This window comes from Paucibacter hankyongi (genome assembly GCF_037482915.1).
GTDB lineage: Bacteria > Pseudomonadota > Gammaproteobacteria > Burkholderiales > Burkholderiaceae_C > Paucibacter_A > Paucibacter_A hankyongi.
Genome location: NZ_JBBHJX010000004.1, coordinates 115,344 through 173,014 on the forward strand (window position 1 = coordinate 115,344; position 57,671 = coordinate 173,014).

Annotated in this window: 49 protein-coding genes (2 of these 49 cut by a window edge); 16 read left to right on the plus strand and 33 right to left on the minus strand. The window is 63.5% G+C overall.

Annotated features, from left to right (window positions below; translation table 11 throughout):
- The 10 genes from WG899_RS08770 to phaC form a co-directional block, all read right to left on the minus strand.
- Positions 1-362, minus strand: the 5' end (the start) of a protein-coding gene (locus tag WG899_RS08770; RefSeq protein WP_339595252.1) for a competence/damage-inducible protein A. The gene continues 433 nt to the left of window position 1, outside the view; the window shows 362 of its 795 coding nt (coding positions 1-362); the start codon lies at positions 360-362; its stop codon lies beyond the left edge, outside the window.
- 64 nt (positions 363-426) lie between these two features.
- A complete protein-coding gene (locus tag WG899_RS08775) occupies positions 427-1,311 on the minus strand; it encodes an EI24 domain-containing protein (protein WP_339595253.1) in 885 nt (294 codons plus the stop codon).
- A 126-nt stretch (positions 1,312-1,437) separates the two neighbouring features.
- On the minus strand, positions 1,438-2,400 hold the full coding sequence (locus tag WG899_RS08780) for a sterol desaturase family protein (RefSeq protein ID WP_339595419.1): 963 nt from the start codon (positions 2,398-2,400) through the stop codon (positions 1,438-1,440).
- Positions 2,400-3,236: a polysaccharide deacetylase family protein gene (locus WG899_RS08785; protein ID WP_339595254.1), complete on the minus strand. Its 837-nt coding sequence runs from the start codon at positions 3,234-3,236 to the stop codon at positions 2,400-2,402. Before WG899_RS08785 ends, WG899_RS08780 begins: the two co-directional genes overlap by 1 nt.
- Positions 3,236-4,270 (minus strand): YncE family protein, encoded by a 1,035-nt coding sequence (locus tag WG899_RS08790; RefSeq protein WP_339595255.1) that lies wholly within the window; start codon positions 4,268-4,270, stop codon positions 3,236-3,238. Before WG899_RS08790 ends, WG899_RS08785 begins: the two co-directional genes overlap by 1 nt.
- Positions 4,271-4,465: 195 nt before the next feature.
- The gene (locus WG899_RS08795; RefSeq protein WP_339595256.1) at positions 4,466-5,281 is read right to left on the minus strand and encodes a TIGR00266 family protein; all 816 of its coding nucleotides are present in this window, start codon (positions 5,279-5,281) and stop codon (positions 4,466-4,468) included.
- 119 nt (positions 5,282-5,400) lie between these two features.
- Positions 5,401-6,126, minus strand: a complete 726-nt coding sequence (locus WG899_RS08800; protein ID WP_339595257.1) for a tetratricopeptide repeat protein — start codon at positions 6,124-6,126, stop codon at positions 5,401-5,403.
- Positions 6,127-6,258: 132 nt separating this feature from the next.
- The gene (gene phbB, locus WG899_RS08805) at positions 6,259-6,996 is read right to left on the minus strand and encodes an acetoacetyl-CoA reductase (RefSeq protein ID WP_339595258.1); all 738 of its coding nucleotides are present in this window, start codon (positions 6,994-6,996) and stop codon (positions 6,259-6,261) included.
- A gap of 111 nt (positions 6,997-7,107) precedes the next feature.
- Positions 7,108-8,286 (minus strand): acetyl-CoA C-acetyltransferase, encoded by a 1,179-nt coding sequence (locus tag WG899_RS08810; RefSeq protein WP_339595259.1) that lies wholly within the window; start codon positions 8,284-8,286, stop codon positions 7,108-7,110.
- An 88-nt stretch (positions 8,287-8,374) separates the two neighbouring features.
- Positions 8,375-10,108 (minus strand): class I poly(R)-hydroxyalkanoic acid synthase, encoded by a 1,734-nt coding sequence (gene phaC, locus WG899_RS08815; RefSeq protein WP_444718827.1) that lies wholly within the window; start codon positions 10,106-10,108, stop codon positions 8,375-8,377.
- Between the two features lie 146 nt (positions 10,109-10,254).
- Here phaC and WG899_RS08820 point away from each other — a divergent pair, with 146 nt between their 5' ends.
- Positions 10,255-10,593 carry a hypothetical protein gene (locus WG899_RS08820; RefSeq protein ID WP_339595260.1) on the plus strand — a complete coding sequence of 113 codons (339 nt, stop codon included), beginning with the start codon at positions 10,255-10,257 and terminating at the stop codon, positions 10,591-10,593.
- On the opposite strand, the gene pgeF is transcribed toward WG899_RS08820, so the two are convergent.
- Together pgeF and maiA are read right to left on the minus strand one after the other, a co-directional pair.
- Positions 10,525-11,232, minus strand: a complete 708-nt coding sequence (gene pgeF / locus WG899_RS08825; RefSeq protein ID WP_339595261.1) for a peptidoglycan editing factor PgeF — start codon at positions 11,230-11,232, stop codon at positions 10,525-10,527. The two genes, WG899_RS08820 and pgeF, sit on opposite strands and share 69 nt — an antisense overlap.
- 82 nt (positions 11,233-11,314) lie before the next feature.
- Positions 11,315-11,947, minus strand: coding sequence for a maleylacetoacetate isomerase (gene maiA, locus WG899_RS08830; RefSeq protein WP_339595262.1), 633 nt, complete (start codon positions 11,945-11,947; stop codon positions 11,315-11,317).
- A gap of 50 nt (positions 11,948-11,997) precedes the next feature.
- Here maiA and WG899_RS08835 point away from each other — a divergent pair, with 50 nt between their 5' ends.
- Positions 11,998-12,570 carry an NUDIX hydrolase gene (locus WG899_RS08835; protein ID WP_339595263.1) on the plus strand — a complete coding sequence of 191 codons (573 nt, stop codon included), beginning with the start codon at positions 11,998-12,000 and terminating at the stop codon, positions 12,568-12,570.
- Between the two features lie 32 nt (positions 12,571-12,602).
- On the opposite strand, the gene WG899_RS08840 is transcribed toward WG899_RS08835, so the two are convergent.
- From WG899_RS08840 to WG899_RS08850, 3 genes are all read right to left on the minus strand, one after another.
- Positions 12,603-14,534, minus strand: a complete 1,932-nt coding sequence (locus WG899_RS08840) for a bifunctional diguanylate cyclase/phosphodiesterase (protein ID WP_339595264.1) — start codon at positions 14,532-14,534, stop codon at positions 12,603-12,605.
- Between the two features lie 40 nt (positions 14,535-14,574).
- Positions 14,575-15,267, minus strand: a complete 693-nt coding sequence (locus tag WG899_RS08845; RefSeq protein ID WP_339595265.1) for a transglutaminase-like cysteine peptidase — start codon at positions 15,265-15,267, stop codon at positions 14,575-14,577.
- 111 nt (positions 15,268-15,378) lie between these two features.
- Complete coding sequence (locus WG899_RS08850; protein WP_339595266.1) at positions 15,379-17,433, minus strand: S9 family peptidase; 2,055 nt, start codon at positions 17,431-17,433, stop codon at positions 15,379-15,381.
- 196 nt (positions 17,434-17,629) lie between these two features.
- Here WG899_RS08850 and WG899_RS08855 point away from each other — a divergent pair, with 196 nt between their 5' ends.
- The gene (locus tag WG899_RS08855) at positions 17,630-18,493 is read left to right on the plus strand and encodes an HDOD domain-containing protein (protein ID WP_339595267.1); all 864 of its coding nucleotides are present in this window, start codon (positions 17,630-17,632) and stop codon (positions 18,491-18,493) included.
- 28 nt (positions 18,494-18,521) lie between these two features.
- Here WG899_RS08855 and WG899_RS08860 read toward each other — a convergent pair whose 3' ends face one another.
- The 5 genes from WG899_RS08860 to WG899_RS08880 form a co-directional block, all read right to left on the minus strand.
- Positions 18,522-19,109, minus strand: a complete 588-nt coding sequence (locus WG899_RS08860) for a nitroreductase family protein (RefSeq protein ID WP_339595268.1) — start codon at positions 19,107-19,109, stop codon at positions 18,522-18,524.
- A 42-nt stretch (positions 19,110-19,151) separates the two neighbouring features.
- The gene (locus WG899_RS08865; RefSeq protein ID WP_339595269.1) at positions 19,152-19,679 is read right to left on the minus strand and encodes a GNAT family N-acetyltransferase; all 528 of its coding nucleotides are present in this window, start codon (positions 19,677-19,679) and stop codon (positions 19,152-19,154) included.
- A 446-nt stretch (positions 19,680-20,125) separates the two neighbouring features.
- Positions 20,126-21,937, minus strand: coding sequence for a TRAP transporter large permease (locus WG899_RS08870; RefSeq protein WP_339595270.1), 1,812 nt, complete (start codon positions 21,935-21,937; stop codon positions 20,126-20,128).
- A gap of 29 nt (positions 21,938-21,966) precedes the next feature.
- Entirely contained in the window at positions 21,967-22,986 is a 1,020-nt protein-coding gene (locus tag WG899_RS08875) for a TRAP transporter substrate-binding protein (protein ID WP_339595271.1), read from the minus strand.
- Positions 22,987-23,093: 107 nt separating this feature from the next.
- A complete protein-coding gene (locus WG899_RS08880; RefSeq protein WP_339595272.1) occupies positions 23,094-24,032 on the minus strand; it encodes a TRAP transporter TatT component family protein in 939 nt (312 codons plus the stop codon).
- Positions 24,033-24,183: 151 nt separating this feature from the next.
- Here WG899_RS08880 and WG899_RS08885 point away from each other — a divergent pair, with 151 nt between their 5' ends.
- From WG899_RS08885 to WG899_RS08895, 3 genes are all read left to right on the plus strand, one after another.
- Positions 24,184-24,807, plus strand: coding sequence for a hypothetical protein (locus tag WG899_RS08885; protein ID WP_339595273.1), 624 nt, complete (start codon positions 24,184-24,186; stop codon positions 24,805-24,807).
- A gap of 102 nt (positions 24,808-24,909) precedes the next feature.
- Complete coding sequence (locus WG899_RS08890) at positions 24,910-25,857, plus strand: IS481 family transposase (RefSeq protein ID WP_339595274.1); 948 nt, start codon at positions 24,910-24,912, stop codon at positions 25,855-25,857.
- Positions 25,858-26,179: 322 nt separating this feature from the next.
- Complete coding sequence (locus WG899_RS08895) at positions 26,180-27,331, plus strand: HD-GYP domain-containing protein (protein ID WP_339595275.1); 1,152 nt, start codon at positions 26,180-26,182, stop codon at positions 27,329-27,331.
- Between the two features lie 183 nt (positions 27,332-27,514).
- Here WG899_RS08895 and lpdA read toward each other — a convergent pair whose 3' ends face one another.
- The 3 genes from lpdA to aceE are packed head-to-tail and all read right to left on the minus strand — an operon-like array spanning position 27,515 to position 33,781.
- A complete protein-coding gene (gene lpdA, locus WG899_RS08900) occupies positions 27,515-29,341 on the minus strand; it encodes a dihydrolipoyl dehydrogenase (protein WP_339595276.1) in 1,827 nt (608 codons plus the stop codon).
- A 14-nt stretch (positions 29,342-29,355) separates the two neighbouring features.
- On the minus strand, positions 29,356-31,035 hold the full coding sequence (gene aceF, locus WG899_RS08905) for a dihydrolipoyllysine-residue acetyltransferase (RefSeq protein ID WP_339595277.1): 1,680 nt from the start codon (positions 31,033-31,035) through the stop codon (positions 29,356-29,358).
- A gap of 34 nt (positions 31,036-31,069) precedes the next feature.
- Positions 31,070-33,781 carry a pyruvate dehydrogenase (acetyl-transferring), homodimeric type gene (aceE, locus tag WG899_RS08910; RefSeq protein ID WP_339595278.1) on the minus strand — a complete coding sequence of 904 codons (2,712 nt, stop codon included), beginning with the start codon at positions 33,779-33,781 and terminating at the stop codon, positions 31,070-31,072.
- Positions 33,782-33,997: 216 nt separating this feature from the next.
- On the opposite strand from aceE, the gene WG899_RS08915 reads away from it, so the two are divergent.
- The 4 genes from WG899_RS08915 (at position 33,998) to WG899_RS08930 (ending at position 40,387) form a co-directional block, all read left to right on the plus strand.
- Entirely contained in the window at positions 33,998-36,577 is a 2,580-nt protein-coding gene (locus WG899_RS08915) for a PAS domain-containing sensor histidine kinase (RefSeq protein ID WP_339595279.1), read from the plus strand.
- Positions 36,574-37,203 (plus strand): response regulator transcription factor, encoded by a 630-nt coding sequence (locus WG899_RS08920; protein WP_339595280.1) that lies wholly within the window; start codon positions 36,574-36,576, stop codon positions 37,201-37,203. Before WG899_RS08915 ends, WG899_RS08920 begins: the two co-directional genes overlap by 4 nt.
- 241 nt (positions 37,204-37,444) lie before the next feature.
- A complete protein-coding gene (gene folD / locus WG899_RS08925; protein ID WP_339595281.1) occupies positions 37,445-38,302 on the plus strand; it encodes a bifunctional methylenetetrahydrofolate dehydrogenase/methenyltetrahydrofolate cyclohydrolase FolD in 858 nt (285 codons plus the stop codon).
- 63 nt (positions 38,303-38,365) lie between these two features.
- Complete coding sequence (locus tag WG899_RS08930; protein WP_339595282.1) at positions 38,366-40,387, plus strand: M3 family metallopeptidase; 2,022 nt, start codon at positions 38,366-38,368, stop codon at positions 40,385-40,387.
- A 73-nt stretch (positions 40,388-40,460) separates the two neighbouring features.
- On the opposite strand, the gene WG899_RS08935 is transcribed toward WG899_RS08930, so the two are convergent.
- Positions 40,461-43,262: a M16 family metallopeptidase gene (locus tag WG899_RS08935; RefSeq protein WP_339595283.1), complete on the minus strand. Its 2,802-nt coding sequence runs from the start codon at positions 43,260-43,262 to the stop codon at positions 40,461-40,463.
- 134 nt (positions 43,263-43,396) lie between these two features.
- Here WG899_RS08935 and WG899_RS08940 point away from each other — a divergent pair, with 134 nt between their 5' ends.
- Positions 43,397-44,245 carry a PA4780 family RIO1-like protein kinase gene (locus tag WG899_RS08940; RefSeq protein ID WP_339595284.1) on the plus strand — a complete coding sequence of 283 codons (849 nt, stop codon included), beginning with the start codon at positions 43,397-43,399 and terminating at the stop codon, positions 44,243-44,245.
- Between the two features lie 17 nt (positions 44,246-44,262).
- On the opposite strand, the gene WG899_RS08945 is transcribed toward WG899_RS08940, so the two are convergent.
- The 4 genes from WG899_RS08945 to WG899_RS08960 form a co-directional block, all read right to left on the minus strand.
- On the minus strand, positions 44,263-44,520 hold the full coding sequence (locus WG899_RS08945) for a DUF3297 family protein (protein ID WP_339595285.1): 258 nt from the start codon (positions 44,518-44,520) through the stop codon (positions 44,263-44,265).
- A 117-nt stretch (positions 44,521-44,637) separates the two neighbouring features.
- Positions 44,638-45,648 (minus strand): toll/interleukin-1 receptor domain-containing protein, encoded by a 1,011-nt coding sequence (locus WG899_RS08950; RefSeq protein ID WP_339595286.1) that lies wholly within the window; start codon positions 45,646-45,648, stop codon positions 44,638-44,640.
- A 91-nt stretch (positions 45,649-45,739) separates the two neighbouring features.
- Positions 45,740-46,978, minus strand: coding sequence for an MFS transporter (locus WG899_RS08955; protein WP_339595287.1), 1,239 nt, complete (start codon positions 46,976-46,978; stop codon positions 45,740-45,742).
- The gene (locus tag WG899_RS08960) at positions 46,975-48,333 is read right to left on the minus strand and encodes a DNA recombination protein RmuC (RefSeq protein WP_339595288.1); all 1,359 of its coding nucleotides are present in this window, start codon (positions 48,331-48,333) and stop codon (positions 46,975-46,977) included. Before WG899_RS08960 ends, WG899_RS08955 begins: the two co-directional genes overlap by 4 nt.
- A gap of 385 nt (positions 48,334-48,718) precedes the next feature.
- Between WG899_RS08960 and WG899_RS08965 the strand changes: the two genes are divergently transcribed.
- Positions 48,719-50,110: an FAD-binding oxidoreductase gene (locus WG899_RS08965; protein ID WP_339595289.1), complete on the plus strand. Its 1,392-nt coding sequence runs from the start codon at positions 48,719-48,721 to the stop codon at positions 50,108-50,110.
- Between the two features lie 53 nt (positions 50,111-50,163).
- On the opposite strand, the gene WG899_RS08970 is transcribed toward WG899_RS08965, so the two are convergent.
- The 3 genes from WG899_RS08970 to WG899_RS08980 form a co-directional block, all read right to left on the minus strand.
- On the minus strand, positions 50,164-51,135 hold the full coding sequence (locus WG899_RS08970) for a 2-hydroxyacid dehydrogenase (protein WP_339595290.1): 972 nt from the start codon (positions 51,133-51,135) through the stop codon (positions 50,164-50,166).
- Positions 51,136-51,138: 3 nt separating this feature from the next.
- Positions 51,139-51,852 (minus strand): nitroreductase, encoded by a 714-nt coding sequence (locus WG899_RS08975; RefSeq protein ID WP_339595291.1) that lies wholly within the window; start codon positions 51,850-51,852, stop codon positions 51,139-51,141.
- Between the two features lie 69 nt (positions 51,853-51,921).
- A complete protein-coding gene (locus WG899_RS08980; RefSeq protein ID WP_339595292.1) occupies positions 51,922-52,887 on the minus strand; it encodes a histone deacetylase family protein in 966 nt (321 codons plus the stop codon).
- Between the two features lie 264 nt (positions 52,888-53,151).
- Between WG899_RS08980 and WG899_RS08985 the strand changes: the two genes are divergently transcribed.
- A complete protein-coding gene (locus tag WG899_RS08985; protein ID WP_339595293.1) occupies positions 53,152-53,709 on the plus strand; it encodes a phasin family protein in 558 nt (185 codons plus the stop codon).
- A gap of 322 nt (positions 53,710-54,031) precedes the next feature.
- Complete coding sequence (locus tag WG899_RS08990; RefSeq protein WP_339595294.1) at positions 54,032-54,583, plus strand: phasin family protein; 552 nt, start codon at positions 54,032-54,034, stop codon at positions 54,581-54,583.
- 80 nt (positions 54,584-54,663) lie between these two features.
- Here WG899_RS08990 and WG899_RS08995 read toward each other — a convergent pair whose 3' ends face one another.
- Entirely contained in the window at positions 54,664-55,320 is a 657-nt protein-coding gene (locus WG899_RS08995; protein ID WP_339595295.1) for an LON peptidase substrate-binding domain-containing protein, read from the minus strand.
- 31 nt (positions 55,321-55,351) lie between these two features.
- Entirely contained in the window at positions 55,352-56,317 is a 966-nt protein-coding gene (locus WG899_RS09000; protein ID WP_339595296.1) for a patatin-like phospholipase family protein, read from the minus strand.
- Positions 56,318-56,392: 75 nt separating this feature from the next.
- Between WG899_RS09000 and WG899_RS09005 the strand changes: the two genes are divergently transcribed.
- Complete coding sequence (locus WG899_RS09005; protein WP_339595297.1) at positions 56,393-56,719, plus strand: cupin domain-containing protein; 327 nt, start codon at positions 56,393-56,395, stop codon at positions 56,717-56,719.
- Between the two features lie 57 nt (positions 56,720-56,776).
- Positions 56,777-57,671, plus strand: the start of a protein-coding gene (locus tag WG899_RS09010) for a penicillin acylase family protein (RefSeq protein ID WP_339595298.1). It continues 1,499 nt past the right edge of the window; only the first 895 of its 2,394 coding nucleotides appear in the window; it begins with the start codon at positions 56,777-56,779; its stop codon lies off the right edge, out of view.

Sequence of the window (57,671 nt, forward strand, 5' to 3'; positions counted from 1 at the left end):
GTGTCGGGGTCCTCGGCCTCGACCTGCTTGCCCTGCTCGGCCGCCATCTGCTGGATGCGTTCCCAGATCAATTCCTTGGCCTGCGGATGCAAAGCCAGCTCTCGGCCCAGCGCAGCCGCGGCGGCTTGGCGGGTATGGTCATCAGGCGTGGCGCCAATGCCACCGCAACACAGCACCAGATCACCACTGGCAAAGGCCTGACGCAGTTGCGCCGTGATGTGCGCACGGTCATCGCCCAGGTACTGCGCCCAGTCCAGGCTCATGCCGCGCGCCGTCAGCAAGTCGATGCAGGCGCTCATGTGTTTGTCCTGGCGCTTGCCGGACAGGATTTCGTCGCCAATGATGATCAGACCAATTTTCATGTCCGCGCTTTCGGGAGTAAGTGCTGGGCCTGCGCCGCAGAGTCAGAGAAAAACCAAAAAGGCATCAAGGCAGATGCAGGGTGGGCGGCGGGGCCTGCAGCAGCTCATCCACCGTCGGCATGGTTTGAGCGCCGGCCGCGGCGCGCTGCTGGCGCAGCTCTTGCAAAGCCGCCAAGCAGTAATGCGTGAACCACAGGGTGGAAAAGGCAAAGACCAGGGTGTAGAGCCAGATCGAGGCCAAGATCAGGAACGGCGCCAAGGCCACCGCCATCACGCCGAAGGCCCAGATGGCCGCGGGTGCAGCGCCAAGATAGCCGGTCACCAGCCCCAGCAGCATCAGGGGCAGGCGATGCTGGCGCATCAGCTGTCGGCGCTCTCCAACCGACGCATGTTCGGCCAAGGCATCAAAGCTGAAGACCTTGTAGCCCAACCAGCCCCAGATCAGCGGCGGCAAGATCAGCACCAATGGCGGAATCAACCAAAACGGCATGCTGACCAGCAAGGCAAACAAGGCCAGCACGGCGTGCCAAGCGGACCAGGCCAGGGCCTTCCACCAGGGGCCGCCATGTTTGAGCTCCAAGCCCATGAAACGGCGATCGGCCACCATCTTGACCAGGGTCGGCGTCATCAACAGTGCCACCAACAAGAGGCTCAGCACCACGATCACCGGCAGGGCCAGCACCAGCACCAGCAAGGGCGCCATCACGCTGCGAAAACCGGTGGCGCCGACATGGTCGAGCCAGCTCAGCAAGGTGTCGACCAAACGCCAGGAGTCCAGCGTGCCGCGCATTCCCGTGACAGCGTCTTCCCAAAAAAAGTAGCCCAATCCGAAGGCCAGGCCTGCCGCCAGCAGCAAGGGCAACATCGACAGCGCGATCACCCGCGGGTGCAGGCAATAGGCGGCGGCGCGCCAAAACGCGTCACCCACACGACTCATCGAATTGACCATCGATCACTTCCCTCGCAAGCCTGAAAGAGGGTGATCTTAGCGAGCGAAGAAGTCAGCGTGCCGGCCACAAGCTTTCAACCGAGCGGCGCTCGCTGCGCTGAGACTTGCCCTTGTGCTTAATCGCCTTCAGCGCCAACCGATCAAGCGCCCCAGCCCCAGCCATTGCTGGGCCCAGAAGCCGCGTCCATAGTCGCGCCCGCCCTCCTCGGCCAACTGGTCTCGCACGCCGGTGGCGTCCCAGCGCAACTCGAAGTTAGCGGTGCCGAACAAGATATCCCAGATCGGGAACAAGACCGCAAAGTTGTGACCACCGAGCGTGCCGCGACCTGAGGACTCATGGCCCACGCCGATCGAATGGTGCAAGCGGTGAAAGCGCGGACTGACCACCACCCGCTCCAGCAGCGGACCAAACCAGAGCTTCACGTTGGCGTGCTGCAGGTTTTCCATCAACTGCGAGACCGCCACCAAGGCCACAAACTGGCCCGGTTCCACACCGATCAGGCGTGCCAACAACACAAAGGCGGTATCGCGCAGCACGTCGTCGAGCAGATGGTTGCGGTTATCGCTCCACATCGTCATTTGGCGCTGGCTGTGGTGCAGCGAATGCAAGGCCCACCACCAATTCCAAGCATGCTGACCCCGGTGTAGCCAATAGTTGGCCAGGTCGAAGACCAGCAGATACAGGCAAAAACTCAGCAGCGGAATATCGGTCACGCCGGGCCAGAGGGCATCGAGCTGAAAAGTCGGCAGGCCGGCCAGACGAGCTTGGCCAAATAAGGCATCCCACATCGGATCGATGCTGAAGAACATCAGCAGGCGGAACACACCCAGGCGGTGAATCAGGGTGTAGATCACATCGACCCGCACCGCCGCCCGGTCTTGCAAGGGCTCAACCGGACGCCAGCGCTCAAGCCCCCGGATCACACTCAGCATCACCGCGATCTGCAGCAAACCGACCAGCAACCAGCCGGTGGCGGCAAAGGCGTCTTCCAAAAGATTGCCGCCCCCCAAGGAAAACACCAGCGGCTGAACCACAGCTTCAAACAATAACTGCTGCGCTTGCGCGAACAGGTCGCTGAACCATTCCATCATTTCTCGCGAGATTCCTGTGTTGAGGCCCCGGGCAAGGCCGGCTTTTGCAAGACCGAGGCCACCTTGAACAACAAGGCATAGCGTGGATGCTCACGCAGCGGAGCAAAGCACATGCCCTTGTCCTTCAAGCCCTGCATCAGCGGCGCCAACACCGACGGGGCCCAGGCGTCCTGGCGCGACCAGATGCCCAGATGCGCCATCAAAATATCACCGGGCCGGATGTTTTGCAGCGCGCGCTGCAGCAGCTGTTCATTGGGGTAACGGTCGCTGGGCAACTCATCGCCCAAGAAGCCGGCTGCATCCCAGCCCACATGCACATAACCGCAACGCTGGGCGGCTTGCTGCAAGGCGGGCGAGGTTTTGCCGGCCGGGGCGCGAAAAATCGGCCCCATGCTGCGCCCGGTCATCTCGCTGAAGCGGGAGGCCACCTGCTTGAGGCTGGCGCAATACTGCTCGGCGCTCAGCTCGCGATAGACCGGCTGGTTCTCGCCCGCGACGGTGCGTACCTTGAAGGCGGCGCCACCCTTGGCGTCGGCCAGCCAGATGTCATGGTCCCAGGTGTGGCTGCCGAAATCATGGCCCTCTTGCGCACGGGCTCGCCACCAGGGCGCCCATTGATCATCCAGCGTGCTGCCACCATCCTTGGTCGGCTCATTGGCCAAGAAGAACGTAGCACGCGCATCGAAACGTTTGAGCGTCTCGGCGATCAAGGGCGCCACGGCCATATGCCCGGTGTCAAAGGTGAGGAACACCGGTTTGTCACAGGTCTGCGCCGCTATGGAAAGCGGTAACGTTGCCAGACCCAGGGCCAGCACGGCCCAGCGCTTACTCATCACTGCCTCGGCTGATGATCCAAGGTCCACACGCCGTGCGGAGACTTGCCGACCTTGACCTGCTTCACGACCTTTTTGGTCTGCGTGTCGATCATGGTCAGCTTACCGGCCCAGCGCGAGCTGACCAGCAGCGTCTTGCCGTCGCCCAACACTTCCATATCGTCCGGGCCGCTGGGGCCAGGGAACTTGTCGACGACGGTAAAGCTCTGCAGATCGATCTTGCTGATGGTGTTGGCGGCGCGGTTGCTGACCAGCACATGGCGACGGTCACCCCAGGCGCGGAAGGAGTGGGCACCATCACCAGTCGGGATGCGTTTGACCAGCTTGGGCGCGGCGCCGCTGACGTCATAGACCTCAACCAACTTGTCACCGGTCAGCGCCACCAAGATGTGCTTGTCGTCCGGGCTCAGGAAGATGTCCGCCGGCATCTTGCCGACCGGCACCTTCCAGCGCGGCGCCTGCGTCGCCAGGTCCACCGCCAGCAACTCGTCGCTGTCTTGCAGGCTCACATACAGCACCGTGCTCTTGCTGTCGATGAACAAGTGGCTGGGCGTTTTGGGCGCCGGGATTTTCTTGACCAATTGCATCGGCTTGTCCGCATCGGTGGGCACCCAGCGATAGATGGCCACATGGTCGAGGCGGTTGGCGGCAGTGACGAACCATTTCATGTCCGGCGAAAAACGCAGGTGATAGGGGTCGTGAATGCCTTGCAGCACGCGCTGCACCTCGGCCGTGACCGGGTTGATGAAGGTCAGCGAATCACCCAGCGCATTGGCTACCAGCAGCGACTTTTCGTCCGGTGTCAGGTAGAGGTGATGCGGCTCCTTGCCGGTCGGGATGCGCTTGATCTGCTTGAAGCTAATCGGGTCCACCACGCTGATGTCGGCGTCCAGCGAATTCAGCACAAAGATCGGCCGAGCGGGCTTTTCCGTTGCAGGGGCCGCATGGGCGGCCCCGGAGGCAGTGATCGAAGCAAGCAAGGTCAAGCACAAGCTCAGAGCCCGCACTTGGCGAGGCCGGGGCTGAAAAAACATCGGGAGTTCCTTGAACAACACGGAGCTGATAGAAAACGGGCGGCAAATGGCTTGCGGCCAAAGGACTGGGATCAAATCGAGTGGATCAGCGACGAGGGGCGCGCCACTGCATCACCCTTGAAGTGTAGTGGGCCGAGCGAGGCGCCCGTTTGCCTTGCCTCATGCACAGCGCATTAACACCCGCCGATGGCCGGCTCATTCGTCGTTATCGCCCCCCAGCAAGCCGCCCAGCAAGCCGGCGCCGGCAAACCCGCCCAACACCGAACCCTCTTCGCGGCTGCCGCCACGCTGCGGCGCGGCCGCGAAGATGCGCGAAGCCAGGCGCGAAAACGGCAGGCTTTGCAACCACAGCTCGCCCGGCCCGGTCAGCTTGGCCAGGAACAAGCCCTCGCCACCAAACAAGGCCGTCTTGATCTTGCCCACGTATTGGATTTCGAAACTGACGCTCGGCGTGTAGGCCACCACACAGCCGGTGTCGACCAAGAGCGTCTGCCCGGCTTGCAGCGTGCGTCGCACCACGGTTCCGCCGGCATGCACAAAGGCCAGGCCATCACCGTCGAGCTTTTGCATGATGAAGCCCTCGCCGCCGAAGAAACCGGTGGAGAGCTTTTGCTGCACAGCGATGCCCAGCGAGACGCCGCGTGCCGCGCACAGGAACGCGTCCTTCTGACAGATCAGCGTGCCGCCCAGCTGGCGCAGATCCATGGGCAAGATCTTGCCCGGATAGGGTGCAGCAAAGGCCACACGCCGCTTGCCCGAACCCTGGTTGGTATAGATGGTGGTGAACAAGGACTCACCGGTTACCAAGCGCTTGCCCGCGCCCATCAGCTTGCCGAAGAAACCGCCCTGCTGCTGCGCGCCATCGCCAAACACGGTGTCCATCTGGATGTCGGTGTCCATGAACATCATGCTGCCAGCTTCGCCGATCGCGGCCTCGCCGGGGTCGAGCTCAACCTCGACGAACTGCATCTCGGCGCCCTTGATCTCGTAGTCGACTACATCCATGGCCATGGTTCTCTCCGGTTGGCATCTCACTCAATGAGCGCCATCCTACCCAAAGTAGACCCAGGCTTACCCGGACCCAAGCGGGACCACAGAGGACCTTAGACAATGCTGCAGCGCAGCGTTCTTCAGTCGGCGCGCGCCACCAACGCCTCAGCGTCCGATAAGCCGTTCTTGGCCCTGATAGAGAGTTCGCTGCGCCGGGGCTGCCAAGCAGCCACCAGGTCTTGCGCCCGCTGCAACTGCTCGGGCGACAGTGAGCGGCCCATTTCATCCAAGCTGCTTTGGGCGCGTGGATTGACCTTCCCCGCGGCGGCAAGGTGGGCCAGCTTGAAGTAGGCATAGCTCAGGGCTGCATCTGCCTCGGGCCACTGCCCTTTGGCATGGCCGGCCGAGAGGTTGTAGAGCGCCTGCGCGTGGCCTTGCGCGGCCGCCCGCTCCAGCCACGGTCGGGCTTGCGCCCCCATCGAGCGCTTCAGGTACATCTGCGCTACATCCGACTGCGCTAGGTCATAGCCGGCTTCGGCGGCGCGCAACTTTTGCCTGAGGGCTTGCTCCATGTCCAAGGGCACCACGCCAGGAAATTGCCCAGCAAGGTAGCACCCCACTTTGTACGCACCCAAGGGGTCGCCGGCAGCGGCGGCAGCCACAAAGCTGCGATAGGCTCGATGCAGGTCCTTGCTCACGCCGATGCCGTTGTTGTAGAACATGCCCAGGTGGTAATGCGCCTGGGCATCGCCCCGCTCAGCCAGTTGCTGCATGCGGTCCACCAACTGCTCATGGGACAGCGGAGCGGCCACGGCCGACAGACAACCCAATAGCGCTGCGGCCAGCAGAGTTTTCTTCAATGTCATTGCGCCTCCCGCGCCTCCTTCGCCTCACACACAAATGGGCCGGGCTGCGTTTCTTGGCGCAGTCCACGGCCCATTCAGTTCATCAGCGCGCCTCACGGCATCTCAGCCGCTCAGGCGCTCAAAACCAGGGCATCAGCCCATATGCAAGCCGCCGTTGCAGCTGAAGTCGGCGCCGGTGGTGAAACCGGAGTCATTGCCAGCCAACCAGGCCACGATGGCGGCGATTTCTTCCGGCGTGCCCAAGCGCTTGATTGGGATGGTGGCAACGATCTTTTCCAGCACTTCCGGCTTGATGGCCTTGACCATATCGGTGCCGATATAGCCGGGGCTCACCGTGTTCACCGTCACGCCCTTGCTGGCCACTTCTTGGGCCAGAGCCATGGTGAAGCCATGCATGCCAGCCTTGGCGGCCGAGTAATTGGTCTGGCCGAATTGGCCCTTTTCACCGTTGACCGAAGAGATATTGATGATGCGACCCCAGCCCTTGTCGAGCATGCCTTCGATCACCTGCTTGGTGACGTTGAACATGCTGTCCAGATTGGTGTTCATCACCGCATCCCAGTCGGCCTTGCTCATCTTGCGGAACATGCCATCACGCGTGATGCCGGCGTTATTGACCAGCACATCGATGGTGCCATGCTCGGCCTTGACCTTCTCAAAGGCGGCGACGGTCGAATCCCAGTCACCCACATTGCCCACCGAGGCGTAGAAGGTGTAGCCCTGCGCGGCTTGCTCGGACAACCACTTGTCGAAGTCGCGGCTGGGGCCGCAGCCGGCGATGACCTTAAAGCCTTCTTTGTGCAGGCGCTGGCACATCGCGGTTCCGATGCCACCCATGCCGCCGGTAACGTATGCAACTTTCTGACTCATCTTGATGTCTCCAAAATAAATAGGCCGATCGGCTCACTCAGGCTCCCGCAAGCCACAAGTTGGGTCAAGCGGGTTGGCCCTTAGTCGAGCCGGTTTTGTTGTTCGTAAAACTCAGCGTTCGACCGTCAAGGCCACGCCCATGCCACCGCCGATGCACAGCGAGGCAATGCCCTTCTTGGCATCGCGGCGCTGCATCTCATGCAACAAGGTCACCAAGATGCGAGCACCGGAAGCGCCGATCGGGTGACCCAGCGCGATGGCGCCGCCATTGACGTTGACCTTGCTCAGGTCCCAGCCCATCTCTTGATGCACCGCGCAGGCTTGCGCAGCGAAGGCTTCGTTGATCTCCAGCAGGTCCAGGTCTTGGGCCTTCCAGCCGGCGCGCTCCAGCGCCTTCTTGGCCGCCGGCACCGGGCCCATGCCCATGATGGAGGGGTCCAGACCGGCCGAGGCGTAGGAGGCAATGCGTGCCAAGGGCGTCAGGCCCAGGCTGGCGGCCTTGGCGGCCGACATGATCAGCAGACCCGCAGCGCCGTCGTTCAGGCCCGAGGCATTGCCGGCGGTGACGCTGCCGGCCTTGTCAAAGGCGGGGCGCAGACCGGCCAGGGCGTCGGCATTGCTCTTGCGGTTGATGAACTCATCGGCGTCGAAGACGATGGCATCGCCCTTTTTCTGCGGAATCGTCACCGCAGCGATTTCGTCCTTGAAGCGGCCAGCGTCCTGTGCAGCGGCAGCCTTCTGCTGCGAACCCAAGGCCAATGCGTCCTGCGCTTCGCGGCTGATGCTGTACTGCTTGGCCACGTTCTCGGCCGTGATGCCCATGTGGTACTGGTTGTAAACGTCCCACAGGCCGTCGACGATCATGGTGTCGACCAGCTTCCAGTCACCCATGCGCTGACCATCGCGCGAGCCCGGCAGCACATGCGCGCTCAGGCTCATGTTTTCTTGACCACCGGCAATGACGATGTCGGAATCGCCATCACGAATCGCTTGAGCTGCCAGCATCACCGCCTTCAGGCCGGAGCCGCAGACCTTGTTGATGGTCATGGCAGGCACGGTGTTAGGCAGGCCGGCCTTGATGACCGTCTGGCGAGCCGGGTTCTGGCCAGCGCCAGCGGTCAAGACCTGACCCATGATCACTTCATTGATCTGCGCGCCATCCAGGCCGCTGCGACGCAGCAGGTCGCGCACCACGGTCGCGCCCAGGTCCACGGCCGAGGTCTTGGCCAGGGTGCCGCCGAACTTGCCAATGGCGGTACGGGCCGCCGCCACAATCACGATATCGCTCATCTCTGCACTCTCCGTTAGAAATCAGGGTTAGGCCATTTCAGCAAGGGCCGAATGAATCGGACTTTCGGTCAGGCTATTTAAGACTTGATCAGGCTTTCTGCTTGACGTAGCGGCCCGGCGCGGCCTCGATGGCCTTGTACTTGCGGCTGCCGGCTGTCTTCGGTGCGGGCTTCTTGCCACCCGCATGGGCGGCCAACCAATCGGACCAAACCGGCCACCAGCTGCCTGGGCGCTCTTCGGCGCCGGCCAACCATTGCTCTGGCGCAGCCGGCAGCGCGTCATCGCTGGCGAGCCAGTGGCTGCGCTTGTTCTTGCTCGCTGGGTTGATCACGCCAGCGATGTGACCCGATGCGCCCATCACAAAGGTGCGCTTGCCGGTGAAGACCTGGGTCGAACGGTAAGCCGCTTCCCAGGGCACGATATGGTCCTCGCGCGAACCGTAGATGAAGACCGGCGCCTTGATCTTGCTGAGATCCAACTTCTCGCCACAGACCGTCAGCTTGCCCGGTATCTTCAGCTCGTTTTGCAGATAGGTGTGGCGCAGGTACCAGCAGTACATCGGGCCGCTCATATTGGTCGAGTCGCCGTTCCAGTACAGCAAGTCAAACGGGGGCGGCGCCTCGCCCTTCAAGTAGTTGGCGACCACATAGTTCCAGACCAGATCATTCGGGCGCAGGAAGCTGAAGGTGGTGGCGAGTTCCTGCCCCTTCAGCAAACCGGGGCCGTTCGGGGCCTGCGCGCCAATGGTGGTCTCGCGCTGATGCACCGAGGCTTCATCGACGAAGATGTCGAGAATGCCGTTGCTGGAAAAATCGATCAGCGTGGTCAGCAGCGTGACGCTGGCCGCCGGCTGCTCACCGCGGGCCGCCAGCACGCCCAAGGCGGTCGACAAAATGGTACCGCCGATGCAAAAACCCAAGGTGTCGATGGTCTTGGCGCCGCTGATTTCCTGCACCACCGAGATCGCCTTGATCGGCGCCTGCTCGATGCAGTCGTCCCAGGTCCAGGCCTTGCAGCTGTCATCAGGGTTGCGCCAGCTCAGCACAAAGACCCGGTGCCCCTGCGCCACTGCGTAGCGGATCAAGGAGTTTTCCGGCTGCAGATCCAGGATGTAGTACTTGTTGATGCAAGGCGGCACCAGCAGCAGTGGCCGCTCAAAGACCTCGGCGGTCAGCGGCTTGTACTCGATCAGTTGGAAGAAATCGTTCTCGAACACCACATCACCGGCGGTGGTGGCCACATTGCGGCCGACCTCGAAGGCGGTTTCGTCGGTCTGCGAGACATGGCCGCGCTGCACGTCATCCCAGAGCTGCTGCAGGCCCTTGGAAATGCTCTCGCCCTTGCTCTGCAAGGCCAGCGCCTGGGCTTCTGGGTTCAAGGCCAAATAGTTGCTGGGTGCGGCGGCGTCCACAAACTGCTGCACCGCAAACTTGATGCGGGCACGCATCTTGTCTTCGGCCTCGACCTTGTCGGCCATGTCTTGCAGGGTGCGGGCATTGAGCAAATAGAGCTGCGCCATGAAGGCGCTGGCCGGGTTGCTGCTCCAGGCGGGGCTGGCGAAACGCCGGTCTTTCAGCGGCTGCGCGGCTGCGGCGGCACTGCCCTGCAGCGAGGCATTCCACAACTCGGTGGCCTGCTTGATGTAGTTGGACTGCAGTTCAGTCAATGCATTGACGGGGATCTGTATGCCGGCCAGCGACTTCCACATATCACCAAAGCCCAGGGCCGCAGCAGCATTGGCCTCACTTGGCCCTGCACTGGCTTTCTTGTTGTCGTTCTGCCCCTCGGCGCCTTGGGCCGGGGCTTTTGTCTTACGGGTCATAGATCTCCTCAAACAATCGGACAAGCTCGAATAGGTTCAGACCGGTGCGCTGGGTCTGAGCGCATTCGAGCTTACCCCGCCGGCAAGCAGGCCCTTCGGCACGGGTAGTGTTGTAATCTGGCTGTCTTACCTACTGATGACATCACATGTATCTGGTTGCAATAGCCTGGGGCTATGTTGCTCTGATGATGGCGCTGGCCGAAGCCACCAGCAGCCAAGGCAGCGTGCTGGGCGCCATCGTAACTTTGTTTCTTTACGGTGTATTGCCGATTTCCATCGTTATGTACATCCTAGGGGGGTCTCACAGAAAGGCCGCCCGGCTACGCCAAGCCGCCTTGGAGCAAGCCGAGAACACTCCCGCCGACATAGAGCAAGTTGCGGGCCAAGCTGATGCCGTGAGCACGGATATCCGCAACTCAGACCAGACTGATGACGGCCACCATGCGTCCGCAGACGGGATCACGCCGATAAGAAAAGAAGCGTGAGGGCTCGCTGAAACTGCAGCCCGCGGCACTTTCGATGTAACTCAGTTCCATCTCTTGCAAGCGCGCCCGCGCCAAACCGGACAGATCGGCGCGCCAGCGTGGCGCACCATCGGCATTCGGCTGATACCGGAAATAGGCGCAGTCCTGCGGACTGGCCTCACGGCCAAAAGCGACCAACACCTCAGCCCCCACCTCGAAGGCTTGTGGCCCTATGCACACACCGAGCCAGGCCTGCACCTGATTGGGGCGGCAATGCACCGCCTTGCACAAGGCCGCCACGGTGTTCTCCAGCACCCCGCTGCTCAAGCCCCGCCAACCGGCATGGGCACCCGCCACCCCGCCCGGCGCGGCAAACAAAACCGGCAGGCAATCGGCCACCTGAATGGCGACGCCCAAACCGGGCGTTAGGCTGATGCTGGCGTCGGCCACCGGCACCGGCGCACCGGGGCGCGCGTGGTGCTCTTGCAGCAGCACAACGTCGGCGCCGTGTACCTGCTGCAAGAAAATCGCCCGGGCGCCCAGCGCCTGATCAATGCGCGCCCGATTCTCAGCCACCGCCGCCGGCTCGTCCTGCACCGCCAGGCCCACATTCATGCTCGCATAAGGCCCTTGGCTCACCCCGCCGCTGCGGGTACTCATGAAGGCCCTCAGCTTGCCCGCAGGCAGGCCCGGCTCATCGCGCCAGCTCGGTCGTAGCCAGTCAGCGGGGATAACGCCGGCCTCACTCGGCATCGGGACAGGCACTGGGCTGCGTCTTGGCGAATGCTTCCAGAGCCATGCAGTTCTCGAACACTCGCATCACCTCGGGCACATGTTCCAGTCGGCAATCAAAGCGCTTGGCATTGAAGATCTGCGGCACCAGCACGCAGTCGGCCAGCCCCGGCGTGTCGCCATGGCAGAAGCGCCCCGCGCCCTGCTTCAGGCGCATCTCAACCACCTCCAAGCCGGTCTCGACCCAGTGGCGGTACCAGCGGTTCTTGTTCTCCTCGTCGACCCCCATCTCCTTGTTCAAGTAGCGCAGCACGCGCAGATTGTTCAAGGGGTGGATCTCGCAGGCAATGTCTTGCGCTAAGGCGCGCACATGAGCGCGGCCCAGCGCATCGGCCGGCAGCAAGGGCGGTTGAGGATGCGTTTCATCGAGGTATTCGATGATGGCCATCGACTGGCTGACCAGCGCATCGCCATCGCGCAGCAGCGGTACCAGCTTGGACAGCGAGGCACTCGCGTAGGCCGGATCGAACTGTTCGTTCTTGGCCAAATGCACCGCGCGGTAGTCGTAATCCAGCCCTTTCAGCGCCAGCGCAATGCGCACGCGATAAGAGGCCGAGGAGCGAAAGTAGTTGAAGAGTTCCATGAGGCAGATGATGCCATGGGTGACACCGGCGAGGCCGCTAAACTGAGGCCATGTGGATTCCCAGACGCTTCAAACATTGCCCCAGTTGCGGCGCCACGGTGGACTACCGTGTGCCAGCAGACGACAACCGCGAACGCGCCACCTGCAGCGCCTGCGCCGGCATCCACTACGAGAATCCGATCAATGTGGTGGGCTCGCTGCCCATCTGGGAACCCGAGGGTGAAGGTAAAGGGTCGCCTCAGGTATTGCTGTGCCGCCGAGCCATCGAGCCGCGCCATGGTTTTTGGACCCTGCCGGCCGGCTTTTTGGAGTTGGGCGAAACCTCGGCGGAGGGCGCTCGGCGCGAGACCGACGAGGAAGCTGGCGCGCAGATCGAGCTGCTGCCGCTCTACTGCTTGATGAATGTGGTCAAGGTCGGACAGATCCACCTCTACTACCGCGCCCGGCTGCTCTCGACCGTATTCAATCCGGGCCCCGAAACGCTGGAAGCGCGGCTCTTCCATGAGCATGAAGTGCCCTGGGACGAGTTGGCGTTTCGCACCGTGCGCGAGACGCTGCAACGCTACTTCGAAGACCGGCGCCTCGGCCGGCCCTTCCATTTGCATTGCGCGGATATGGGCTGAGCCTGCGGACAGGCTCGGTCAGCCCCGCCCTTTCAGCGCTGCGACTGCGCCGTCGCCCAAGGCCCGGTCACACCGTCTAGCTCGCAGTCCCACAAGGCCTGAACGTCCATCTCATCGCGCAGGCCTTCGGCATAGACCTTCAAGGCCAAGCTACGCAGCATGACCAACATGCCGCGCACAAAAGCGGCGCGAGCGGCATCACCCGACACACCGGTGACCACGGACACGTCCAGCTTCACATAGTCCAAACCGGCCTGGTAGAGCCGGTCGACCTGGGCCAAACCGGCGCCCGCGTGTTCCAGGCCCAGCTTGACGCCCAGCGGGCGCAATTGGCGACCCATTTCAAACAAGAGGTCGAAGTGCTGAATGGCCGCGCTTTCGGCCAACTCTAGACCAAGCTTGCGCGCCGCCTGCGGGGCGTGAAACACCTGCTCACGCAGGCGCGCCACGAAGCTGCCGTCAAGCAAGCTGGCCGGCGCGATATTGACGCAACGCTGCAGACCGTCCTTGCCAATCGCCTCCAGTGCCAGCGAGACCGCCAGCAAGTCCACCTCGGCGGTCAGTCGGCTGCGCACCGCCAGCGGCAGCCAGCGCGTGGCCGACTCGAAGCTACCCTGGGCCTCCAGTTGCAGCTGCAAGGGGCATTCCAGATGGATGATTCGGCCCTCGCGGTCCAGCACCGGGAACTGCACCAACTGCCCGCGCCGGTCCTTCAAGGCCTCCCCAATCTGCGCCCGCCAGGCACGCTCGCCTTGGGCTTTTTGCATCAGCGCACCCTCGGTCTTCGGTGCAGTCATGGACTCAACCACAAAGCCGGCTTGGTTCTCGGCCCGCGCCAGCGCCGCATCGGCCTCGCCAAACCAAACCCCGGTCTGCGCCTCACGCGGCAGGTCCACCGCCCCCAAGGCCACCTGAATGCCGCCACCAAAGGCCGGCAGGCTGGCACGCAAAGCATCGGCCAGCGCCTGCGCAGTTTCGGCCGCCACATCGGGCGCCGGCAACCACAGCGCAAAGTCGGCGCCATTCAGGCGACCGGCCAAGCAGCCGCGCACCCGCTCTGGATACGCCATCACCGCCGCCGCCATGCTGATGAGGATGTGGTCCACCGCTGGACGGCCCAAGCGCTGGTTCAAACCCGCCAAATCACGCAGGCGCAGCAGCACCAAACCGGCTCGCGCCGGACCTTCATCGCGGGTCAAGGCCGAATCCAGCTCGGCCAAGAAATGCTTGCGCGAGCTCATGCCGGTCAAGGGGTCGCAATGGGCTTGCACCCGCAAGACCTGCAGTTGCTCGGCCTGCGCCTCAAACATGCTCTTGACGCGCAAGACCATCGCATTCATCGCCTGCGTCAGGCCCTTCAACTCCGGCACGGTCGACACTTCGATCAACCCAAAACTGCCCTCCATCACCGAGCGCGCCTGCGACACCGCACTGTCCAGCGGGCGACGGATCCGGTGCAAGGCCAGATAGGCGCCAAAGCCCGCCAGCAAGGCCACCCCGCTCAGCAGCAAGGTGACACGCGTCAGGCTGCGCCACAACTCATCATGGGCGTAGGCCGAATGAGACAGCACCTCGACCGAGCCGATCGCATTCCAACCATTCGAGACCTGGGCCACGCCGGGTTGCAGCGCGATCGGCAACAGTTGCACAAACCAAGCCGGAGCGCTGCTCGGTTTGGCCGCGGCATTGCGCTCGAAAGCCAGCTTGCCATCGGCGGCGCGCCAGACCACGCTTTGGTAATAGCCGGTGTCGAACTGGGCCGAGATCAGCAACTGCATCAGCTCGGCGTCGCCACGTTGCTGCGACATCGCCAGCGCCAGGGCCGCGGCGTTGTCGCTGTTCTTGATCTGCATTTGCGATTGCAGCAATTGGCGCACCGACAAGGTCGACACCGCCACACTGCCGGCCAAGGCCAACAGCACCGCGCCCACCACCAACAACCAGACTTGACGCATCAAGGACATGACAAAACCCAATCGACAGTTTTCATGATCAAACTTTTCCTCAAAATCCTTCGGCCCTGACCTTGGCCAGCAAGTCGCGCCACTGCGACAGTCGCGCCAGCGGGTCGCCCGCCGAGGTGGCCCCGACACCCTGCCACAGCCCCTCGCTATTGAAGCTGAACACCGGCTGCAGGTCTGGCCGCTGCGAGGCCGGACGCACCACACCGATCAGATTGTCCAGAATCAGCGGTTCGGCGTTCGGTTCGGCATAGTAGGCCAGCACCATATGGGCCAGCGAACGCCCGCCCACCATGGCTCGAACATAAACCATGCGCAGCTTGGCCACCGGCGTGCCGGCCGAAACCAGGCTGAAATACTTGGCAATGGCGTAGTCCTCGCAATCGCCCCGCCCCTTGTCCAAGGCTTCCAAGGGGCTGGCCCAGTAGTCCACCTTGCCCCAGACCTCGATATCTTCGCGAAATTCAATACGGCGGTTCAGGTAGCTGTTGACCGTGGTCAGGCGCGTGTCTTCGTCTTGCGCGCCGGCGCGTTCGATCATCTGCAGCAGCGATTGCGCCTCGCTCACCGTGCGCGAATTGAACTTGGCGGCGGCCTCCAGCAGGCGCGCGTTGTCGAGCGCACGGCCGGGCGCCGGCAACAGACTCACCGCCCCGCCCAGCAAGAGCGCGGCCAGCATCCGTCGCGGGGCCGCCAGGGCTCCGGGTAGCGTCACACTGATAAAGCCGGCAGGCATGCGAGGAAACTATGGTGCGCCGGAGCGACAAGCCGAGATGAGATGAGATGAGATGAGAAACACTGTACAGGCATGCCGGCCGATGTGTCGCCCGGCGCTGCGCCTGAGCGCTTAATTCTTGGCCAACCAGTCGAAGACTTCGCGATACCACTGCCTGGAGTTCTGCGGTTTCAGGATCCAATGGTTTTCATCCGGGAACCACAGCAAGCGCGCCGGCACCCCGCGCGCCTTCAAGGTGTTGTAGTAGGCCAGACCGTTGTGATCCGGCACGCGGTAGTCCAAGGCGCCATGGCTGATCAGGGTCGGGGCCTGCATATGGGCGGCAAAGCTGGCCGGGCTTTGCGCCGCCACCTTGGCCGGCTCTTGCCAATAAGGCGCGCCCAGATCCCGAGGCCGCTGGTTGTAGGAATCGGCGCTCCAGGTCGCCACCCGATCGAACACGCCGGCATGGCAGATGTAGGCGCGGTAGCGGCCGGGCGCCACATGGCCATTCATCCAGGCGACCATAAAGCCACCATAGCTGCCACCGCTGGCATAGATGCGACTGCCATCGACCCAGGGCTGACGCAGCAGCCAATCGGTGCCGGCCTCAATGTCTTGCAACTCCAGCTCACCCATCCGGCCCATGATGCTGTGGCGAAACGCATGGCCAAAGCCACTGGAGCCGTGGTAATTGACCATCGCCACCACATGCCCCTGGCTGGCCAGCAACTGCGGGTTCCAGCGGTAGCCAAAGGTATCGCCACAGGCCGAGTAAGGGCCGCCATGAATCACATGCAAGACCGGGTATTTCTTCTTGCCGGCAGGCTTGAAGCCCGGCGGGTAGACCAGCCACATTTGCAGCGGATCGCCCAAGGCGCCCGGCAGGCTCAGCTCTTGCACTTGGCCCAAACGCAGGCCGGCCAGCAACTCGTCATTAAAGTGCTCAAGACGCAGCAAGGTCCCCTCGCCCCGCCGGGCATGGATGCGCACCGGGTGCTGCAAGCTGTCGGCCGCCAAAGCCAATACCGTTTCACCATCAGCGTCGGCCCGCAGATCAAAGCCTTGCAGCCAGCCGCCCCGCCAGGCGAGCTCCGGCGCGCCTTGATCCAGGCGCTGGCGCCACAAATGGCAACGGCCGGCCTGCTGGGCCGCAAAGTAGATCGCATCACCGGCGGGCGACCAGCGCAGCGGCGCCTCAGGCTCCAGATCAGCGTCCGCACCGATCAGGTGCCACGCACCATCCGCCTCAACCCGTGCCAGCCGCCCCAGCATCGTATGCACAGGCCGCAGCGGTGTCGCAATCGCCACCAAGCCTCGCCCCTTGGGATCAAAACTCGGTGTCGAAAAATCATGTGTTGGCTCATCCAGCAAGACCCGCACGTCAGCGCGCCGAGTTCGCAGCGGATTCAGCTCCGCTAAGGCGCATCGCTGACCGGCCCGTTTGAGCGGGGCCGGGTCGTATTGAAAGACCAAGCGCCGCCCGTCCGGGCTGATGTCAAACAGATCGGCGCCCGGGTTGTCGCGAGGCAGCTCAAAACCACTGCCCTCCAGCAGATCAACAAGACGGCCGCTGGCGAGCTCCAGTCGCAGCAGATGCGCCACCCGACCGGCCGGCACGTTGTGATCGAAATGGCGGTATTGCGCCTCACTGGTGACGTAGCCACTGGCCTTATTCGCCTTGTGTTCCTGCATGCGCTTGTTCTGCGCCGCCAGGCCTTTCAATTCGGGCCAGACCCAGGCGATCAAGACGATGTGCCGGCCATCGGGCATCCACTTGAAGGCCTCAACGCCAGCGGCCACCTCGCTGACGCGGCGAGCCTCACCGCCATCGGCCGCCATCACGTAAAGCTGGGCCGACTCATCCTTGCTGCCCTGCTGTTCACGGCGCGACAGAAAAGCAATGTGCTTCCCATCCGGCGACCAGGCCGCTTGCCCATCCTTGTCGCCACAGTGGGTCAAGGCTCGCGGCGCTTGCTGCCTACAAGTCGACAAAAGCCAGAGCTGGCTGCGACTGCGATTGGCCGCCATATCGGCACGGCTGACGCTGCAGACCGCACGCTGTCCATCCGGTGACAAGGCCAAGCCGGCAAGGCGGTCGAACTGCCAAAGGGCCTCAATGCTGATGGCGGCGCTGGCCGACTTGGTCGAAGAAGAAGAGGATGCGGAGACGCTTGGACGGTTCATCAGGACAGCTGGGACGGCACAGGGGCGATCCTTCATCCTAACGTGGCCCCTGTTCACGCCGCAAAGTTCACGGTCAAATTGAATCAAGCCGGCGATGACCCAGCCGATAATGATGAGCAACTGAAAGGCCGGCTTGCCGCGCTTTTTGTGCGAGGCTAAAGCGAGCCGCCTCCAGCCTCAACCGACCCCATTTCCCATGAGCATCCAGACCGTCCAGCAAGAAATTGACCACTCGCGCAAGAGCGGTGCCCTCAAGCAAATCGTGATTCCGCCCTGCCCCGAGTTGCTGGCTCGCCTGCAGCAGGCGATGGCCTACGCCGAACCCGACCTGAACGAAGTGGCCCGCATTGCCGCCAGCGATGTGGCCATGTCGGCCACCTTGCTGCGCCTGGCCAACAGCCCGATGCACCTCTCCGATGGCCTGCCTTGCACCACGGTCGGCCAGGCCATGACCCGCATCGGTTTGAAAGAGACCGCCGCCGTGATGACCGGCTTCCTGGTGAAGAACGCCATCCCGATCAACAGCCCCCATCTGGCTCGCTTCTGGGAGCGCTCGACCAAACGCGCCTTGGCCATGGCCTTTGTCGCGCGCCAGTTGCCGGGCCTCTCACCGGACCTGGCGCATACCTACGGTCTGTTCTGCCACGTCGGCATGCCGGTGCTGCTGCAATGCGTGCGCGGCTATGGCTCCACCATGGTGGAAGCCGCCGCCCGCGTAGACCGCAGCTATGTCGCCACGGAGAACGCCAACCACCGCACCGACCACGCGGTCGCCGGCGCCCTGCTGGCGCGAGCCTGGAATATGGCGCCCGAGCTGATGGCAGCGATTCGCCTGCACCATGACATGGCCTCGCTGGGACATGCCGGCATCGAGCCCGAGGTGCACACCTTGGTCGCCGCCGGCCTGATCGCCGAGCACCTGATGCGCCAACATGAAGGCCTGCCCGATGACGCCGATTGGGGAGCGCACCGGGAGTCGGTGCTGGACTGGCTGCAGATCAGCCAGTCCGACCTAGAGCATTGGGACGATCAGCTGCGCCCGCTGCTGGACGAGGCCTGAGCTCCTAGCGGGGTTCACTCCGCCCCCTTTAAAACGAGAAGCGCCCCTCGGCAACGATCTCGGCCAAGGGCTTGCGCGTGCTGGCTTCCTCGCGCGCCTGCAGTGCCTCCGGCAGCAAGGCCTTGTCGCCCGGTTTGCCAATCGCCACCACGGCCTCGAGTTGGTGATCCTCGGGCACCGCCAGCGCTTGGCGCAGCCGCGCGGCATCAAAGCCACCCATCGCGTGCGCCACCCAACCCGCATGGTGGGCCTGCAGGGCCAGACTCATCCAGGCCGAGCCGGTGTCAAAACTGTGCGAGCCAAAAGGCTTGGTCTCGCTGCCCTCGCGCTTCGGCCAGTTCTTGGCCGATATGACGGCAACCAGGGCCGAGGCGCGCACCGCCCAGTCCTGATTGAAGGGCACCAAGCTGGCAAAGATCGCATCGAATGCGGGCGTTCCAGCCAAGCCATAGACAAAGCGCCAGGGCTGCACATTCGAAGACGAAGGCGCCCATCGCGCCGCCTCAAAAAAACTCAGCAAGGTCTCGCGGGCGATCGCCTCACCGCTCAGCGCGCGCGGGCTCCAGCGCTCGGTGAACTGCGAGTGAATCGGGTATTCGGCAATGCGTGTGCTCATGGTGTTCTTGAATGGGTGTGGGTTAAGGAGCGGAGGGCGGGCTCAGCTTTGCCGCGCCAGCCAGTCGCGGTCGGACATTTGATAGACCGAGGTGTCCATGTCATACCAGCGCTCAAGGCCGCGGTAGCTCATGCCCAAACGCTCCATCACTCGGGAGGAGCCGGTATTGGCTGGGTCGCAAACCGACACTAGCAAGTCCGTCTTCAGGGTATCGAATGCAAAGCTGGCCATGCCCTGGGCCGCCTCGGAAGCAAAGCCCTGGTGCCAACGGTCCTTGCGCAGCCGCCAGCCAATCTCCAAAGGATTGGCCACATCCCGAGCCAGATGCTGAATGCAGCCCGCACCAATGATCTGGCCGTTCTCTTTGTCGATGAAACTCCACCAAGAGTAGCCGGTGTCGACCCAGCGCGCCTTGACCCTGTCAATCATGGCCTGGGTACCCTCGCGGGTTTCGGGCTTGCCGGTGATGTAACGCATCACCTCAGGGTCGCTATTGAGGGCATACAAGCCCTCCAAATGCGCATCGGTGCAGGGTTCAAGTCGCAGACGCTGGGTGTTCAGGACTGTCATGGGGGTCTCAGAGAAGGGAAAAAGACGGCCGGCCGCACAGTCTAGCGAAGCGCTTTGTCGCGTCAATGGCTCCACATTCGCTGATTCCATAGGAACTGCAACCCGAGCAACCGCCGGGGCCGCAGTGCGCTCGCATGGCCAGACTTGGGAGTTCTCGACGATGGTGAAGACCACCCCGCAGGTGGCCCGGCCCGACCACGGGCGATTTGTGCGCGGCCGAGGGCGCAGCGGAGCGGGTCAGGTGCGCGCAGCGCACTTCAAGTTCTGACTTGGCGGCATTTGTTTGAACGCAGCGAGTGCCAGCGAGCGAAGTTAGTTTGCCGCCGCTGACTCGCGCAGTGAGACCGAGGGAAGTCGGCTCGCCAGAGCCGACCCGGGCACCATGAGCACGGCGGCGGGCCGGGCCGCCGAAGCGCTAGGGCCTGCCCCTTTGAAAGCAAGGCATCTCAATGCCTCAGCAAGGCCGGCAATCCCGTCGACAACCACGGGACGCAAGCAATCACCAAAGTGCCCAAGAAGATCGCCAGCAAAGCGGGCAGCACCGAGGAGGCTACATAGCGCAGCGATTTGCTGAACATGGCCGAGGCGAAGTAGATGTTCATGCCGGCCGGTGGGCACAAGAAGCCCACCTCCATCGCGGCCAGAAAAATAATGCCGAAATGCAGCGGCTCAATACCGTAGCTCAGTGCCACCGGCAGCAGCAAAGGCACCAGCACCACCAAGGCGGCATAAATCTCCATCAGCGCCGCGGCCACAAACAAGAACAGGCACAAAGCCAGCAAGAAGGCATAGCGATTGGGGATCCACGCTTGAGCGGCCTCCACCGCGGCGTCCGGAATGCCGGCGTCGACCAAAAAGTTCGTCAAAGCCAGGGCCATGCCCAGAATCAACATCACGCCGCCGATGATCTGCGCGCACTCGCTCAGGCAGCGCCCCAAGGAGCGCCAAGTCAGCTCGCGGTGCGCCAGCGCCTGGGTGACCAGCGCGTAAGCGGCGGTCAGTGCCGCGCTCTCGGTGGGCGTGGCCAAACCGCTGACCAGGGCGCCAATGGCCACCACCGGTGCGGCGACCTCCCATTTGGCGCGCCAGGCACATTGCCCCAAATGAGCCCAGTTGAATGAGGCCCGAGCGCTGACCGAAGGGGCACTGCCCTTGGTGCGCCAGAAGCCGCCCACGAACAAAAGGCTGGCCACCATCACCAGCGCTGGGATCAGGCCGGCCAAAAACATGTCCTTGATTGGCACACGCGCAATCACCGCATACATGATCAAGGGCACCGAGGGCGCCAACAAAACACCCAAAGCGCTGGCACTGGTGACCAAGCCGATGCCGCGCTGCTCGGGGTAGCCGGCATTGCGCAGCAAGGGCAAGAGCAGGCCGCCCAAGGCCAGAATCGTCACCCCGCTGCCGCCAGTGAAGGCGGTGAAGGCCGAGCACAAGACGGCTGCCGCCAGCACGGTGCCATGCACCCCGGAGCCGAACAGGGCCAAGAACAAATCGCCCAAGCGCTGCGCAGCGCCGGTGCGCGCAAAAATCAGCCCGGCCAAGGTGAACAAGGGCAAGGCCGGCAGCGAAGGGTTGACGGTGATTTGGTAGTGCGACAAAGGCACGGATGCCAAGGGCAGGCCATCTTGCCAAAACAGCAGCAAGGCCAAACCACCCAGCACCGCAAAAATCGGCGCGCCACCAAACAGCAAGGCCAGCAGCGCCAAGGCCAGCGGCCACATCAACGCCACGGGGCGTCCGTCGAAGGCAGCGGCCGCCGCCCAACCCAGGGCCGGCAGCAGCACGGCCAAAAGCAGCCGCCAAGGCCAGGCTTGGGCGCTGCGCGAGGCCAGCTTGGCTCCAAGCAAGACAAAGCCCAGCGGCATGCAGGCCTGCACCCACCACACCGGAAGCCCGTAAGCCAGCGGCTGAGAAGCCTCCATCTCACTGCGCACAAAATGCCAGCTGGCTTGAGCCAGCGCACCGCAAATCAAGGCGGAACCGCCTTTGGAGAGCGCCAGCATGCAGCGCTGCCGAGGCGTGGCTTGCGAGGCGTCCAGCTGCCCTGCACCACTGGCGCCCAAGCTGGTCAAGTGGCCGTGGCGCTCGGCCGCCAAGGCGCCGAACATGGCCATCACCAAGCCCAAATGCTGCACCAGCACCGAGGCGTTATCCACCCCCTGGCCCAAGAGCGGCCGCATGGCGATTTCCGCGGTGGGGATCAGCATCATCAAGGCCAGGGCCAGCGCCGACAGGCCCTCGTCAAAGCGCATCCAAGTTCGCCAGTTGAAAGTACCCAAGCTCAACGCCCCTTGCCTGCGCGGTAAGCCTTCAGATGCACAAAGACCTCATCAAAGGTCTCGGCCGGCACCATGCTGCCGCGGATGCGCGGGTAGAGCTGTTCGGCCAAGGCATTCCATTGCTGCATTTGGGCGGCGTTCGGCTTGTTGACGGTGAGGCCGCGCTTCTTCATCGCATCCACCGCCTCATCGACCTCCTGGCGGGCCTTGTTGCGCATCTGCAGGCCGGCTTTCTCGCCGGCGCTGCGCAACGCGGTCTGCGCCGCCGGGCTCATCTCGTCCCAAGCCTTCTTGGTCACGACAAGGGCACCGACGATGGGCGCCCAGTTGATTTCCAGCATGTTGGAGGCCGTGCCGTAGACTTGGCTGGCCAGCGCGAAGTACGGTGTGGACGGCACCACATTGATCATGCCGGTCTGCATCGAGGGCAAGATATCGGCCGTCTCCAGCGGCACCGGGGTGTAGCCCAGGCTTTTCATGATGGCTTGCTGCTCGGGCTCAGAGCCCCAGGCGAAGAACTTCATGCGTTTGAAGTCATCGGGCGCAAAGGTCGCCTCCTTGGAGAAAAAGCGCACCCAGCCGGCATCGCCCCAGCCGACGACGACAAAGCCGCGGTCCAGAAAGCGCTTCTCCATGGCCGGGCGCATCTTCTCGCGCACATAGTCCACTTCCTCCCAGTTCTTGAAGAGCAAAGGCAGGTTCTGCAGCGCCGCAATGCTGGGCTCGATCTCGCGCAGACCCACCACCGACATCAGCGCGCCCTGCAACTGCCCGATGCGCATGCGCCGTGCAATCTCGGCCTCGCCGCCCTGGCTGCCATCGGTGAAGACGACAAAGCGCCCACCCGGCTGAGCCGCACGCCAGCTTTCACCCAGCTCCAAGAGCTGCTGGTGGTAGAGCGAGTTCTTCGGCACCACGGTGCCCAGACGCAGCTGCACGACTTGCGCCTGAGCAACCGTAGGCAGCAAGGCCGCCCAAGTCAGCAAAGCGGGAAGAAGAAGCTTGCGGCAAATGGTTTTCATGCTGTGAGGGCCGCCCGAAGCGGCCGATCTTGGAAGAGGAAAAAGAAGGGGCGGCGCGATCTGCCCTGAGTTCAATGCGCGGGGCAATGCGCGCTGTAGAAATCGGCTCAAAACAAGTCGTCAGCACTGTCAAGCAGCCACTGAGCGCGGACCTGCATCACTTGATTGGCCAAATCGGGCCGGCTCTGAGCCACCGCCAGCGCTTGCTTGAGCCAGGCTTCGAACTGAGCACGGTCGCCGGCCGGCTGGGCCAAAGCTTCGGCGCGCGCTACCCAGATACCGGCATTGCGTACACCACCCGCCTGTACGGCCCGGTCGAACAAGGCCGCGGCTTCTGCGCTGGAGCCACCAGGCCGCGCCGCTTCCAACGTGCCGCGCAGCGAGCTGAGCCCGCCGTCGGCAAAGTCGGGTTGGCGCTGCCAGGCCAACTTCGCCAGAGCGACCACCTGCGGCAGATCCGCCACCTGATCGGGCCGATCTTTGGACAAAGAAATATGGGCCCCCCAGGACGCCGCGGCCCAATAGGCCAGACCCACTTCGTCCTCGGTCAGATTCAAGACGGTTGCCGTCGGAGCTGTTGAGCCGCTCGAACTCGCCTGAGCCGCCAAGGCCACAGCAAAGCCGGGATGGCGCAACTCCAAGGCTCGCATCGCATGCTGCTGCGCTCGCCAGTACAAGCGCGCGGCCCGCTCGCGCTGCCGCTGCGCCGCACGGGCGTCGCGGGTGGCCAGTTCGTCCGCCGACTGGGCCACGAAGGCGTAGGCGTATTGAGTAAAGCCAGACGCCACCGACTCGGCCAAGGCCACATGGCCAGGCGTTTGCCGCAGCACCGCTTCCGACAGCTTCAGGTGATAGGCACTCGCCTCGCGGGCCAGTTGCAGATCGTCTTCTTGAGCATCCTGCCCCTGGCTGGACAAGCCATCCGCCACACCGTTCAGCAAGAGCATGCGCGGCGAGCAGGCGCTCAAAAGCGCGAGCAAGCCCCCCAGCAGCACCAGGCGCAGCCAAGCTTGTCTGACGAAGAACCCTGGAGCGTTGGCGGCCATGTCTTGACTCTGAGAATGAAACAAACATCGCCGCCCGCAGAAAGAACCAAGAAACAAGGCGGAACTGCGACGAATGCGTTTCAGTCTAGTGACCCAATTTGAAGCGCTGGTGACAATGAAATGCCTGGGCCCAACCGCGACAATGCGCGCCATGCCGCTCGCGCTCCCCTTCAAACCCCGACTTTTGTTTCAGCGCCCGCCCCTGCAAATCGCGCTGGCCCTGCTGATGCTGCTGGCCCTTGTGCAAGCCGGCCTGCGTCTGTTCGGACCCAGCGGCAAATTGGTCAGCGTGGAGCGCAAGACCTGGCGCCTGGAGATTGATGTGGAGCGCCGTCTGGAAGAACTGGGCTCCAGCTGGTGCCGCGACATGCCTGCCGACGCCACCGAACTTTCGCGGCGCCTGATGCCCGCCCCCCAACACCCAGAGCAGCCCGCTGCCGAGCACTGCAAATACCGTGCGCCCGGCTGGCGCACTTCTTGGCGAGCCCAAAGCGAAGGCGTGGCGCCGCAGTTGCCGCAATGGCCGCAACCGCCGCTGCGCATCGAGACCCTTGGCACAGCCGCAGACGGCCAAACACCCTTGGGCATTGAGCGCCTGGGCGAACGCTACGAGTTCTATGAGCTGGAATTGGCCCATGCCGATGGGCAGATCTGGACCTGCCGCCTGCCCCGCGCGCGCTGGGAGGCGGTGCCACTGGGTCTGCGCTTTCGCTTGCCGGTAGACCGCTACGGCGTCGCCAATTGCAGCGGCATCATTGCGGCCAACCCCGACTAAGACGCGTCGGGCTAGCTGTCGTTTCCCAAGAGGTTGTTCACCCGAAGTAGTCGGGGAAGATGGAGGTTCTCAAGCCAAACCATCAACTCAAAGCAACTTCGGATGAACAGCCATAAGAATGCCTCATTAACGCCGCGAGGCCGCGAGCACTTGGTCAAAAACATTGCCTCGCAGGGCACCAAGAAGGCCGCCGATGCGGCAGGCGTCAGCAAGCGAACGGCATCGCGCTGGAAGCGGCGCCATCAACTTGAAGGTGTTGCTGGTCTGCTCGACCGCAGTTCGCGCCCTCACCGCAGTCCCACGCGAATTGACGCGCGCAAGGCCGAACGGATCGAAGGCCTGCGCCGCAATCAACGGCTGGGCTACGCGCAAATCGCTGAACGGGTGGGCGTTTCCAAGAGCACTGTGGGGCGCGTCTGCGTACAGGCTGGCCTGGCCAAGCTGCCCTCGGTGCAGAACAGCGTGCCCGTGCGTCGCTACGAGAAGGACCGCCCCGGCGAGTTGCTGCACCTGGACATGAAGAAGCTCGGCTGCTTCAAGCAGCCCGGGCATCGCGTGACGGGAGATCGCACGCGCAACACGCCGCGCGCGGGCTGGCAAGCGCTGCATGTGGCCATTGATGACCACTCCCGGGTCGGCTTCAGCCGGGTTCTTCGCGACGAAACCAGCCGCAGCGCCTGCGACTTCCTGATCGCGGCACTGCGCTACTACCGTGAACTCGGCGTGCCGGTCCAGGCCTTCATGACCGACAACGGCTCGGCCTACAAGTCCAAGCGCTTCGCCAAGTTGTTGCACCGGCTTGGCATCAAGCACAAGCGCACGCGGCCCTACACGCCGCGCACCAACGGCAAGGCCGAGCGCTTCATCCAGACGTTGCTGCGTGAATGGGCCTATGCTTACCGCTACCCCAGCTCAGACGTGCGCGCCGCTGAGTTGCAGCCCTGGATGCAGCACTACAACTTCCATCGACCACACTCCGCCGTCTCCCACAAACCACCCGCCTCTAGACTCGGCTTTGACGGGAAGAACGTCTTGAGAAACTACAGCTAGCCACACGGGCCACCTTGGCGAAAGCCGCACCAGGAACGTGGCTCGGCGAGCAAGGCCACCAAACGTGTGCACCATGGAGTTCAACACCCTAACCCATGGCGATATGGTGCGCCCCCATTCCGCCTCGAATAAAACGCAGAGGCCATGAAGGGGGGGTGGAACATTGCAAGCAAAATTTCGTTACACCCACCATGGCACCAAGAAGCGGGGCGCTGCCGATCAATGCTCCAATAGACTCAGCAGTCTTGAGTGAGTCGATCATTGAACAAGGGCTTTCGCCGGCATGGCAAGGCCCGGAATGCACATCAACCGGCCGCATGCCATGCAATTGTTGAAGTTGGTCGCAGAACAAATTCAGATTGGGGCTCGCCTGCCCTTCAATGTGCGCAACTTCGAAGGCGGGCTGCTCTTGGCCCGGGGGCAGATCGTGCTCAGCGCGGCACAGCTCACCGCCCTGCTCGAGCGCGGCATGTATGCCGATCAGGAAGAGCTGCTCGCGCTCGAGGCCGGCCAGTCAGCGCCAGCCGAACCGCCGCCCCTGGCCACGCGCTGGTCGCAGGCGGTGTGGTCGGTTGACTCGATGTTGAAGAAACTGACCGATGGCGAGCACTTCATCAGCAGCTGCGAAGAGGTGAGCCACGACGTCATCGCGCTGGCCCAGGAGGATGGTGATCTGGCGCTCTACCAAGTGGTTCGCCAAGAGCAACAACAGTTGAAACTCTATGGCCTCAGCCACGCCTTGCATGTGGCAACCCTGTGCTGGATGATCGCCCGCCGTCTGGGATGGACCGAGGCGCGACAGCGCATCGCCGTCAAGGCCTCGCTGACCATGAACGCCAGCATCATTGACTTGCAAGGGACGTTTGCCATCAGTGGCCAGCGACCCGTCGCCGCACAAAGGGAACTGCTGCGCGATCACCCGGAAGAAGCCGTCCGGCGCCTGCGGCAGGCCGGCATCGATGATGAAGAATGGCTGATGGGCGTGGCGCAGCATCACGAACAAGCTGGGGGCAAGGGCTATCCCAAGGGTCTGCGTGAGGTGGAGGAAATGGCCCAACTGCTGCGGCTGGTCGATGTGTTCTTGGCCAAGATCAGCCCGCGCCTGAATCGACCCGCGCTTGAAATCAAAACCGCGGCCCGACAAGTCTATGAGCAAGGCCCGAGCAACCCGATGGTGGCCTCCTTGATCAAGGAGTTCGGCATGTACCCGCCCGGTGAATTGGTGCGACTCGCCAATGGCGACCTCGCCGTGGTGGTGCGGCGCGGCGCCACGCTGCACAGCCCTGTCGTGATGGCCTTGGCCGATGGGCAGGGGCGCCTAAAGCCCAACTTCTGCAGCTATGACACCGCCAAGCCCGAGTACAAAGTGATGAGCGTGGAAGCTGACAAGCGCCGCATCATCGGCATCCCCAGCGAACGTTTCTACGGCCTGTATGGCATGCACGGCCGCGACGTGCTGAACCCGACGCATTGACGCGTTGGCTGCAGCGATGCCGGCCAGCGCCGACGCTGGGAAATGAAGGCGAGATCACCATGGACGCCGATCACGCGGCCCGACCTAGGGTAATGCCGAGCAAGTTTGCGTCTTCAGGCCTCGAAAAAAAGAGCCCAGCTCCTTTCGGATCCGGGCTCTTGCTTTTTGCTCGATTAAGCGAGCTTACTTCCGTGCCGGCGGCAAATCCGTGCAGCTGCCATGCGCCACTTCCGCCGCCATGCCGATGCTTTCGCCCAGCGTCGGGTGCGGGTGAATGGTCTTGCCGATGTCCACCGCATTGGCGCCCATCTCGATGGCCAGGGCGATCTCGCCGATCATGTCGCCGGCGTGGGTGCCGACAATGCCGCCGCCGAGGATCTTGCCATGGCCGTGGGCTTCTTCGCTGTCGTCAAACAGCAGTTTGGTGAAGCCTTCGTCGCGGCCGTTGGCAATCGCCCGGCCGGATGCCGTCCAGGGGAACAAGCCCTTCTTGACCTTGATGCCTTGGGCCTTGGCCTGGTCTTCGGTCAGACCCACCCACGCCACTTCGGGGTCGGTGTAAGCCACGCTGGGGATCACGCGGGCATCGAACTGGCTCTTGGCTAACTTCGCATCGCCCAGGATGGCGCCGGCCGCCACTTCGGCCGCCACATGGGCCTCGTGCACCGCTTTGTGCGCCAGCATCGGCTGGCCGACCACATCGCCGATGGCGAAGATGTGCGGCACATTGGTGCGCATCTGCACATCGACATTGATGAAGCCACGATCGGTCACGGCCACGCCGGCCTTGTCGGCAGCGATCTTTTTGCCATTAGGCGTGCGGCCCACGGCTTGCAAGACCAGGTCGTAAGTGCCTTCGCTCTTGGTGCCGTCCAAACCTTCGAACTGAACTTTGATGCCTTCGGGTGTGGCGCTTGCGCCCACCGTCTTGGTCTTCAACATGATGTTGTCGAAGCGCTTGGCGTTCATCTTTTGCCAGACCTTGACCAGGTCGCGGTCTGCGCCTTGCATCAGGCCGTCCATCATCTCCACCACATCCAGGCGCGCGCCCAGGGTGGAGTAGACCGTGCCCATTTCCAGGCCGATGATGCCGCCGCCGACGATCAACATCTTCTTCGGCACTTCCTTCAGCGCCAAAGCACCGGTGGAGTCCACGATGCGCTCGTCATCGGGCAGGAAGGGCAAACGCACCGCCTGCGAGCCGGCCGCGATGATGGCCTGCTTGAAGTGCACCGTCTTCTTGGTGCCGGTCTTGGCTTGGCCGTCGCCGGTGGTTTCTTCCACTTCCACATGGTTGGCGTCGATGAAATGGCCATAGCCGCGCACGGTGGTGACCTTGCGCATCTTGGCCATCTGCGCCAAGCCGCCGGTCAGCTTGCCGATGACCTTTTCTTTATGGCCGCGCAGCTTGTCGATGTTGAGGGTTGGCGCGCCAAACTCAACGCCCAGGTCGCCCAGGTGCGAGACCTCATCCATCACCGCCGCCACATGCAGCAGCGCCTTGGACGGGATACAGCCCACGTTCAAGCAGACGCCACCCAGCGTGGCATAACGTTCCACCAGAATGACCTTCAGACCCAGATCGGCGGCGCGGAAGGCTGCCGAATAGCCGCCAGGGCCGGCGCCCAGCACCAGCAGATCGCAGCTGAAATCGGCGTTGCCGGTGTAGGCAGCGGCAGCGGTGGGCGCCACAACCGGCGCTGCAGCGGGCGCAGGGGCTGATGCCGGAGCCGCTGCGGCGGGTGCCGGGGCGGCCGCAGTCGCAGCACCATCTGCACTCTCCAGCGCCAACAGCACCGTGCCTTGGTTGATCTTGTCGCCGAGGGCGACCTTGATCTCTTTGATCACACCGGCGTGCGAGGACGGGATCTCCATCGAGGCTTTGTCGGACTCCACGGTGATCAGGCTTTGGTCCACCGCCACGGTGTCACCGACCTTGACCAGCAACTCGATGATGGCGACGTCTTTGAAGTCACCGATATCGGGAACGAGAACATTCACTAGTGCCATAACTCAGCTCCCGATCAGAGCACGATGCGGCGGAAGTCCGCCAGCAGCGATGCGAAATAGACGTTGAAGCGCGCGGCTGCGGCACCGTCGATGACGCGGTGGTCCCAGCTCAAGCTGAGCGGCAACATCAGACGCGGCTGGAAGGCCTTGCCATCCCACTTGGGCTCGATCTGGCTCTTGCACACGCCCATGATGGCCACTTCGGGCGCATTGATGATGGGGGTGAAGTAGCGGCCACCGATGCCACCCAGCGAAGAGATGGTGAAGCAGCCACCGCTCATCTCGGCCGGGCCCAACTTGCCGTCGCGGGCCTTCTTGGCCAGCTCGCCCATTTCGGCGCTGATCTCGAAGATGCCCTTCTTGTCGGCATCCTTGATCACCGGCACCACCAGGCCATTGGGCGTATCTGCCGCGAAGCCAATGTTGTAGTACTTCTTCAGCACCAACTTCTGAGCATCGCCCTCGCCTTCCAGCGAGGCATTGAACTCGGGGAACTTCTTCAAAGCCGCCACGGCGGCCTTGATCATGAAGGCCAGCATGGTGACCTTGACGGCTGCCGGGTTCTTCTCGTTTTCCTTGTTCGTTTGAACGCGGAAGGCTTCGAGTTCGGTGATGTCGGCATCGTCGTGGTTGGTCACATGCGGGATGACCACCCAGTTGCGGTGCAGATTGGCGCCGCTGATTTTCTTGATGCGAGACATGTCCTTGCGCTCGATGGCACCGAACTTCTCGAAGTCGACCTTGGGCCAAGGCAGCAAGCCAGGCAAAGCGCCGCCGCTGGTCGAGGCAGCGGCAGGTGCGGCAGCCTTTTGCGCCAGCGTCTGCACGGCGCCGGCCATCACCGACTTCACAAAGCCCTGCAGGTCGATGTCTTGGATGCGGCCATGGGGGCCACTGCCCTTGACCTCTTCCAGCGGCACGCCCAACTCACGCGCCATCTTGCGGATGCTCGGCGAGGCGTGCGGCAGCTTGGTCTTCAGCGCGGTCGGGTCATGCGCGGGCACGACGGCGGCGGGCGCTGCGGCGACTGCAACGGGTGCAGGTGCTGCTGCTGCGGCGGCGACAGGCGCGCTGGCAGCCACGGCAGGCGCAGCTGCGGCCACCGGTGCCGGTGCAGCCACGGCAGCAGCCGACTTGGACTCCACCACGGCCAGCAACGAGCCCTTGGCGACCTTGTCGCCCAGCTTGACCTTCAATTCCTTGATGACGCCGGCATGCGAGGACGGGATCTCCATCGAAGCCTTGTCGCTCTCCACCGTGATCAGGCTTTGCTCGACCTTGATGCTGTCACCCACCTTGACGAAGACCTCGATCACCGACACAGACTCGAAGTCGCCGATATCGGGCACGAAGACCTCGACCAGCGCGCTCGCTGCGGGAGCTGCAGCGGCCACGGGTGCGGCGGCCGCAGGAGCAGCGGCGGGCGCGGCTGCAGGGGCAGCAACAGCCGCCTCGCCAGCGGCTTCCACCAGCAAGATCAAGCTGCCTTCATTGACCTTGTCGCCGATGGCGATCTTGATCTCCTTGACCACGCCGGCCGCCGAGCTGGGGATCTCCATCGAGGCCTTGTCGCTCTCGACGGTGATCAGGCTTTGCTCCACCGCGACGGTGTCACCCACCTTGACCATCAACTCGATGACGGCCACATCCTTGACGTCCCCAATATCGGGAACCTTGACTTCTACCAATGCCATGTTTCTAGCTCCGTAACGCCAAAGTTTGACGCGCTTAGGCGTACAGCGGGTTGATCTTATCGGCCTTGATGCCGTACTTGGCAATGGCTTCCGCCACGGTGGCCTTGGGCAACTTGCCTTCATCGGCCAGCGAGTTCAGGGCGGCCACGACGATGTAGTGGCGGTTGATCTCGAAGTGCTCGCGCAGCTTGCTGCGGAAGTCCGAACGGCCGAAACCATCGGTACCCAAGACCTTGTAAGAACGGCCGGCCGGCACAAAGGCGCGGATCTGTTCGGCGTAGTTCTTCATATAGTCGGTCGAGGCAATCACCGGGCCGGTGGTCTGGCTCAGTTGCTGGCCCACGAAGCTGCTGCGCTGCTCGTCGCTGGGGTGCAAGAGGTTCCAACGCTCCACGTCCTGGCCTTCGCGGGCCAGTTCATTGAAACTTGGGCAGCTCCAGACATGAGCGCCCACGCCCCAGTCGGCTTCCAGCAAGGCCTTGGCGGCCTGGCTTTCGCGCAGGATGGTGCCGGAGCCGAGCAGATTGACCGTCAGCTTCTTATCGCCAGCGGCTTCGTCGAGCAGGTACATGCCCTTCAAGATCTGCTCTTCGGTGCCGGTCTTGAGGCCTGGCATCGCGTAGTTCTCGTTCAGCAGCGTGATGTAGAAGTACACGTTCTCCTGGTTTTCGACCATGCGCTTCAGGCCGCTGTGCAGGATCACCGCCACTTCGTGCGCGAAGCTCGGGTCATAGGAGATGCAGTTCGGGATGGTGCCGGCCAGGATGTGGCTGTGGCCGTCTTCGTGCTGCAGGCCTTCGCCGTTCAGCGTGGTGCGGCCCGAGGTACCTCCCAGCAAGAAGCCGCGCGCTTGCATATCGCCGGCTGCCCAAGCCAAGTCGCCAATGCGCTGGAAGCCGAACATCGAGTAGTAGACGTAGAACGGGATCATCACGCGGTTGTTCGTCGAGTACGACGTTGCCGCAGCGATCCAACTGGCCATGCCGCCGGCTTCGTTGATGCCCTCTTGCAGGATCTGACCGTCCTTGGCCTCGCGGTAGTACATCACCTGGTCTTTGTCGACAGGGGTGTAGTTCTGACCTGCGGGGTTGTAGATGCCGATCTGGCGGAACAGGCCTTCCATACCGAAGGTGCGGGCCTCGTCGACCAGGATGGGCACGACGCGCGGACCCAGATCCTTGTCGCGCAGCAACTGGGTCAGGAAGCGCACATAGGCTTGGGTGGTGGAGATTTCACGGCCTTCGGCGGTGGGCTCCAGCACAGCCTTGAAAGTCTCCAGCGCAGGCACGGTGAAGCTCTCTTCGGCCTTGACGCGGCGCTGCGGCAGATAGCCACCCAGGGCCTGGCGGCGCTCGTGCAGATAGCGCATTTCGGGCGTGTCGTCGGCCGGCTTGTAGTAAGGCAGCTTGGGTAACTCGCTGTCGGGGATGGGGATGCCGAAACGATCGCGGATGTACTTGATGTCTTCGTCGGTCAGCTTCTTGGTCTGGTGGACGGTGTTCTTGCCCTCACCGGCCTTGCCCATGCCATAGCCCTTGACGGTCTTGACCAGCAGCAAGGTGGGCTGCTTAGATTCGTTGTTATGCGCCGCATGGAAGGCCGCGAAGACCTTCTCGGGCTGGTGGCCACCGCGACGCAGATCAAAGATCTCTTCGTCGCTCATGTGCTCAACCAGCTTGGCGGTCTCGGGGTACTTGCCGAAGAAATGCTTGCGCACATAGGCGCCGTCATTGGCCTTCATGGCCTGGTAGTCACCGTCGACGGTTTCCATCATCAACTGCTTGAGCTTGCCGCTCTTGTCGCGCGCCAGCAACTCGTCCCAGCCCTTGCCCCAGATCAGCTTGATGACCTTCCAGCCGCTGCCGCGGAACTCACCTTCGAGCTCCTGGATGATCTTGCCGTTGCCGCGCACCGGGCCGTCCAGGCGCTGCAGATTGCAGTTGATGACGAAGACCAGATTGTTCAGGCCTTCGCGAGCGGCCAGACCGATGGCGCCCAGCGATTCCGGCTCGTCCATCTCGCCATCGCCCATAAAGGCCCAGACCTTGCGGTTGGCGGTGTCGGCAATGCCACGGGCATGCAGATACTTCAGGAAGCGCGCCTGGTAGATCGCCATCAAGGGGCCGAGGCCCATCGACACGGTCGGGAACTGCCAGAACTCGGGCATCAGCTTGGGGTGCGGATAGCTGGACAAGCCCTTGCCATCCACTTCCTGGCGGAAGCTGTCGAGCTGCTCTTCGCTCAGGCGGCCTTCCAGGAAGGCGCGAGCGTAGACACCGGGGGCGCTGTGGCCCTGGATGTAGAGCAGGTCGCCGCCGTGGTTCTCGCTCTCGGCGTGCCAGAAATGATTGAAGCCAGCGCCCAGCATCGAGGCCAGCGAGGCGAAGGAGCCGATGTGGCCGCCCAGGTCGCCGCCATCGGCCGGGTTCAGACGGTTGGCGCGCACGACCATGGCCATGGCGTTCCAGCGCATATAGGCGCGCAAACGCTTTTCGATCTCGATATTGCCCAAGCAGCGCGCTTCCTGGTCGGCAGGAATGGTGTTCACATAGGGCGTGGTGGCCGAGAAGGGCACGTCGATGCCGGCCTGGCGCGCATGGTCGATCAGTTGGTTGAGCAAGAAATGCGCACGCTCACCGCCCTCCTCGCCGATGACGGCGGACAGCGCGTCCAGCCATTCCTTGGTCTCCAAGGCGTCGGTGTCATTGGCGGCGGCGCCTAGAAAGGACTGAGGCTGTGCGGACATCTTGCTTGTCTCCAATTGAGTTGAATCAGGCAGGCCACCCAAGAATTTGCGAGCAGCACCACCCCAATGGTTTAGAGGTTCACGTCGAAATGCGTTTGCGCGAGTGTCTCACAAGTTTTGCGCACTCTCAAATTGTGCGAGATCATTTTGTATTGTGAAATTTATCAAAATTGGACTTGAGCCGGGCTTGGCGCGGACACCCGGATAATCAAGCCCATGCCGAATGCTTTCGATCTCAAAAACGCCTTGCGGCGTCTGCTCCTGCCCACCCAGCGCCTGGCCACCGGCTGGTGGCGCCGCCAATCACCGGCCCGTCAGGATCGCTTTGCCACGTTGGGCCCGCTGATCTCGGTGCTCTTGTTCTTGACCGCCATCATCCTGGCCTTCTGGTACCTGCGGAACGAAGAGAACGAGCGCGAAGACGAAGCGGTCAAGCGCGACACCGAGATCGCCCAGCAACAGATCCGCCTGCGCCTGATCGAGAACCAGGAGCAGCTGATGCGGATTGCGCGCGAGATCGTCACGCGCGCGGTCGACACGCATGAGTTCAGCGCCCAGGCCAAGAGCTTCGCGCGCGAACGGCCCGAGATCACCCATATCAGCTGGATCAACAACCGCCGCGAGACCCGCGCCAGCATCAGCGGCGCAGGCTTTCAAGACGAAGCCTTGATGCAAACCGACGGCAACGACCCGTCGATGCCGATCGCCAATCAGTCGAGCCCGCCCGAGCTGGCCTTTCTGGCCGCCAAGGAGCGCCGCCAACCCACCTACTCGTCGGCCTTCAACGATTACAACTCGGCCACCGTATTCCAGGTGCAGGTACCGCTGATCGACCGCACCGGCTTCTCCGGCGTCTTGATCGCGGAATACTCGGTCGAGGCCTTGTTGCGCTATTACGTGCGCTCCGAGGTGACGGCGCGCCATGTGGTGGCGATCGTGAACCCAAACGATCAGGTGCTGGCCAGCACGGTCACCCAAATGCCGGGTCGCAAGACCAAGCGGGCCTCGATCTTTTATGAGGTCCCGGTTGCGCCAGCGATGAACGGCCTGGTTTTGCGCGGCGAGGGTTACCGTACCTCGATCGGCTTGATCAGCAACACCTTGTTCTGGATGGTGGTGTCGCTGTCGACGCTGACGGTTTGGATGCTCCTAGGCACCTGGAAGCACATGCGCCGCCGCCTGCAGATTCAGACCGCGCTGACCTCGGAGACCAACTTCCGGCGCGCGATGGAAAACTCGATGCTGACCGGCATGCGGGCCATGGACATGGAGTCGCGCATCTCCTACGTCAACCCAGCGTTTTGTGCCATGACCGGATTCTCCGAGGCCGAGATGATCGGCCGCAAGCCGCCCTTCCCCTTCTGGCCACCGGACCGCATCGAGGAGAACGCCCGTTTGCTGCAACAGGAACTGCAGGGCCGCAGCCCGGCCGGCGGCGTGGAGGTGAAGATCCTGCGCAAGGACGGCACCACCTTTGATGGCCGCGTCTACATCTCGCCGCTGGTGGACACCAAGGGCAAGCAGACCGGCTGGATGACCTCGATGACCAACATTACCGAGGCCAAGCGGGTGCGCGACCAACTCTCGGCCTCGCATGAGCGCTTCACCACGGTGCTGGAAGGCCTGGATGCTGCCGTGTCGGTGCTGTCGGTGCAGCAAGGCGAGCTGCTGTTCGCTAACCGCAGCTACCGGCTTTGGTTCGGCGCCGATCCAGCCGGGCACGCACTGCTGTCCGGCAGCCAGCTGGCGCGCAGCGCCGAGACCGAGGTGGAAGAAGACGTCGACGACTACTCAGGCCTGCCCACGCAGGCCTTGACCGAGTCGGGCTCCGACCCGCGCGAGGTCTATGTGGAGTCGCTGGAGATGTGGTTCGACGTGCGCGCCCGCTATCTGCAGTGGACCGATGGCCGCCTGGCGCAAATGCTGATCGCCACCGACATCACGACCCGCCGCCATGCCGAGGCGCAGGCCGCCTTGCAGGCCGAGCGTGCGCAGATGACCAGCCGCTTGATGACCATGGGCGAGATGGCCTCCAGCGTGGCGCATGAGCTGAACCAGCCGCTCACCGCCATCACCAACTACTGCAACGGCATGGTCTCGCGGGTGCGCAATGACGCCATCCAGAAAGACGATCTGCTCGCCGCGCTAGAAAAAACCGCCAAGCAAGCGCAGCGCGCCGGCCAGATCATTCACCGCATCCGCAACTTCGTGAAGCGCAGCGAACCGAAGCGCGAAGCGGCGCAGGCCAGCGACATCGTGGAGGACGCAGTCGAGTTGGCCGGCATCGAGCTGCGGCGCCGCAATGTGGCCATCCACACCTATGTGGCCCAGCGGCTTCCACAGTTGCTGGTAGATCCGATCCTGATCGAACAGGTCTTGATGAATCTGCTGAAGAACGCGGCGGAGGCCATCGACAACGCCGGCCTGCCGGCTTCGCGTCGGCATATTGAGTTGCGCGTTGTGCCCAAACACACGCCGGAGTTGGGCGGCCACATCGACTTCTCGGTCACCGATATGGGTCCCGGCATGCCGGAAGAAGTGATCGCCCGCATGTACGAAGCCTTCTTCTCCACCAAGGCCGATGGCATGGGCATCGGCTTAGGGTTATGCCGGTCTATTGTGGAGTCCCATCAGGGTCGAATCAGGGCCGAGAACTTATACAATGGGACGGCTATTGTGGGCTGTAGGTTCGCCTTCAGCATCCCAGTAGATATCTCCCGAACCGAGACGCCCGGTCTGACAATCCAAAACAATACGGCCTCCGGGCCTGCTGTAAACCAAACTGCGACACCATGAGTCTGATTCCGAAGAAGGGTAATGTCTACGTTGTCGATGATGACGAGGCCGTGCGTGATTCCTTGCAATGGCTGCTGGAGGGCAAGGACTACCGGGTCAAGTGCTTTGATTCCGCCGAATCTTTCCTGAGCCGTTACGACCCCCGTGAAGTCGCCTGCCTGATTGCCGACATCCGCATGGAAGGCATGAGCGGCCTGGAGTTGCAAGACCGCCTGCTGGAACGCAAGAGCCCGCTGCCCGTGGTCTTCATCACCGGTCACGGCGACGTGCCGATGGCTGTCAACACGATGAAGAAGGGCGCGATGGACTTCATCGAAAAGCCCTTCAAGGAAGACGAGTTGGTGTCCCTGGTCGAGCGCATGCTGGACCAAGCCCGCAACGCCTTCTCCACCCACCAAGAAGCCGCCAGCCGCGACGCCTTGCTGCAGCGCCTGACCACGCGCGAATCGCAAGTGCTGGAGCGCATCGTCGCCGGTCGCTTGAACAAGCAGATCGCCGACGACCTGGGCATCAGCATCAAGACCGTGGAAGCGCACCGCGCCAACATCATGGAAAAGCTGAACGCCAACACCGTGGCCGACCTGTTGAAGATTGCCCTGGGCGCTTCGGCGCCCGCCAAGGCCTGAGCCTTCGCCATAGAGTACACACTGATCCACCTCCGAGCCGCATTTTTGCGCGCTTGAACAAGGCCGCTGATCGCTCAGCGGCCTTTTGCGTTTCTAGAATCCCTCCCTAGCCTGTACCTAGCGTTCACTGACATGACTGCAAAACTGATTGACGGCGTCGCCTTGTGGCTCCGGCATCACATCGCAGTGCGATATGAGCCTACGCCGCAAGGCTTAAACCTGACCCTTGGAGTCCTTTGACATGACAGCAAAACTGATTGATGGCGTCGCCTTGTCTCAACAACTGCGCGCCGAAGTGGCCCAGCGCGCCGCCGCCCTCACCGCCAAAGGCATGAAGCCCGGTCTGGCCGTCATCTTGGTGGGCGAAGACCCGGCCAGCCATGTCTATGTGCGCAACAAGGTCAAGGCCTGCGGCGATGCCGGTCTGCACTCGGTGCTGGAGAAGTACGAAGCCACCATGAGCGAGGCCGAACTGCTGGCCCGCATCGACGCATTGAACAAAGACCCGAGCATCCACGGCATCTTGGTTCAAATGCCGCTGCCCAAGCACATCGATCCGCACAAGGTCATCGAAGCAATCGCCACCGCCAAGGATGTGGATGGCTACTCAACGCTGAGTGCCGGCGAGTTGATGACCCAGTTGCCGGGCTTTCGTCCCTGCACCCCTTATGGCTGCATGAAGCTAATCGAAAGCACCGGCTACGACTTGCGCGGCAAGCATGCAGTGGTGATCGGCCGTTCCAACACCGTCGGCAAGCCCATGGCCTTGCTGCTGTTGCAGGCCAATGCGACCGTCACGATTTGCCACAGCGGCACGCCGGACATCGGCTATCACACCCGTCAAGCCGATGTGGTGGTGGCCGCTGTGGGCCGCCGCAATGTCTTGACCGCAGAGATGGTCAAGCCCGGCGCCGTGGTCATCGACGTGGGCATCAACCGCAATGAGGAAGGCAAGCTCTGCGGCGATGTGGACTTTGACGGCGTGAAAAACGTGGCCGGCTGGATCACCCCGGTGCCTGGCGGCGTGGGCCCGATGACCATCACCATGCTGCTGGTCAACACCATCGAGTCGGCCGAGCGCGCTGCTGCCAGCCTTTAAACCCCCGAAGGCGCTGCGCGCCTTCCCTCAAGAGGCCGAGCCCGAGAGGCCTGGAGAAGCACTATGAACCCCTTGCTCAGCACCGCCGCCCTGCCGGCTTTTGCACAAATTCGCCCCGAGCATATTCAGCCGGCCATTGAGGCCTTGCTGGAAGAGTCTCGTGCCGCTTTGGCTGAGGCGACGGACCCGGCCACACCGGCCGACTACGACTATTTGTCCGCCACCCTGGGCGTGGCCACCGAACGCTTCGGCGCTGCCTGGGGCTCTGTCGGCCACTTGAATGCCGTGGCCAATACGCCCGAGCTGCGCGAGGCTTACAACGCCATGCTGCCGCCGGTCACCGAGTTCTTCACCGCCTTGGGTGCCGACGAGAAGCTCTACGCCAAGTACAAGGCGATTGCCTCGGCACCGAGTGCCGCCAGCCTGAGCCCGGCGCGCCAACAAGCCTTGAAGAACTGGCTGCGCGACTTTGTGCTCTCGGGTGCCGAGTTGCAGGGCGAGGCCAAGGAACGCTTTGCCGCCATCCAGGAGCGCGCCGCCGAGCTGGGCCAGCAGTTCTCTGAACATGTCTTGGACGCCACCGATGGCTTCGCCTACTACGCCAGCGAGGCTGAGATGAGCGGCGTGCCGGACGACGCCAAGCAGGCCGCTCGCAGCGCCGCCCAGGCCGATGGCAAAGACGAAGGCTACAAACTCACGCTGCACTTCCCCAGCTACTTGCCGGTGATGCAGTACGGCGAAGACCGCGCCCTGCGCGAGCGGCTCTACACCGCCTATGTAACCCGCGCTAGCGACTTGGCCGGCAAGCCGGAGCAGGACAACACGGCCATCATCGAAGAGCTCTTGAAGCTGCGCCAAGAAGAGGCGGCCATCCTGGGCTTTGCCAATTACGCCGAAGCTTCGCTGGTGCCCAAAATGGCCGACTCGCCGGCTCAGGTGCTGGAGTTCTTGCGCGACCTGAACCGCCGCGCACGCCCCTTCGCCGAGAAAGACCTGGCCGAGCTGCGCGAGTTCGCCGCCAAGGAGTTGGGCCTGAGCGACCTGCAGGTCTGGGACAACGCCTACGCCTCCGAGAAGCTCAAAGAAGCCCGCTACGCCTTCAGCGACCAAGCGGTGCGCCAGTACTTCACTGTGCCGCGCGTGCTGGCTGGTTTGTTCGACATCATCGAGCGCCTCTTCAACGTCAAGATCAGCGAGCAAGCGGCCGAGGTCTGGCACGAGTCCGTCAAGTTCTACCGTTTGGAACGTGGCGGCAAGCTGGTCGGCCAGTTCTACCTGGACCTCTATGCCCGCCCCGGCAAGCGCCCCGGCGCCTGGATGGACGAGGTGCGCAGCCGCTGGGCCCGACCCGAAGGTGCACAACAAACGCCGGTGGCTCAGCTGGTCTGCAACTTCTCTTCACCCGTGGGAGACAAGCCAGCGCTGCTGAGCCATGACGACGTGACCACGCTCTTCCATGAGTTCGGCCACGGTCTGCACCATCTGCTGACCCAGGTGGACGAGCTGGGCGTCTCCGGCATCTCGGGCGTGGAATGGGATGCCGTCGAACTACCGAGTCAGTTCATGGAGAACTTCTGCTGGGAATGGGAGGTGCTGCAGCAACTCACCGCCCATGTGGACAGCGGCGAAGCACTGCCGCGCGAGCTGTTCGACAAGATGACCGCCGCCAAGAACTTCCAAAGCGGCCTGCAGACCTTGCGTCAGATCGAGTTCGCCCTGTTCGATATGCGCTTGCATGCCGAGCCGGGCTCGGAAGCCGCAGTGCAAGCCCTGCTGGACGAGGTGCGGGCGGAAGTGGCGGTGATCCCCTCCCCAGTCTTCAACCGCAGCCAGCACAGCTTCTCGCACATCTTTGCGGGCGGCTACTCGGCCGGCTACTACAGCTACAAATGGGCCGAGCTGCTGAGCGCCGATGCCTGGAGCGCCTTCGAGGTGGAAGGCGTGTTCAATGCCGCCACCGGCCAGCGTTATTTGCAAAACGTGCTGGAAGTGGGCGGCTCACGCCCGGCGATTGAGAGCTTCAAGGCCTTCCGCGGCCGCGAGCCGCAAATCGATGCGCTGCTGCGGCACCAGGGCATGAGCTGAGCACTGAGCGAAGCGACCGACCCAAAGAAAAACCGGCCAAGGCCGGTTTTTTTGTGCCCTCATCTGAGCCGCATCAGGGCTTGTCTTTGAAGTCCCCGGCTGCCGAAATGACAAAACCATCGCGCCGCACATGGCGCTTCCACGCGGCATTGACCTGCGCCAGCGTGGCGGCCTGAATGGCGGCGTCGCGACCGGCGACATAGGTCCAGTCTTTGCTCCGGTCGGCAAGCAGATTGAGCGTGCCGGCCAACTGCGCCTCGCTGGCGCGAGACTGCAGCCGGGTCTCGGCAATGTCCTTCTTGGCGCGGACCAATTCGGCTTCGCTGATGCCGCCCTCCTCCATCCTAAGCAACTCGTCTTGCACCAGGGCCAGCACCGCCTCGCGGTTCTGTGGCGCAAAGCTGCCACCGATCGACAGGCCGGCATCATCACCCCAATAGGGCACCGACAACTGCGCGCCGACCCCATAGCTCAGTCCGGCTTGTTGACGCACACGGGTCGACAAGCGGCTCTCCATGCCGCCACCGCCGAACACATGGGTGGCCAGCATCAAGGGCACAAAGTCGGCATCGGCCTCGCTGAGCTTGAAGGACTGCGCCATCGCCAACACGGCATTCGCCTTGTCCTTGGCGACGACATCAAAACGCGCCGCGGGCACGGCGACAAAGTCTTGCAGCTGGCGCTTGAAACGCGGCGCGGCGGGCTTCTTCCAGGAGCCGAACAAGGTCTCCAGCGCCGCGTCCAAGCCCTCAGGCAGCGCGCCCACCACCGCGACCTGCGCTTCATTGGCTGACCAGTAGTCGGCATAGAAGCTGCGCACATCCGCCAATTGAACCGACTGCAGATGCGCCAGGCGCTCATCCAAACTCATCACATAGTCCGGCTGACCCAGGCTGAGACCGCGGGCCTTGTTGGTGTGCGCGCGGGTGGCCTCGCTCATCAAGACGCCCAGATCCTGCCGAGAGGACTGCAGGCCGGAAAGCTTGGCCTGCTTGTCGCGCTGAAAGGCCTCCTCCGGCAACAGCGGCTGCTGCATCAGCGTTGCCGCGAGCTTCAACACCTCCAGCAAACTGTCCCGCTCGGCTTGAATATGCAGCGTCGCACCTTGGTCGCCGCTGGCGATGGACAAGCCGGCCTTCAGTCGGATCAAGGCATCTTGCAAGGCCTGCTTGCTCAGGCTGGTGCTGCCCTCCATCATCAATTCGCCGACCCAGCCGGTGCCACGGCGCGCAAAAGTGGCGTCTCGCTCACCCCAACGCAGCTGCATCTGCAACTGCACCGCATTGCCGCGGGTGCGCTTGTTCAGGGTCTGCAAGGCGATGCCGCTGGGCAGAGTTTTGCGCACAGTGCGCTCTTGCAAGAGTTGCGGCGTCGGGTCGAAGCGCTCGCCTTCCTCGACCTTGGGCGGCCCTTTCAAGCTGGCCAGGCGTTCATCGAGTGCCGGAGTCGCCGGGACCTCAACACGCGTCACCGCTTCGGCCGGCACATAGCGGCCCAGGGTGCGGTTGGCCGGCTGCAGATAAGCCTTGCGCACCCGCTCGACATCGGCCAGGGTGACGCGCGGCAGATCCTCCATCAACTGGAACAACAAGCGCCAATCACCGGCACCGAGCAAATTGGAAATCTGCTGAATCAGCCCTTCCGGGTTTTTCATCTGCTCCCGGTAGGAGTTCAGGGCCACATCGCGTACGCGCTGCAACTCGGCCTCCTCAAAAGGCTTGCCGGCGCGCCCCTCGACCAGGTCCAGCAACAGCTTCTCGACCTTGTCGGCATCGGCCTGCGCCGGAGGAATGGCCAAGGCCGTGATGCCGCCCGGCGACTGACCGCCGAGCCCGCCCAAGCCAGCATGCAAGGCGATCTTGGTCTCGACCAGCTCCTTGTACAACTGGCCACTTGGCGGCATCGACATCAGCAGGCTCAGCACCAGCAGCGGCGCCGAATCGGCATGCGCAATCGCCGGCACATGGTAGTGAGCCAGCAGCGCCGGTTGACCGCCCACGCGCCGCACCACCACGGTCCGCTCGCCGTCCTGCGCCGGCTCTTGCGTGTAGGTCTGCGGCAATGCCTCGGAAGGGTTCTTCAAGCCGCCGTAGTGACGGGCAATCAAAGCCAGCGTGGCCGCCTTGTCAAAGCGGCCGGCCACCAGCAAGGTGGCGTTGTCGGGGCGGTAGTAGCGTTTGTAAAAAGCCTGCAGCCGCTCGATCGGCACGTTCTCGATATCGCTCTTGGGACCGATGGTGGCGTTGCCATAGGGGTGCCAGTCATAGGCCACCGACTGAACGCGCTTGAACAAAACCTGAAACGGCTCGTTCTCGCCGCGCTCAAACTCATTGCGCACCACGCTCATTTCCTTGTCCAGATCGGACTTGGCGATGAAGCTGTTGACCATACGGTCAGCCTCCAGCGCCAGCGCGAAATCCAAGGTTTCGGGGCTGGCGTTGAAGCTGCTGAAGTAATTGGTTCTGTCAGTGGTGGTGGTGCCGTTGTATCGAATGCCCTTGGCGGCAAACGAACCGGGAATGTCCCGGTTGCTGGGCGTGCCCTTGAAGACCAGATGCTCCAACAAATGGGCCATGCCGTATTCGCCCTGCGACTCGTGCCGGCTGCCGACCCGGTAGGTGATATTCACCGTGGTCGTGCTCTGTGCCTCATCGAGGAAAAGCAGGATCTGCAGGCCATTGGCCAAGCGGTATTCCTCGATGCCACCAAGTTCGCGCACCCACTGCGCTGGCGCAGGCTGCGCCGCCGCGGGAGCCAGTTTGGCGGCGGCCACCGGGCCACGCTCTTTGGGCTCAACCGGTTTGGCTTGGACGGAACCCAAGGCCAAAGCCAACAACACGCTCAGGCAAGAAAGACGAAAAGGACGACGCAACATAGCGATGCAAGCTCCAGGAACGAAATCGAGCGCAGCACACACAGGCCTGCATGGCGGGCATTTTGAGGCCTTCTTTAACTGGCCTTTGCAGCGGACACTTTTTTCTTCAAGCTTGCGCCGACAATAGCGGCGCTATGAAAACACCCAAACGCCTGCAATCCCTGCTTGAAGAAGGCTTGATCGACGCCGTTTCCCGCCAGCTGATGAGCGGCAAAGAGGCGCAAGTCTTTGTGGTTCAGTCCGGCCTTGAGACCCGCTGCGCCAAGGTCTACAAAGAAGCTACTCAGCGCAGCTTCCGGCAGGCGGTGGACTACACCGAGAACCGCAAGGTCAAGAACAGCCGCGAGGCCCGCGCGATGGCCAAGGGCAGCAAGTTCGGCCGCGAAAAGCAAGAAGAAGCCTGGCAGAGCGCCGAAGTCGATGCGCTCTACCGCCTAGCGGCGGCTGGCGTGCGGGTGCCCAAGCCTTTCAACTTCTTCGAGGGCGTGCTCTTGATGGAGTTGGTGGTGGACGCCGATGGCACGGCCGCGCCGCGCCTGAACAATGTGCAGTTCAAGCCCGAAACCGCACGCCAACACCACGCCACCCTGGTGCGCGAGGTGGTGCGCATGCTGTGCGCCGGCATCGTGCACGGCGACTTGTCGGAGTTCAACATCCTCTTGGCCGCCGACGGGCCGGTCATCATTGACCTGCCCCAGGCGGTGGACGCGGCGGGCAACAACCACGCCAAACGGATGCTGCTGCGCGATGTGGAGAACCTGCGCAACTTCTTCGGCCAATTCGCTCCTGACTTGCTGCAGAGCGACTACGGCCATGAAATCTGGGCGCTGTTTGAGCGCGGCGCGTTGACGCCAGAGGCCCCCCTGACCGGCCGCTTTGTGCACAAGGCGCGGCCGGTGGACCTGCGGGGTGTGATGCGCGAGATCGACGATGCGCGCGACGAGGACGCCGCGCGGCGGCTGCGGATGGCGCAGCCGCGCTGAGCTAACTCAGCAAAAAATCAGCGGTAGAAGGCCTCCACCCGGCCCTTGAGCTTGAGCATCATCGGGTTGCCCTTGCGGTCCTTGGCCTTGCCGGCGGGGACCTTGACCCAGCCTTCGCTGATGCAATATTCGGCCACATCAAAACGCTCCACTTCATTGAAGCGGATACCGATTTCATGCTCGAACACCGCGGTGTCATGGAAGGGGCTGCGCGGATCGATGGAGAGGCGATCCGGGATGGCGGGGCGGTCTGCGGTGCTTGCTACTTCGCTCATGGCGGGGGCTTTCTTCTTTTGAAGTGATGTCAGAGATCCGCGATTTTCGCGGATTTATCAAGCGCCCCATGCGGCGACGAGAATTGGCTGTTGTAAGCAACGAGCCCAGTCTCACCGCTAACGAAACAATTGCGCGGCAAATGGGCCATTCGGGCCCAAGCACTGCCCCACCATGCTGGCATGGTCGGCGGCGAGTTGCATATTGCAATTGGCCGACAAGGGGCCTTGGCCCACGACCTGGAAGGTCATGGCCACACGCAAGAGGGTGCCGTCAAGTTCGCCGCGGCCACCACCCACGGTCTGGCCGTTGACTTCGGCACTCAGCTGGATCTGGCGGCCACTTTGCTGCAACTGATAGATCTCGCCACTGAGTGTGCGCCACATGCCGGCCAAATTTGGAATCGAAGGGGCCGCGGGGGCGACCGGCACCTGGGACTGAGCGGTCCGCTCCGGTTGAGTCGAGGGCTGCGTCTGCGCCTCGGCCTGCGTGCCGCCTTGCGGCGAGGACTCCGCGGTCGGCTTGTTGCCCTCCACCAGCAGGCTCAGCACGATGAGCCCAAACACCCCCAAGCCGATGCCCAGCCACAACTGCTTGCGGCTCCCTTTGGGCGGTTCGGCCTTCAGCGGCGGCGTGGCGCTTTTTTCCTCAGCACCCTTCAACTTCAAACCTGGCACGCGCGCCAAGGTTTCGACCAGGCGCTGCAGATCGCCACGCCAGCGCGCATCCGCCAAGTCCATGCATTGGCGTCGCACCAAGGGCCTCAGGTCTTCGGGCAGATCGCTCGCTTCGGGCAGGCTCGTGCCCTCGATCAACACCGGCACCACCCGCACATCGCGGCGCAAGGCGGTGGCGATCTCTTGCCGGATCCAATCGTCCGGCTGATCCAGACGCCGCTGACCCTTGGCGTTTTGGATCGTCAGCCAGTTCGGGCCGATCAAGACAAGCATCACCGAACAAGACGCCAGGGCGCTGTCGAGCGACTGGGTGAAGTCGAGCCCCAGGCTGATGCCTTCGATGTCCCGAAAAATGCTGTCGGCCCCGAAAGACTGCGCCAAATCTTCAGCCAGACGACCGGCCACATGGCGCGAGTCGTCGCGTCGGTAACTGATGAAAATTCCTGCTGCCACGGCATCTCCTTCGAGGCTGGTCCGGGTCCGCGCCGACGGCGCAGCCGAAAACCGCCCTCACTGTGCCATGTTCGGGCACAGAGGCAAGCACCTAAGACAGAGGCGGGGCCTCCGCCCCAGCGCCCTCCGCCCTGGAGCGTCCGAGTGCGCGCGCCGACGCTTGCGACAAGAACAACAGCCCCGCCATCAGCCACAGCGGCGCGGCCAGCGAGGAGGCGCTCGCCAACAGGCCGAAGCTCACCGGCATGGCCACCGTGGCGCCATTGGTGGCCGTCATGCGAATACCGAGCGCTTGGCCGTGGCGATCTGCCGGCGTGACCTGATGCAGCATCGCCATCACCATCGGCTGTACCGCGCCCAAGGCCAGGCCCAGCAAGGCAGAGCCCAGCATCAAGCCCGCCGTGCCGGGCAGATAGGTGTAGATCAGCAGGACCAGGGTCGCCAGCCACATCGCTGCCCGCAAGGCCGTCAACTCGTCCAGGCGCTCGGCCCAGCGGATGATGGCCAGCCGCACCACCGTGGCGGCCACCGCAAACGAAGCCAACACCAAGCCCACCGCAGACGCGCTCAGGCCCTTGGCATGGCCGACCACCGGCACGACAAAGCTGTGCGCGTCCCAAGCCGCGGCCAGCACCACGTTCAGCAGCAGCAAATGGCGCAGCGCCGGGCTCTTCAGCAGATCCCAGGCGGGGCGCGCACGGGCGGCGGCACTTTGTTGCCGCGGCCGATGGCGAGGGATCTGCTGCGCGCAAGCCCAGGCCAGCAGGGGCAAGGCGACCGCCAGGCCAAAGGCGGCACGAAAACCGATGTGGTCGATCAGGACACCCGCCGCCAAGGGCGCCAGCGCATTGGACAAGGCCGGGCCAAGCGCCAGCCAGCCGAAAATGCGTTTCAACTCGGACGGCTCCGCGGCCATCATGCCGGCCTCACGCTGCACCGCCACCGCCGCCACACTGAGCGCACCACCCGACAACAAACAACTCAGGCCGATGCTCCACAAGCCCTGGCCCGCCAGGGCCACCAGCGCGCCGAACAGTCCCATCAGCACCGCGATGCCGACCGGTCGATGCATGCCGTGCCGGTCCGCCAATCGGCCCGCCCACATGGCCATCAACATTGGCGCTATCGCGAACAGGCTTAACAAGACGCCGACCGTCCACTCCCCATAACCTTCGCGCAACACCCAAAGACTGGCCGACACCCGCGTCACCGACATGCAGGCATGCACCGACACCGTGGTGGCGATCAAGAAAGGGAAGGCTCGCCGCAACTGGGCCGGGCTGGCGGCGCCGCTGCGGCCCACGGCGTCGGCCGCAGCCGGCTCAGTCAAGCCTCGCCCCCAACATCTTTTGCGGCGGGGTCGATATCCTCATTCTCCGCACCGTTCCCCAGCGCCAGCAGGCCTTGCGCGGCCGGTTCGGGCAGCGCCTCCACGCCCTTCAGTTTGCGCGCCATCACGCGGGTGCGGGTCTCGGCGGCGTCGATCGAGGCACTCGCTTCATCGAGTTTTTTCTTCGTCTTGGCCAAGACCTCGCCAAATTTGCCAAACTCGGTTTTGACCGCGCCCAACACCTCCCAGACCTCGGCCGAGCGCTTTTCCAGGGCCAGCGTCCGAAAACCCATCTGCAAGCTGGTCAGCGTGGCCAACAAAGTGGTCGGGCCGACCAGCATGACCTTGTGCTCACGCTGCAAGGCTTCCAGCAAGCCCGGCCGGCGCAGCGCCTCGGCGTAAAGGCCTTCGGTGGGCAGGAACAGAATGCCGAAATCGGTGGTGTGCGGCGGGGCCACGTATTTTTCGCGGATCGAGCGAGCCTCTAAACGCAAGCGGGCCTCGATGGCTTTGGCGGCGCTTTCCGCGGCCGGCGCATCGGCGCGCTCCTGGGCGTCCAGCAGACGTTCATAGTCCTCTCGCGGGAATTTGGCATCGATGGGCAACCACAGCGCCGCCCCATCACTGCGCTGGCCCGGCAGCTTGATGGCGAACTCCACCCGCTCGGCGCTGCCGGGAATGGTGGCCACATTGGCGGCGAATTGCTCGGCCGTGAAGACCTGCTCCAACAGGCCCAGCAATTGCACCTCACCAAAAACGCCGCGGGTCTTCACATTCGTCAGCACCCGGCTGAGCGAGCCGACATCCCGCGCCAGCCCTTGCATCTCGCCCAGGCCTTTGTGCACTTGCTCGAGCCGCTCGGCCACCTGCTTGAAACTCTCACCCAAGCGCTGCTCCAGCGTGGCGTGCAGCTTCTCGTCGACGGTGGCGCGCATTTGTTCCAGCTTGGCCTCATTGCCCTGCTGAATCAGCCCCAGGCGCTGCTCCACCGTTTGGGCCAGGGCCTTCAGGCTCTCACTCAAGGCCTGGGTTTGGCGCTGCGCGGCGGCGTCCTGCGCCTCACGGGCGGCCAGCGCCTGCAAGGTTTGCGATTGGTTATTGCTTTGCAAGCCCTGCCCCAGCGCTTGCTGAAAGCGCGCCAGGCTTTGCTGCAACTCCTGCCGGGTGGTCGCCGCGCTGCGGCTCATCTCATCGCGCAATTCGCGCTCGAGCCGCTCATTCGCCTGGCGCAGCTGCGCAAGCAGCGCTTCCGACTCCTCCCCGCCAGCCGCAGCACGCTGGCGCAGCAAGATCAGGCTCAGGGCCACGAGCACGAGGGCCAAGCCCGCAAGAATCAACACGTCGACAAGACTCATGCGCCGATTGTGTCAGCAGCACCGACACCGCTCGCTTCGGCCGGGCGACAGGCGCAAGTTCTCAACCCGCGCCAAGGGCATTTGGTCCCAGCCCAGGCTATCCCTGATAGCGACTCCATACATTGGTACTAGACTGGTAGCAAGACCAATAACAACGAAGCGCTCAACAACTAGCCCAGGGAGGCTGCGGGGTATGGACCGAAGAGAATTTCTGCGCCTGGCTCCGGCCGGGGCCCTGATCGGCAGCGCGGCCGCGAGTTTGGTCGCCTGCGGCGGTGGCGGGGGGAATAGCAAGCCTGCGCCCCCTCCGGCACCTCCGCCCTCGCCTCCGTCACCACCAACGCCGCCCTCGCCCAGCGGGCCGACCGAAAGTGAATGGGCCGCCTTGTCCCAGCAATTCAAGGGCGCGCTGGTGCGCCCCGGCCACGCCGATTACGAGCGCCTGCGTCTGCCCGCCAATGCCCGCTATGACGGACTGCGGCCCATGGCCCTGCTGCGCTGCGCCGACGCCGCTGATGTGCAAGCCGCCCTCGCCTTTGCGCGCCGCCTCAAGCTGCCGCTCGCCCCGCGCGGCGGTGGCCACAGCTATATCGGCAACTCCACCGGCAACGGACTGGTCATCGACGTGGGCGCCCTCAACAGCGTACGTTTGCAGGGCGAACTCGCGGTGGTGGGCGCCGGCGCCACGCTGGCCGATGTCTACACCGCCCTGTTGGCGCAGGGACGCTGCATCCCCTCGGGCAGTTGCCTGAGCGTGGGCATTGCCGGCATCACGCAGGGCGGCGGATTCGGCGTGCTGGACCGCGCCTACGGCCTGAGCTGCGATGTGTTGCGCGCGGCCCGCGTGGTGACGGCCGACGGGCGCGACTTGCTCTGCAACGAACAGCAAAACAGCGAACTGTTCTGGGCCCTGCGCGGCGGTGGCGGCGGCAATTTCGGCATCGTCACCGAGTTCAGCTTTCAAACCCATGCCACCCAGGCCTTGACGCAGTTCTCGGCCGACTTCCAACAGGCCGATCTGGCCGAGGTGCTGGCCGCCTGGAGCGCCTGGCCGCAAACCATGCCGGACGCGATCTGGTCACAGCTGCTGCTGACGCCGCAAGGCGGCTGTCGAGTCTGGGGCATTTGTAGCGGCGGCGAGGCCTTGCTGCAAGCCCATTGGCAGGCGCTGCTGACACGCATCGGCCGCAACCCACTCACGCCGCCATCCGTGCAGGCACGCAGTTACCAAGAGGTGCTGCTGGGTAACTGCGCCGGCACCGATCCGGCGAGTTGCCATCTGCCCAGCCAGAACCCGGCCGGTCGACTCGGCCGAGTGGCCATGGCCGCCAGTTCAGACTTCTTTGACAAGGCACTGGACGCCAACGCCGCCGCGGCCATGGCCTCCGCTTTACGCTCCGCCATGGACGAGCGACGCAGCAGCGGCCGCAGTGGCAGCATCATCATGAACCTGATGGGCGGCGCCATCGGCCGTATCGCCCCAGAGGCCAGCGCCTTTGTGCATCGGCAGGCTCAGTTCAGCGCCCAGTACTACTGCGAACAATTTCCAGGCAGCCCGGCCAGCGTCTTGGAAGAAGCCGAGCTCTGGGCCCAGGGCATGCGTCAAAAGATGAGCCCCTGGAGCAGCGGCCGGGCCTACCAAAACTATCTGAACACGCTGCTGCCGAACCCGCTGCAGGCCTTCTATGGCGGCAATCTGGCCAGGCTGCAAGCGCTCAAGACCAGCATCGACCCGGAGGGGCTGTTCAAGCAAACACTGGGGTTGCTCAGCGCTTAGGCGCCGCTGGAGACCAAACTTAGTCAGCGGACACCCGGCGGTCCGATCTGCGCTTAAACCTTCAAAGGCGTCAAGACCTGACCCCCGGTCAAGGCCGCAATCAGGTTGTCGACAGCTAGATTGCACATGGCTCGCCGGGTCGGTATCGAGGCACTGGCGATGTGCGGGGTGAGCACCACATTGCTGAGCGCCAGCAGGGCCGGGTTCAAGTGAGGCTCGCCCTCGAAAACATCCAGCCCCGCGGCCGCCAACTGGCCAGCGGCCAAGGCCGCGGCCAGGGCCGCGTCGTCCACCACACCACCTCGGGCGATATTGACCAGGGTGGCCGTGGGTTTCATCTGCGCCAACTCGGCAGCGCCAATCAAATGATGAGCGGCCGGCGTGTAGGGCACGACCAGCATCAGATGGTCGGCTCGCCGCAATAGCTCGGCCTTGTCCACCCATTGCGCCGCCAGCGGGGCCTCTAACTCCGGTGCTAAGCGGCTGCGGTTGTGATAAATCACCCGCATGCCAAAGCCAAGCGCAGCGCGGCGAGCAATCGCCTGCCCGATGCGGCCCATGCCCAGGATACCAAGGGTGCTGCCGTACACATCGGGTCCGGCCAGGAGGTCGATATTCCACTGCTTCCAGCGACCGGCGCGCAGGTAGTGCTCGGCCTCGGTGACACGCCGGGCCGCGGCGAGCAGCAGGGCAAAACCAAAATCAGCGGTGGTTTCGGTCAGCACGTCGGGCGTATTGGTGACGATGACCCCGCGCGCCGCGCAGGCCGCCAGATCGACATTGTTGTGACCCACCGTCATCAGGCAGACCGCGCGCAAGTCGGGGCAGGCTTGCAACAAGGTGGCATCGATCAACTCGGTGCCGGTCGCGAACAAGCCGGCCTTGCCGGCCAGACGGCGGATCAACTCGGGCTGAGGCAGCGGCTCGTCGTCAAGCGGTTCCTCCACCTCAAAATGCTGCCGCAGTCGCTCAACGATGTCCGGGAAGATACGCCGCGCCACCAGCACGGAGAGTCGCTCGCTCATGGCTCAGTCCTCCAAGAAGCGCGCGAACTCTTGGACCGAAGCGCGTTCGGTCTGCAAGCCGTTTTCCACCGCATCTGGGTCGGCATAACCCAGCGCCATGCCGCAGACCAGCATCTGTGTCGGCGCCAATTGCAGCTCTTCGGCAATCAGGCGATGAAACTGGGTGAAGGCCGCCTGCGGGCAGGTGTGCAGGCCATGGCCGCGCGCGGCGATCATGATGTTTTGCAAGAACATGCCGTAGTCCAGCCAACTGCCCTGCTGCATGACACGGTCGATCGTGAACATCAGGCCGACCGGAGCGTCGAAGAAGCGATAGTTACGGCCATGTTGAGCGGCCATGCCGGCGCGGTCGGTCTTGGCCAGACCCAACAGCCCGTACAGATCCCAGCCGACCTTGCGGCGCCTGTCGATATAGGGCGAGGCCCATTCACGCGGGTAGTAAGCGTACTCCTCACTGTGCGTGGCCAACTCGGCCGGGTCTTGGTAGGCGGCCATGATGCGATCGCAAAGCCGCTCCTTGGCCGCACCGGTCAAGACATGCACCTGCCAAGGCTGGGTGTTGGTGCCCGAAGGCGCGCGGGCGGCGACCCGCAGAATTTGTTCGATCAGCTCACGCGGCACCGGCGTGGGCAAAAAGGCCCGCATGGACCGGCGGGTTTCAATCGCGGCATCGACGGCGGCGCTGGCCGCGGGGCTCGGTTGCTCAAAAAGGTTCACAGCATCAGTCCTTACAGTGCAGTCAAATTTAGGGGCCATGTTGATGTCGACATGCCGACGCGTCATCGCTCATGCGCCACATTCTTTCACCGCTGTGGCATGCGGATGCTGCTGCCACAACAACCAGCTGTGCGCCGCCTCGTTCAGGGTGTTGACCTGGCAGGCCACGGTGGTCGCGAGATCTCGTCCATAGCCTCCGGCCATGCTCAAAGCCACCGGGATGCGACGCTCGCGCAGGGCCTGCAGCACCAGGCGGTCGCGGGCCAGCATGCCGGCTGTGCTCAGTTTCAATCGACCCAGTCGGTCGCCTTCATGCGGGTCGGCACCGGCCAGATAAAACACCAGGCCCGGCATGGTGGAGGCCTGCGAGGCCCAAATGCGGGCCAAGGCATCGTTAAGCGCGGCCAAATAGTCCTCATCCCCGCAAGCATCGGGCAGGGCCACATCCAAATCACTGGCCTCCTTGCGGGCCGGAAAATTCTTCTCCCCATGCATGGAGAAGGTGAACACGCTCGGGTCATCGCGAAAGATCGCGGCCGTGCCGTTGCCCTGGTGCACATCCAGGTCGATCACCAGCACCCGCAACAGTTGCCGATGCGAACCATGCCACTCCGCCTGCATCAGCCGAGCCGCCACCGCCACATCATTGAACACACAGTAACCCGAACCCCGATCGGCATAGGCATGGTGAGTCCCCCCGGCCATATTCGCCGCCACGCCCTCGGCCAGGGCGGCCCGCGCGGCCATGATGCTGGCGCCGACCGAGCGGCGCGAGCGCTCGGCCATCTGCGGCGACCAGGGGAAGCCTATCTCACGCTGCGCCGCCGCACTCAAGCGCCCCAACAGCACCGCCTCCACATGGCCGGGGGTGTGAACCAGCGCCAGCTCGGCCTCGCTGGCGGCCTCGGCGGCTTGCAGGCGCAGCAAACCGGGTTCGGCCTCGAAATGCTCGCGCAGCAGCCGGTATTTGGACTGCGGGAATGGGTGGCCCGGCGGCAGCGCCAAGCTGTGGGCGTCGGAATGAAAAACCTGCATCAGCCGCAGCGTAGCCGTTTTAGCGCAAGGAGGTCTGTCATCCCAGCGTCACGCGACGCAAGCAAGCTCGGCACGAGCGTGCACGGAAGGCATTACGGTGACTTTGCTGACCACACCCCCTAGTTTGTTGCAATGCAGCAAATATCACTTGCAAAGACTTCCGACATCTCTATACTTTGTTTTGCTGCAGTGCAACATTCATTGCTGCTGAAGTTTTTCAACAGACAACAAACGGGCTTGCGCCCGAATCAGGAGTGCCCCGCCATGCTGACCGCTGAACAAATCATCGCCGCCCACAAAGCCAATGTCGAAACGCTGTTTGGTCTGACCAACAAGGCTTTCGAAGGCGTGGAAAAGCTCGTCGAACTGAATATGCAAGTGGCCCGCACCGCCTTGAGCGAAGCCATGGAATCGACCCAAGCCGCTCTGTCGGTGAAGGACGCACAAGAGTTGCTGAGCCTGCAATCGGCCCTGCTGCAACCGAGCGCCGAGAAGGCCGCGTCTTACAGCCGCCACCTGTATGACATCGCCACCGCTACCAACGCCGAAGTGGCCAAGGTTGCCGAATCCCAATTCGCCGACATGCAAGCCAAGTTCTCGGCCGTGGTCGAAAGCGCCGCCAAGAACGCCCCCGCCGGCACCGAAAACGCCGTCGCGTTTGTGAAGACGGCCGTGGCCGCTGCCAACAACGCCATCGAGTCGGTGCAAAAGGCCAGCAAGCAAGCCGTTGAAGTGGCAGAAGCCAACTTCGAAGCCGCCACCAGTTCCGCTGTCAAGGCCACGCAGACCGCAGCCCGCAACGCCAAGCGCGCAGCAGCCTAAGGTCAAAAAGCAAAAAAGCCGCAAGGCAGTGACTTAATCGGCCGACCGAGCCGAGAGCCACCGCCTTGAACGGTTGTCAGACGCAGTACCCAGGCCCGCTGTTCGCAGCGGGCCTTTTTCATGGTCGAAACGGCTCGGCGTCGCGCTTCGTTTGGGCATTCTGCACGGCGATGCGGGGCACAAATGCTGCACCGCAACAAATTTCCCTTGCATTGACCGCGGAGTCCCGTATACTCAATTTTGTTGCAGTGCAGCAATTCACCGCAAGAACTGATTTCATTGATATCAACCTGGGGCAGACGCCCCACCCAAGGAGCTCACCATGCTGACCGCAGAACAATTCTTCGCCGCCCACAAAGCCAATGTCGAGACCCTGTTCGGCCTGACCAACAAGGCCTTCGAAGGCGTTGAAAAACTGGTTGAACTGAATATGCAAGTGGCCAAGACCGCCCTCGGCGAAGCCGTTGAGTCGACCCAGGCTCTGATGTCGGTGAAGGACGCCCAAGAGCTGCTGAGCCTGCAGTCGGCCCTGCTGCAACCCAGCGCCGAAAAGGCCGCTTCTTACAACCGCCACCTGCAAGAAATCGCCAACAGCACCGGCGCCGAAGTCTCCAAGGCTGCCGAAGCTCAAATCGCCGAACTGCAGAGCAACTTTGCTGCCGTGATCGATGCCGCCGCCAAGAGCGCACCAGCCGGTTCCGAGAACGCCGTGGCCATGGTCAAGGCCGCCATTGCCAGCGCCAACACCGCGTTTGAGTCGGTGCAAAAGGCCAGCAAGCAAGCCGCCGATGTGGCCGCCGCCAACTTCCAGGCCGCCACCAACACGGCCGTCAAGGCTTCGCAAACCGGCAGCCGCGCCAAGCGCGCCGCCTGATGCCCAGCCGGCGCAGCAGCGCCGGCCTGAGCCGCAGACTCAACAAAGCCCGGTGCAGCGATGCACCGGGCTTTGTCCGTTCAAGCCGGTCGAATTTGTAGCCGATCCAGTTGATCGGCCACCAACTCCAGGCGCAGCAATGGGTTGTCCAGTTGCATCAGGCGCTGGCGCTCTTCGGCTCGCAAGGGCAAGAGCTCGCTCCAGCGGTTCGACAGCCAGCCGCAATCCGCCCAGTGATATGGCGGCTGCAAGGGTAGATCGGCGGCGGCCGCGCCCTGCTCTAAGTTGTGCAGCAGCGTGCGCAGCAATTCTGCGGCCGGCTGCAGATCGGCCGGCACACCCACCGCCGCATCTTCGACCAGCAACTCACCCTCCCCCATCCACAGGCCATGCGGCAGGCAGTGGCTGCTGGTCAAACGAAAACGTTGGCCGCCTCGGCAGCGCAGGTGCAAAAGCCCAGACTGCGGTCGTTCCATCGACTCGATATGCGCCAAGGTGCCGACCGGGTTGAAACGCTCGCGCACAAAGCCGCCCTCGGCCTGCGGGTCCAGGCGCCGTACCTCCGCCCCTTCCAGCAAGCTGACCACACCGAATGGTGAGCCGGCCTTGTGGCAGCGCGCCACCATGTCCAAATAACGCGGCTCAAAGATCTGCAGCTGCAGATAGCCGTCGGGGAACAGCACCGACTGCAGCGGAAACATCGGCGTGCTGGGCAGTGGCGGGCTGGTGGCGCTCATCGCGCCCATCATGCCAGCCGCCAGCCCGGCGTCAACGGGTCTTGCTCTCGATGCGCGCGCGAATCTGCGCCAGCATCTGCTGGGCCACGTCGCGGCCGGCCTGCACCGAGCGCTTGCGCGCTGCGAAGTCAGCGCTGCCTATGCCGTCCAGCTTGGGCCGCAACACCACATCGGCCTCGCGCAGCTCGAAGTTATTGATGCTGCGCCCCATGATGGAAAAGGTCTGCAAGAGCATGCGGATCGCGTCGCCACCGGGTTTCTCGTCAGGCGGCGAGCTGATGTCGACCGCGATCACCAGCTCAGCCCCCATCTGCTTGGCATAGCGCACAGGCACCGGCGCCACCAGCCCGCCGTCAACATATTCACGGGTGCCAATCTTGACCGGCTGGAACACCGCCGGCACCGAGCTGGAGGCGCGCACCGCCGCACCGGCATCACCCCGCTGGAACAGCACGCCCGAACCATCGGACAGATCGGTGGCCACGATGCCCAGCGGCAGCTTCATCTGCTCGATTTGGCGGGAGCCGGTCTTCTCACGCACATAGCGCGCCAAGGCTTCACCGCGGATCAGGCCACGGGTCGGAAACGCCCAATCGGTGATGGCCCCTTCGTCCATGTTCTCGGCCAGACTGGCCAACTCGCGGCCATTCATGCCCGAGGCATAGAGGGCCGCCACCAGACTACCGGCCGACGTGCCGGCCACCAGGTCAACCTTGATGCCGGCTTCCTCCAACACTTGGATGACACCGATGTGCGCGAATCCTCGCGCCGCACCGCCACCCAAGGCCAAGCCAATCCGTGGCGGCACCCGCGGAGGGGCGGGTTTGAGCACCGGTTGCGCCGGCTCCACGACGGGTGCAGACGCAGCCGGCGGGCTGGCGGGTGATGTACCCAGAGAAGGAAGGCTGCTGCAGGCCGCCAGAACGCCCAGGCCCAAGAGCATGGCGCTGCGGCGGGCCCAGACCTGGCCGGCCGCGAAAATTCGATCAGAAAGCATGGCGGGATTCTAGAGGCCCACCCAAGCGCATCGCAGAGGTCCACAATCAAGGCGGCAGCCACACAGGAGACAAGCATGGCCCTCCAACACGCCAATCACGGACAGCTGATCGACCTGAAAACCCTGGCCGAGTACAGCCCCGACAGCCCCAGCAGCAGCCTGATCAAGGCCGACCAATTGCAGTTGCTGCACCTGCTCTTGCCGAAGGGACAGCACATGCATGAACACAAACTGGCCGGCGAATTGAGCATCCAATGCCTGGCCGGACGGATTCGTCTCGACATGCATGGCACCCAGCTGCCACTCAGCGCCGGACAGATGACGCTGCTGCGCGGCGGCGAAGCACATGCCGTGGTGGCCGAGTTGGACAGCAGCCTGCTGCTGACGCTGGTGCTCAAGTAAGACGCGGCGTAAAAACCCCCATCCAAAGGCCTCTGCGGCGCGGCCACAATCCGCGCCATGAACACCTCCGCCTCGCCCATTCGTCGCTGGATCAAGCGTCTGCTCGTCGGCCTCTTGGCCGTGCTCCTGCTGGCACTGCTATCAGTCTGGCTGCTGATGCGGGCCAGTCTGCCGCAGCTGGATGGCAGCATTGGCTTGCCCGGCGTCAGCGGCCCCTTGAGCCTGCAACGCGATGCCCTCGGCACCGCCACGCTGCGCGCGCAGAACCGGCCCGACCTGGCGCGTGGCCTGGGCTTCTTGCACGCGCAAGAACGCTTCTTCGAGATGGACCTGACACGCCGCTCCGCGGCCGGCGAATTGTCGGCGCTGTTCGGCGCCAAAGCCCTGCCGCGCGACAAGGAGCGCCGCACGCACCGCCTGCGCGCACGCTTGAGCGAGCGCTTCCAACAACTGCCGGCTGCCGATCAGGCACTCTTGCAAGCCTATGCCGATGGCGTCAACGCGGGCCTGGCCGGCTTGCGGGTGCGGCCTTGGCAATACTTTTTGCTGCAGGCCGAACCACTGGCCTGGACACCGGTGGACTCGCTGCTGGTCGTTGGCGAAATGTTTTGGATGCTGCAAGGCGACAGCTTCAAGACCGGCTTCGAGCTCAACCGCCTGCGTGAGCGCGCCGGCGACCACCTGTTCGACTGGCTGAACCCGCGTGGCGGCCATTGGGACGCCGCCCTGGACGGCAGCACCCTGCCCGCGCCGATCCCACCCAGCGCGGAGCAGATGGATTTGCGCAAGGGCGTCGAATCGAAGCTGGCGCGAAACGAGCCAAACCTCAAGAGCCATGGTTCCGAGCTCTCCACAGAGGCCGGTCTAGTCGGCAGCAACAACTGGGCCGTGGCCGGCAGCCGCACGGCGAATGGCCAAGCCATCTTGGCCAACGATATGCATCTCGGCCTGG

Bases quoted from the DNA above. Each gene is read 5' to 3' on its own strand.
- WG899_RS08895 (WP_339595275.1), top strand. From the start codon at position 26,180: ATGCAATTGTTGAAGTTGGTCGCAGAACAAATTCAGATTGGGGCTCGC.
- WG899_RS08885 (WP_339595273.1), top strand. From the start codon at position 24,184: ATGCCGCTCGCGCTCCCCTTCAAACCCCGACTTTTGTTTCAGCGCCCG.
- aceE (WP_339595278.1), bottom strand. From the start codon at position 33,781: ATGTCCGCACAGCCTCAGTCCTTTCTAGGCGCCGCCGCCAATGACACC.
- WG899_RS08995 (WP_339595295.1), bottom strand. From the start codon at position 55,320: ATGAGCGCCACCAGCCCGCCACTGCCCAGCACGCCGATGTTTCCGCTG.
- WG899_RS08845 (WP_339595265.1), bottom strand. From the start codon at position 15,267: ATGCCTGCCGGCTTTATCAGTGTGACGCTACCCGGAGCCCTGGCGGCC.
- phbB (WP_339595258.1), bottom strand. From the start codon at position 6,996: ATGAGTCAGAAAGTTGCATACGTTACCGGCGGCATGGGTGGCATCGGA.
- WG899_RS08850 (WP_339595266.1), bottom strand. From the start codon at position 17,433: ATGAACCGTCCAAGCGTCTCCGCATCCTCTTCTTCTTCGACCAAGTCG.
- WG899_RS08890 (WP_339595274.1), top strand. From the start codon at position 24,910: ATGAACAGCCATAAGAATGCCTCATTAACGCCGCGAGGCCGCGAGCAC.
- lpdA (WP_339595276.1), bottom strand. From the start codon at position 29,341: ATGGCACTAGTGAATGTTCTCGTTCCCGATATCGGTGACTTCAAAGAC.
- WG899_RS08865 (WP_339595269.1), bottom strand. From the start codon at position 19,679: ATGACAGTCCTGAACACCCAGCGTCTGCGACTTGAACCCTGCACCGAT.
- folD (WP_339595281.1), top strand. From the start codon at position 37,445: ATGACAGCAAAACTGATTGATGGCGTCGCCTTGTCTCAACAACTGCGC.
- WG899_RS08980 (WP_339595292.1), bottom strand. From the start codon at position 52,887: ATGCAGGTTTTTCATTCCGACGCCCACAGCTTGGCGCTGCCGCCGGGC.
- WG899_RS08780 (WP_339595419.1), bottom strand. From the start codon at position 2,400: ATGGAATGGTTCAGCGACCTGTTCGCGCAAGCGCAGCAGTTATTGTTT.
- WG899_RS08855 (WP_339595267.1), top strand. From the start codon at position 17,630: ATGAGCATCCAGACCGTCCAGCAAGAAATTGACCACTCGCGCAAGAGC.
- WG899_RS08795 (WP_339595256.1), bottom strand. From the start codon at position 5,281: ATGGCCATGGATGTAGTCGACTACGAGATCAAGGGCGCCGAGATGCAG.
- WG899_RS08835 (WP_339595263.1), top strand. From the start codon at position 11,998: ATGTGGATTCCCAGACGCTTCAAACATTGCCCCAGTTGCGGCGCCACG.
- maiA (WP_339595262.1), bottom strand. From the start codon at position 11,947: ATGGAACTCTTCAACTACTTTCGCTCCTCGGCCTCTTATCGCGTGCGC.
- WG899_RS08970 (WP_339595290.1), bottom strand. From the start codon at position 51,135: ATGAGCGAGCGACTCTCCGTGCTGGTGGCGCGGCGTATCTTCCCGGAC.
- WG899_RS08870 (WP_339595270.1), bottom strand. From the start codon at position 21,937: ATGCGCTTTGACGAGGGCCTGTCGGCGCTGGCCCTGGCCTTGATGATG.
- WG899_RS08840 (WP_339595264.1), bottom strand. From the start codon at position 14,534: ATGTCCTTGATGCGTCAAGTCTGGTTGTTGGTGGTGGGCGCGGTGCTG.
- WG899_RS08785 (WP_339595254.1), bottom strand. From the start codon at position 3,236: ATGAGTAAGCGCTGGGCCGTGCTGGCCCTGGGTCTGGCAACGTTACCG.
- WG899_RS08820 (WP_339595260.1), top strand. From the start codon at position 10,255: ATGTATCTGGTTGCAATAGCCTGGGGCTATGTTGCTCTGATGATGGCG.
- phaC (WP_444718827.1), bottom strand. From the start codon at position 10,108: ATGACCCGTAAGACAAAAGCCCCGGCCCAAGGCGCCGAGGGGCAGAAC.
- WG899_RS08860 (WP_339595268.1), bottom strand. From the start codon at position 19,109: ATGAGCACACGCATTGCCGAATACCCGATTCACTCGCAGTTCACCGAG.
- WG899_RS08810 (WP_339595259.1), bottom strand. From the start codon at position 8,286: ATGAGCGATATCGTGATTGTGGCGGCGGCCCGTACCGCCATTGGCAAG.
- WG899_RS08960 (WP_339595288.1), bottom strand. From the start codon at position 48,333: ATGAGTCTTGTCGACGTGTTGATTCTTGCGGGCTTGGCCCTCGTGCTC.
- WG899_RS08985 (WP_339595293.1), top strand. From the start codon at position 53,152: ATGCTGACCGCTGAACAAATCATCGCCGCCCACAAAGCCAATGTCGAA.
- WG899_RS08935 (WP_339595283.1), bottom strand. From the start codon at position 43,262: ATGTTGCGTCGTCCTTTTCGTCTTTCTTGCCTGAGCGTGTTGTTGGCT.
- WG899_RS08775 (WP_339595253.1), bottom strand. From the start codon at position 1,311: ATGGTCAATTCGATGAGTCGTGTGGGTGACGCGTTTTGGCGCGCCGCC.
- WG899_RS08875 (WP_339595271.1), bottom strand. From the start codon at position 22,986: ATGAAAACCATTTGCCGCAAGCTTCTTCTTCCCGCTTTGCTGACTTGG.
- WG899_RS08930 (WP_339595282.1), top strand. From the start codon at position 38,366: ATGAACCCCTTGCTCAGCACCGCCGCCCTGCCGGCTTTTGCACAAATT.
- WG899_RS08940 (WP_339595284.1), top strand. From the start codon at position 43,397: ATGAAAACACCCAAACGCCTGCAATCCCTGCTTGAAGAAGGCTTGATC.
- WG899_RS08800 (WP_339595257.1), bottom strand. From the start codon at position 6,126: ATGACATTGAAGAAAACTCTGCTGGCCGCAGCGCTATTGGGTTGTCTG.
- WG899_RS08990 (WP_339595294.1), top strand. From the start codon at position 54,032: ATGCTGACCGCAGAACAATTCTTCGCCGCCCACAAAGCCAATGTCGAG.
- WG899_RS09000 (WP_339595296.1), bottom strand. From the start codon at position 56,317: ATGCTTTCTGATCGAATTTTCGCGGCCGGCCAGGTCTGGGCCCGCCGC.
- WG899_RS08790 (WP_339595255.1), bottom strand. From the start codon at position 4,270: ATGTTTTTTCAGCCCCGGCCTCGCCAAGTGCGGGCTCTGAGCTTGTGC.
- WG899_RS08915 (WP_339595279.1), top strand. From the start codon at position 33,998: ATGCCGAATGCTTTCGATCTCAAAAACGCCTTGCGGCGTCTGCTCCTG.
- aceF (WP_339595277.1), bottom strand. From the start codon at position 31,035: ATGGCATTGGTAGAAGTCAAGGTTCCCGATATTGGGGACGTCAAGGAT.
- WG899_RS09005 (WP_339595297.1), top strand. From the start codon at position 56,393: ATGGCCCTCCAACACGCCAATCACGGACAGCTGATCGACCTGAAAACC.
- WG899_RS08920 (WP_339595280.1), top strand. From the start codon at position 36,574: ATGAGTCTGATTCCGAAGAAGGGTAATGTCTACGTTGTCGATGATGAC.
- WG899_RS08880 (WP_339595272.1), bottom strand. From the start codon at position 24,032: ATGGCCGCCAACGCTCCAGGGTTCTTCGTCAGACAAGCTTGGCTGCGC.
- pgeF (WP_339595261.1), bottom strand. From the start codon at position 11,232: ATGAGTACCCGCAGCGGCGGGGTGAGCCAAGGGCCTTATGCGAGCATG.
- WG899_RS08945 (WP_339595285.1), bottom strand. From the start codon at position 44,520: ATGAGCGAAGTAGCAAGCACCGCAGACCGCCCCGCCATCCCGGATCGC.